Raw genomic sequence first — 46,242 nt, 5'->3', positions numbered from 1 at the left:
ACGTTCGTCATGACCTCGCCGAAGCTGTCGGGGTCGGCCAGCAGCCACGAGTGGTTGCCGTTCACGACCTCGCCCTCCGAGCCGATGGCGCGACACAGGGCGTCGAAGCTGGGCTTCGGGATGATGCGGTCGCTGTCACCCCAGAGCACGACGACCGGCAGGCGTCGCTCCTTCAGCGCCTCGAGCTCGAGCGTGAGGTCGGCCCGGCGCGCCAGGTCGGCGACGCGCAGGAGGGCACGCGGGTTGCGAACCAGGTTGGGCACCGCTTCTTGCAGGATCACCGGGAGCACGCGGGCGAGTTGAGGGATCAGCAGCACGTCGCTCGGGAAGTGCAGCCCCCAGTCCCAGAGTGGCCGCTCGGCCATGGAGCGGACGGTCGATCCGGAGTGCGCCCACGCCGAGCCGCCGATCGAATTGACGAGCACGAGCGAACGCACGCGCTCCGGGAAGTCGTGCGCGAGCTTGATGGCGACGCCGCCCCCGAACGAGTGGCCCACGACCACCGCGGGCTCGTCGAGGTCGACGACCCGGAGGAACTCGTCGAGCCAGGTCGCGTAGCCGGCCAGCGAGAAGTCGTCGCCGGGCAGGTCGGCGGTGCCGCCGAAGCCGGGCAGGGCGGGTGCCCACACGTGGCAGCCCAGTTGGACCAGGCGCTTGAGCGGCCGCCGGTAGGCATGCTGCCCGAGCCCCCAGCCGTGGAGGAACACGACGGGCAGGCCCTCGCCGGCCTCTCCGTAGAGGGCCAGCCTGCCTTCGACGGTGGTCCGCTTCCAGACGAGGCGGTGGTCGGAGCGGTCTGCGGGGTCGTGCCGGTCGCCCTCGTGGGGGTTCTGACCGGTTTGCGGCGTGCTCACCATCGCGAGCACCAACGTTACCCTTGCGAGCGGCCCCTAACCTACCCGGGTACCGAGGAGCGACTTCCGCTCCAGCTCGTTCAGCCCGCCCCAGATCCCGTGGGGCTCGCGGATCGAGATGGCGTAGTCGAGGCAGGGACGGCGTACGGGGCAGGTGGCGCAGATGGCCTTGGCCCGCTGCTCGCGCGCCTCCTTCTCGTCCTTCCGCTCGAAATGCGGCGGCGGGAAGAAGACAGCAGCCTGCGGACCTTTACAGGCCGCTCGGTCCTGCCACAGGTCTTCGGCGCGTTGGCTGCTCACAACGAGGGAAACCCCCACCCCCAGGTCGGATCTCGCCCGGACCCTACAGCCGTCCCACCAGCTTGAACAAGGGGTGGATCGCGGGGAACGAAGCGCCATTTGCACGGCCGGCGTGGGGTTGGGGCCCCACGCTCGGAGGAGGCCGGGGTTGGGGCCCCGGCCGGGGGAGCGAAGCGACCGTTTAATGGTGGGCCTCCTTGGCGCCACCTTCCTCGGGCTCCACCTCGAGCAGCAGGCCGTCGATCGCCACCACCCGCACGGCGTCGCCCGCGACGATCGGGGTGGCGCGGTTCGTGCGGGCCCGCCACAGCGCGCCCCGCACCGTGACGGTGCCCTCGGGGTCGACGTCAGCCGCCGCCGCCCCCATCTCGCCGATCATCGACTCGCGCCCGATGGTCGGCGTCGAGAACCGGGCGCGCAGCATCGCGGGCATGCCCGCGACCATCAGCAGCGCGACTCCTCCGACGACGAGGAGGACCGTCCACCAGGGGACGACCTGCCCGTCGAACAGCCGCAACGAGCCGATCAGGAGCGTGATGGTGCCGATCACCGTCCAGGTGCGCGGCGCGCCGGCCTGCACGTCGATGGCGAAGCCCGCGACACCCACGGCGAGCAGCGCGGCGGAGACCGGGCGAGTGGGGAGCACGCTCAACCCGTAGAGGGCCAGGATGAGCGATCCTGCGCCGACCGCACCGGCCACCCCCACGCCCACGGTGAAGAACTCGAAGACGATCAGCACCAGGCCGGCGACGAGCAGCAGGTAGGCGACCGACGGGCTGGCCACCGTGTGCAGGAGACGGGGCAGCAGCGCGGGCTTGGAGAACGTGACGCCGACCGGCTGACGGCGCGGCCCCTGCGAAGTGCGCACCACCGTCGCCGTGTCGAGGGTGCGCCCGCCTACCCGGAGCCCGTCGAGCCCGACGATGAAGTCGCCGAGGACCGGCGCGTCGACGCGGGCGGCCGCACCCACGGAGCCGCGGGCGCGCGTGCGCGGCGCGACGCTCGCCCGCGCGCCCGGCGCGACGCCCACGACGTCGGCCGCATCCGCGATGCGCAACGCGCCGCCCGAGGCCCGGGCGCTGCTCGGTCCCACCCATACCGCGACGGGCACCTTTGCGCTCGCGAGCCGCTGCACCAGCGCATCGAGGCGCCAGTCGGCGACCACGGCTCCCCCGCTGTTCAGCTGGATGATCAACGCCTCGACCCGAGCGCGCTCCGCGTCCCGGAGCGACGCGGCGATGAAGTCCACCTCGACCGGGTCGATGAGCCCCGTCACCTCGATCACGTCGACCCGGCCCGCGGCGGCGACGGCCGGCGCCGGGAGCGTCAGGAGGGCGCCGAACGCGAGCAATACGCTCGCTAGTGTTCGCAACGGGTGCACAAACCTCCGAGAAGGGACACGGTTGGATCCTGCTGGGTTCTGCTCCCAGACCCGACTGGTCATCGTGGCCGGGAAGGGAGGCGTGGGCAAGACGACGGTCACCGCCGCGCTGGCGCGGATGGCCGCGGGCGCCGGGCTGTCGACGCTGATCGTCGAGGTGGAAGGCAAGAGCGGCCTCGCATCGACCTTCGACGCGGGCGAGCTCACGTACCAGGAGACCGTGCTGCACCCGGGAGGCGCGGGCGCGGCGGAGGTGCGGGCGCGCACGCTGACTCCTGACGACGCCCTGCTCGAGTACCTGGTGGACCACGGCCTGCGGCGGATCTCGAAGCGGTTGGTGCGCTCGGGCGCGCTCGACGTCGTGGCGACGGCGGCGCCCGGCATCAGGGACATCCTGGTGCTGGGCAAGGTCAAGCAGCTCGAGCGGGCCGGCGCGGCCGACCTCATCGTGCTCGACGCTCCGGCCGCGGGCCACGCGATCACGTTCCTCATGAGCTCACGCGGCCTGCTCGACGCCGTGCGCGTCGGTCCCGTGCGTGCTCAGGCGGAGGACGTGCTCGAGCTGCTGACCGACCGTCGCCGCTGTCAGGTCGTGCTCGTCACGCTCCCGGAGGAGACGCCGGTGAACGAGCTGGTCGAGACCGCCTTCGCTCTGGAGGACCGGGTCGGTGTGAGCCTCGGGCCGGTCGTCGTGAACGGGATCTACCCCGAGCTCGACGGCCTCGACGTCGACCCCGAGCACGCGGCCGAGGCGGCGGGCACGTCGCTGCGCCCCGGCGAGGCCGACATGCTCCGGGCCGCGGGGCGGTTCCGCCGGGGTCGCCAGTCGCTCCAGCGCGAGCAGGTCGAGCGCCTCGCGGCCGCGCTGCCGCTGCCGCAGCTCCGGCTGCCGTTCCTCTTCGAAGCCGACCTCGGGCTCACCGAGATCGACCGGCTGGCGGGCGCCCTGGCCCACGAGATCGAGGCGCTGGACGTGATCGCATGAGCGAGGGGCCGCAGCCCCTCGCCTCGCTGGTCAACACGCGCGGTGTCGTCGTCTGCTGCGGCACCGGCGGCGTCGGCAAGACCACGGTCGCCGCTGTCATCGCGCTCGAGGCCGCGCGCCGGGGCCGGCGCACGGTCGTCGTCACCATCGACCCCGCGAAGCGCCTCGCCGACGCGCTCGGGCTCGAGGGCCTCACCAACGATCCCGCGCTCATCCACGCCCACGACGAGGGCGAGGGCGAGCTGTGGGCGATGATGCTCGACACCAAGAGCACCTTCGACGCGCTCGTGGCCCACTACGCGCCCGACGCGAGGCAGGCGGCGAGCATCCTCGAGAACCGCTTCTACCGGAACATCGCGGGCGCGCTCTCCGGCACCCAGGAGTACATGGCCATGGAGAAGCTCTACGAGCTGCACGAGGAGGGCCGCTTCGACCTCATCGTCGTCGACACGCCGCCGTCGCGGAACGCGCTCGACTTCCTCGACGCGCCGCGGCGACTCACCCGTTTCCTCGACAACCGCCTCTTCCGCCTGTTGATGATGCCGACGCGTGCGTACCTGAAGGCCGTCAACGTCGCCACGCAGACTTTCCTGCGGGCCGTCTCGAGGGTCATCGGCACCGAGGTCGTGCAGGACGCGGTCGCCTTCTTTCAGGCGTTCGAGGGCATGGAGGACGGCTTCCGCCAGCGGGCGCTGCACGTGCGCACCCTGCTCTCCGACCCCGAGACCGCTTTCGTCCTCGTGGCGTCACCTCGGCGCGACGCCGTCGACGAGGCCATGTTCTTCGCCCGAAAGCTCGCGGAGTCCGACATCGGGATCGAGGCGCTCGTCGTCAACCGTATGCACCCGCGGTTCGGACGGGGGAGGAGCGAGGCCGACCGGGCGCGCGCCCACACCCTCGACGGCACCGACCTCGGGCGGCTGTTCGCCAACCTCGCCGACTTCCGCAACATCGCCGACGGCGAGGAGGCCCACGTCGAGGCCTTGGTGGCGCGAGTGGCGCCGGCGCCGGCCGTGCGCGTGCCGTTCCTCGGGGACGACGTGCACGACCTCGACGGCCTGGCCCAGGTGGCCGGCTACATGTTCGCGGGCTGATCGTCGCCGAGCGACGCGGCCGCCTCCTCGAGCGTCTCCGCCACCGTCACGATGCGGTCGAAGCCCGTGGTGTGCAACAGCCGCACGAGCGTCGGGCGGTTGCAGCACACCGCGACGTCGCCGCCACCCTCGCGGGCGCGCCGGATCCCGCCGATGAGCGCGCCGAGGCCCGCGGAGTCGACGAACGGGACCTCTGACATGTCGATGAGCAGCTTCGGCTTCGACGCCAATTCGCCCAGTGCCTCGCGGAACTGGCCCACCGTATAAGCATCGAGCTCTCCGACGGGGCGGCAGATCGTGTAGCCGTCGCCTTCGTCGAGCCGGATCTCAAGCACGTGTCCTCCTGGAGTCGCGGGTGCGACGTCGTCGGATGGTACCCGTCACCGGTCGACGCTAGCCTCGGCCGCCGTGCCCGACGTCGTGATCGTCAGCGACGCTGCTTCGGTACGTGACGAGGTGCGCTCCGCCATCACCGACCCTGATGCCACGGTGCGTGAGCTCGAGGCGGGAAAGCAGCTGCTCGCGGCGGTGGAGGAGCGGGTGCCCGATCTGGCCGTGATCGACCTGCAGATCGGCAACATGGGCGGTATGGCCGCCTGCCTCGACATTCGCCTCGAGGAGGGGATGGACCGCCTTCCACACGTACCCGTGCTGATGCTGCTCGACCGTCGGCCCGACGTGTTCCTCGCCCGTCGATCGCAGGCCGACGGCTGGTTGGTCAAGCCCCTCGATCCCCTGCGACTGCGCAAGGCGATGTCGGCGCTGCTCGCGGGTGACACGTACCACGACGACACCCACCTGCCTCCGACCATCCCTGTCGCCTCGCCGGCCCCGTGAACGGCGGCAGCCGGTAGGAGCCGGTCGGATACGATCGACACCTCACGGGAAGTGGCGCAGCTTGGTTAGCGCGCAGCGTTCGGGACGCTGAGGCCGCGGGTTCAAATCCCGCCTTCCCGACTCGAAAGCTGCTCGTCAGCGGCTCTCTCGCAATCGGTCAGCGTCGACGCATCGCCGCGACCGACATGCGCAGACCATATTTGCGCTCGAGAGGACGCTCGAGAGGACGCTCGAGAGCTAGTTCGTCACCGCGCCCTCGGCCCTTGCGGGTCCCCGCCAGCCGCATGCGCGTCCTAGCGACACTGGTACTTTTGGCCCATTGTGGGCGGATTTGTGCAGCGTCACACTGACCAGCGGTACCCGACCGGGACCTACCCTCGACCGCTCGACCTCACTGAGGAGACTGCCATGTGGGCCAAGCTGGCCACCGTTGTGGCGATGACCACCGTCGGGCTCGGCCTGACGCCGCCCGCGGAGGCCGCCCCGAGGGCGAAGCTCATCCAAGTCCACGTCTTCAAGGCGGGCGGGCGCGCGGGCGCCACCGCGAACTGCGCCAACGACGCACTCGCGTCGGGCCAGTACGCCACCACGGGCTGGACGGTCGGCGCGCCGCTCACGGCCCACTTGAACACGGCCTCGGTGCCCGGCTATCTCGGCGACGTCACCGCTGCCTTCCAGGCGTCCTTCGACGGCTGGGGTACCGCGGTGCCCCGGATCACGGTGGTGGGCGACGGCACCGTCACCAAGCCCAGCGCCACCCGCACGAACGATCTCATGTTCGGTCGCACCTCGGGGTCCTCGCTCGCCATCACCTATACCTGGCGCTGGAGCGACGGGCTGGTCGAGAGCGACATGATCCTCAACAGCCGAGTGTCGTGGTTCCAGGCGGCCTCCGAAGGCGACGGCTGCTACGAAAGCGTCGCCAAGTACGACGTCCAGAACATCGCCACCCATGAGGCCGGACACGTCTACGGACTTGACCATCCCGCCGGTGATCGCTTCGAGACCATGTACGCCTACGGCTACAGCGGCGAGACGCTCAAGCGCTCGCCTGCCAACGGCGACATCGCCGGGGTCGCGTCGCTCTACTAGTCGGGGCGGCTCAGAAGCACCTTGGCGCGGTGTCTAGATGGCTGCACCTAGGTGGCTGGAGAAGGTAAGAGGACGGCGCGGACAGCGTGTGTACCGGCATGTCCGAGGTCGTGCCCACCGACATGACCGGGGGTGTTCACGATGCTTGTCCGCTGAGCTAGCCGTGGCGCGTGCTCGGCCCGTATTGGGCACGCGCGAGGGGAAGCAGTTCGGCGGCGAGTGTCACGGCCACGTGTCTGGCGATCAGTCCCAACGCCTCTCCCACCACCGGCTCACCCGGCACGTGCACGCCAAGCTCCGCGCAGAGCTGCAACCGCCGGGACGCCGACTCGGGCACCAGCCCCTCCGCGGCCAACTCCGCCAGAGCGCGGGTGTCGATGCCGAGGCCCAGGCTCGGGAGCATGTCGGCGATCCGGCGTTCTACAGCAGTGACGATGGCCAACAAGAAGGTCAGCGCGTGATCACCGCCCTCGCCGTGCATGGCGTCGAACTCCCGGGCGAAAGCAAGCCGCCAGGCAGCGGCAGCCACGGCGCTACCCGTCGGGCGCCGCCCAAGGTCGAGCGCAAGCCGAGTGGCGGGCTGCAACTCCATTGCCGAGGATGAACCGAGCAAAGGACTCCTCATCGCAAAGGTGGCGGGCGATCGCCTCGTCGTTCTCCTGGTTGCGTCGGCGCATGCTCACGCTGGCTGTAGGTCCGAGATCAGCGTCAACGCTGAGAGGTGAGTCTCGGATACCGAAGTGGTCGGGCGCCGCTCGGGAGTGAGAAGGAGGCCGGGATGCCGAAAGCGTCGTGGTCACGTCTCGGACGTTCTCCCTCAGAGTGGCAACGGGTGGCTGAGGACGCCGGTGCCGGGCAGGCGACCGGAAAGGACGCGGATGAAGTCGAAGGCGTCGATCTCGACCCGCTCGCCGTCGGTGCCTTGGGTGAACTTGCCGCCCGCGGGGCCGTCGAGCACGAGCTCGAAGGGCTCGCCGTGGAGGGCCGCCCACTCGGCGACGATGTCGGCGACGAGGCGGCCGTCGTGGTCGGCGGTGGCGTGCATCTCGCGGCCGGTCGCGACGCAGATGTCGATCCGGTGGGCCCACACGTCGCGGGTGAAGCCGACGTCGAGCAGGTACTTCAGCGACGTCCATCCGATCGGAGGGCCGAAGGGGATCGGCAGGTAGCGCATCGGCGGAGGCGTCCCCCAGCGGCCCTTGACCGCTTTGGCCCCGACGACAGCGAGCTGGGCGACGATCTCGTCGTTCGAGAGGTTCGAGCGCTCACGGATCTGCAGCTCGTTCATGCCGTCGACCCAGTGGTGCGAGTCGATCTCCTTGTTGAGCGGCACGCCCCGGCGGAGCTGATGCAGGAACTGGGGGAACGAGGCCTGCGCGTCGGCCGAGCCGAGCACGTGCAACGCCATCTTGCGGACGTCCCACGCCGTGCAATCGGTGGGCCGCGTCCATTCGTCGTCGGAGAGCGAGGCCGTGAGATCGGCGAAACGCCGGAACTCCTCCTCGGCGAGCACTCGTGCTTCGGGCCGTCGGATCCTGGTTGGCATCATGGGTGCGTTCTCCTTCGCTTCGCGTCGTCGAGGTACATGTCGGTCAAGCGGTCGAGATGGCGAATCCAGCGGTCGCCGCCAGGCTCGTTGCTCATCTGCGCGTCGATCAGCCCCGCGATCATGGCGATGAAGCAGTCGACGTCGCCTTGGCGCTCGACGCCGGCGGTCCGCAACACCGCGACCGCGCGGTCGAGCACCGCCTGCGCGCGTGCGTACGACTCCGCGGACGGCTCGAACCCCGGAACCGGGCGCTGGAAGAGCAACAGGCAGCGGGCGGTGTCCTCGAGCGCGAACTGCACGAACGCGCCCATGAACGCCTTCACTGCAGCACGCGGGCTTCGTGGCAGCTCCAGCGCCTCGAGTCGCTCGAGCAGCCGGCGGTTGCCGTCGGCGAACATCGCGTCGAACAGCGCGTTCTTCGAATCGAAGTAGGCGTAGAGCGACGGCTGGCGCATGCCGAGCTCGCGGGCGAGCGCATGGAGCGTGACACCGCCGATGCCGTGGGCGCGGGCCAGCTCCCAGGCGGCTTCGACGATCGATGCCAGCTTGGCGTCCCGTCGTTCTGCGACTTTACCTATCACTGATAGACAGAATACCTATCAGCGATAGGAAGTCAAGAGGGGCGCCTCAGGGGGTGACGGTTGACGCTCTCATGGTTCGCGCCGAGCCTCCCAGATCCGAGCCAGGGTGGTCAGCACCTCGTCCGCGGCGGCGAAGTCGCCGAGGTGGCTCTCCCCCGCGCGGACGACGAGCTCGCAGTCGGGGAGGACCGCGGCGGTGCGCTGGGCCTGCTCCAGCGGGACGAAGGGGTCGGAGTCGCCGTGCCACCACCGAACCGGGACGCGCACGTCGGCCAGTCGGAAGCCCCACGGACGGCCGATGAGCACGAAGTCGTTCACCATCGCCTGGAACTGGCGCCGGCCGCCGAGCGTGAGGTCGTCGACGAACATGGCCTCGAGCGCGGGATCGCCGAGCACCCGGCGGTCGCCTTCGGGCATCAAGCGGGCGAATCCCCGGTAGAGCGGATGGGCGAGGGGGTTCGTGGCGCGCACGAAGCCCCACAGCCCCCGCCCCAGCGGCCGCCGCAGGGCGGTTAGGACGCGATTGAACGGCCGGCTCAGCGCGACCAAGCCGCCCGCTGCCGACTCGTCACCCGCGGTCGGCACCAGTGAGCCCATGAGCCCGACGGCCGCGACGCGGTCGGGCAGCTCGTGGGCGCACGCGAGCGCGTAGGGACCGCCGCCCGACAACCCGACGACGAGGAACCGCTCGTGACCGAGACGGTCGGCGACCACCGAGACGTCGACGGCCCAGTCGCGCAAGTCCCGATACGCATGATCGATGGAGGCCCCCACCCCGGGGCGCTCGACGCACACGACCCGCAGGCCGAGCTCGTCCGCCGCGTGACGGCCCGCGGGCGGGACCTGGCGACGCGCGCCGGGCGAGCCGTGGAACCACAGCACGAGCGGCCCGTGGGGATCGCCGAACTCGGCGAAGCCCAGCCTTCGCCCGTCCGGCAGGGTCACGGTGCCCTCGACGCGCGGAGGCGAAGCGGGGGGAACTCCGATGAGGCGCATCATGCCCCCAGGATCGCGGCCCGAGCGCCCGAGTGGAAACCTGGCGCGATGCAACTCGCAGAGCTCCAACGTCTGATGGCCACCACGTACGGCGAGCGCGACCGGGCGCGGGGCCGCGAGGCCACGGTGGCGTGGCTGGCCGAGGAGATGGGCGAGCTGGCGCGCGCCGTGCGCAAGGGGACCCGATCGGAGCAGCAGCACGAGCTCGGCGACGTCCTCGCCTGGCTGGCGTCGTTGGCCGAGCAGCTCGACGTCGAGCTCGAAGACGCGGCAGCGCGCTACGCGGGAGGGTGCCCGAGCTGCGGGGCTCGGCCCTGCGCCTGCCCGAGCTGACCGCGCGCGACGAGCGCTTCGGCGATCTGGACCGCGTTCAGCGCCGCGCCCTTGCGCAGGTTGTCGCCGCTCACGAAGAGCGCGAGGCCGTTCTCGCAACCGGGATCGCGACGGATGCGGCCCACGAAGGTCGGGTCGGCGCCCGCCGCGTCGAGGGGCGTCGGCACGTCGCTCAGCACGACGCCGGGAGTCGCGGCGAGGACGTCACGCGCCTGCGAGGTCGAGAGCGGACGCGCGAGCTCGATGTTGAGCGAGAGTGAGTGGCCCGCGTAGACGGGCACCCGTACGCACGTGCACGAGACCGCGAGGTCGGGTAGCTCGAGGATCTTGCGGCTCTCGTCGCGGAACTTGAGCTCCTCGTTGGTCTCGTCTCCGTCGCCGATCTCGGCCACGAGCTCACCTGCGAACGGCAGGACGTTGAAGGCGATCGGCGCCACGAACGCGTCGGGCGGCGGGAACTCGACCGCGCGTCCGGAGAACGCGAGCTCGGCCGAGCGCCCGCCGACGTTCTTCACCTGGTCCGCGAGCTCGGCGATGCCCTTGAGCCCCGCGCCCGACACCGACTGATAGGTGCTGACGACGATGCGGCGCAGGCCGGCGGCGTCGCGCAATGCTCCCAGCGCCGGCATCGCCACCATCGTCGTGCAGTTGGGGTTGGCGACGATCCCCTTGGGCAGCGCGGCGAGCGCGTGAGGGTTGACCTCGCTCACCACGAGGGGGACGTCGGGGTCCATCCGCCATGCCGAGGAGTTGTCCACGACGACTGCGCCCGCGGCGGCGACGCGCGGTGCCAGCGCGCGCGATGCGCTGGCGCCCGCCGAGAACAACGCGAGGTCGAGGCCTGCGTAGTCGGCGGTGGACGCGTCCTCCACCTCGACGTCGGTGCCCTGCCAGCGAAAGCGCCGACCGGCCGACCGCGACGACGCGAACAATCGCAGCTCTGAGACAGGGAACCGACGCTCTTCGAGGACCGCACGCATGACACCCCCGACCAGCCCGGAGGCGCCCACGATGCCGACGTTCATGGCATCCACGCTACCGGGGCCGGGGCGCGGCCCCGCCCGCTTTGTTCAGTCCAACGACTCGCTGCGTGCGTCAGGCGGGAGCGGTGCCGCGGCGGCCGCGGCGCACCACGACCACGCCGACGAGCACCGAGCCTGCGCCGAGGAGCGCCATCTCGGCCACGTCGCTGCCGGTGAGGGGCAGCGTCTCGCCCTTGGGCTCGGCCACCGTCGCGCGCTCGAACTGACTGGCCAGGACCTGCGGGGTGACGCTCGGCGGCGGGCTCGTGTAATCGCTCGCGAACGCCGCGGTCGGCGTGGCGAGACCGAGCGCGAGAACCGCCCCGGCGAAGACCGTCGTGGTCATCCGTCTGTACCCCGTCATTGCTGAGCCTCTCGTCAATCAGGTTCGTCAGTCCGGGGGGATGACCCACTTGGGTCGACGGAGAGAGAGGATAACCCACGGAGAGCGAGATAGACAAGGCCTGCGACCACAAAATCGCAGATCATCACCACACTACGTCGTGAGCCTCGGCGTCCGTCCAGCGGTCACCCCGGAAGCGCCACGGCACCGCCGGCACCCGGGCCGACGGCTCGACGCGCAGGGCGCGCACGCCCGGGGGCAGGGTGAACCGGAACTCGAGGGTCATCGACGCGCCGCGCACCAGCCGCACCGCGGGGCCGACCACGTACGAGGGCCCGTCCCGCCCGACGGCCGCATACGTCTCGTAGCCCTGAACGCCCACCTTCGACGCGGGCCAGGGCAGCGTCACCGCCACGATGCCGCCGTACTCACCCTCGACCAAACCGCTGTCGCCCTCCGGCCCGGCCACGTACTGGGGCTCGCCGGGCGGGACGGTGTTGCGCAGCGCCACCCGCAGGACGGCCGCGCTTCCGGGGCCGGCGCGTCCTGGGCCGGCCGGGCCCGCGGCGTGCACATCGAGGGTGGCGTCGACGTGGAGGAAGCGGTCGAGCTTGTTGCCACCGCGGTTGAGGATGCCGACGAGCACGGAGTCGGCGTGGACGGCGCCGTCGGCCCCGGCCGAGCGCCACGCGTCCTGCTCGTCAGCCCGGTTCGACCAGGCCAGGATGTGGCGGCCCCGGACGGCCGCACCCAGCTCGCGGGCCATGTCGGCGACGCTCCACTGGCGATCCTGGATGGCGTCGACCACGGCCCGGGCGATCTGGCCCAGCTCCTCCCGCCGCGTCGCCTGGTCAGGGTCCTCGGCGTGCTCCACGTACTGCTGATGCAAGAGGAGCTCGACCACGTTGTCCGAGGTCACGTGACGACCGTTCACGTCGACCGGGCCGATGACTGCGAGCGTGGCGCGCAGCGCGCCGACGTCGAGCGCCAGCACACCGTCGACCGGGCCGCCGCCGCGTGCCTCCCACATGCGCGCCGCGAGCGGGCCGGTCACGTCGAAACGCGGCGACGCGCCGAGGTTGCGCCACTCCTGCGACGGGTGCAGCCAGCCCCAACGGTCGGCGAGGTCACCCGACAGCGACACCGCGCCGGGCGGAAGCGCGAGGTCGGTGGTCGAGGTGAGATCGCCGACGTCGATGGTGCCCCCGCTCGTCGTCATCACGCCGGCCGAGAGGAACATCCCCGAGCCCGCGCGCATCTCCGCATTGTTGGCGGCGAGGATCAGGTAGCGGCGGGGCCCGGCGAGGAGGTCGGCCGCGGCGCGCGCACCCGCCGCACCCCGCCCCAGTCCGCCGCGCGTGCGCGCGACCTGCTTCGCCAACTCGTCGTGCGCGCTCGCCACCGGCCCGACGAGCGCGCCCCGTGGACCGAACGAGAGCCCGTCGAGCTCGCGCTCGGCCCTGCCGGCCACGACCGCGAGGCGACGCAGCACGTCGATCCGCTGGGGACCGGTTCGGTGCGGCGCGTCGAGGATCGCGCGAGTTCTCGTGACCGTCTCGATGCCGGTGCCCGCCACCTTCGTCGCCGCAGTCGAGAGCGCGTCGACCGCGCGGACCTGACGCCCGACGACCGGGAGCAGACGAACCGGTGCGACGAACGGGCTCTGCAGGTGCGTGTGCGCCCGGGCGAAGCGGGAGCGGGCCGCACGCAGGAGCGGGAGCGGACGGCCGCGGAGGACGTCGTCGGGTGACGTCATCTTCTTGACCTGCTCGGCGGCGCGCCGGCCCGCGGTCGCGTCGGTCCGCGCCAGCACCAACTCCACCGCCGCCACCGCCATCCACGTCAGCACCACCACCGCGATCGCCCAGCCCAGCGGGCGACGGCGGCCTCGCGTCATGCGCTCCCCTGCGCCGGCGGCTGGTCGAGCTCGAAGCGCGTGTGGAGGGCGGCCACGGCCTGCTCGACGGCATCGGATCGCACGACGCAGCTGATCCGGATCGACGAGGTGGAGATCATCAGGATGTTCACACCGCTCTCGGCCAGCGTCTGGAACATGGTGGCGGCCACGCCGGGATGCGTCTTCATTCCCGCGCCGATGAGGCTGACACGCGCGATCGCCGCGTCATGGGTGACGTCGCCCGCACCGAGCTCGTCGGCGACCGCGCGGGTGACCTCGAGGCTGACCGGCAGATCGGCCTTCGGCGCGGTGAACGAGATGTCGGCTTGCCCCCCCACCGAGACGTTCTGCACGATCATGTCAACGTTGATCGACCGATCGGCCAACGCCCTGAACAGGCGGGCGGCGATGCCCGGTTGGTCGGGCACGCCGTTGATGGTCACCTTGGCCTCCGACGTGTCGTGCGTGACGGCCGAGATGATCGCCTGCTCCATGCCTGCCTCCCTCGTTCCCAACTCCGTGATCCACGTGCCTGGCTCCCACGTGAAGCTGGACCGCACGTGCAGCGGCACGTGGTGGTTGCGCGCGAACTCGACCGAACGCAGCGCGAGCACGCGGCCTCCGGTCGCGGCCATCTCCAACATCTCCTCGAACGACACGCGCGGCAGCCGTCGGGCAGTGGGCACGATCCGCGGGTCGGCCGTGAACACGCCCGAGACGTCGGTGTAGATCTCGCACGCCTCTGCGCCGAGTGCCGCGGCCAGGGCCACTGCCGTCGTGTCGGAGCCGCCGCGGCCGAGCGTGGTGACATCGCGCGCGGTCGACACGCCCTGGAAGCCCGCGACGACCGGCACCCGGTGCGCCGCGAGCGCCTCGCGCACACGGTCGGCGCGCACCTCGAGGATCTTCGCCCGGCCGTGATCGGTATCGGTGACGATGCCCGCCTGGCTGCCGGTCAGCGACTCGGCCTGCGTGCCCAGCTCCGCGATCGCCATGCAGAGCAACGCCATCGAGATCCGCTCACCGGACGTGAGGAGCATGTCGAGCTCGCGTCCCGGGGGCTGCGAGCTGACCTCTGTCGCGAGCCGCAGCAGGTCGTCGGTGGTCCGGCCCATCGCGCTCACCACCACGACGACCTCGTGACCCTGGTGCGACGTCCGCACGATGTGCTCGGCCACGGCGCGGATGCGATCGGGGTCGGCGACGGACGTGCCACCGAACTTCTGGACGACGAGGCTCACGGGGGAGTTCACGGTACCAACTGTGCCGTGACGGTCGCGGCAGGCGTCGCGGGTCAGCGCACTAGCTTGGGCGCCCATGCCGACCGAGAAACGTCAGCGTCAGAAGGAGGGCCGGGCGGCGCGGCAGGCGGCGCTCCAGGCGTACCGGCGCAAGGCGGCCCGGCGGCGTCAGCTCATCACCGGTGTGGCGGTGTTCGCCGTCGTCGTCCTCATCCTCGTGCTGCTCCAGCGGGGCAAGGACAACGGGCAGAACGTGACGGCGGGGAGCAGCACGACCGCACAGGGCACGACCGCGACGACGGCGGCGCCGGCGGGCAAGGTCGGCTCGTCACCGTGTCCCCCGGCGGATGGGTCGGCGCCCCGCAAGATCGCGTTCGACGGTGAGCCGAGCCCGTGCATCGACCCGGCGAAGACCTATACGGCCAAGTTCGAGACCGACGTCGGCACCTTCACCGTGACGCTCAACGCCAAGCAGGCGCCGAAGACCGTGAACAACTTCGTCTTCCTCACCCGGTACCACTTCTACGACGGCGTGAAGTTCCACCGCGTGATCCCCGGCTTCGTGGTTCAGGGCGGTGACGCGGCCAAGGGCGACGGTACCGGCGATGCCGGCTACAAGTTCGCGGACGAGTTGCCGAAGAGCGTCGACGAGTACAAGGCGGGATCCCTCGCCATGGCCAACTCCGGCCCGAACACCAACGGGAGCCAATTCTTCATCGTGGTCTCGGACGCGGGTGGGAAGCAGCTCCAGAAGCCGCTCTACTCGCTCTTCGGCCAGGTCACCGAGGGACTCGACGTGGTGCAGAAGATCGAGGCCGACGGCACCCCGCAGGGCCAGCCGAAGGTGCTCCACCAGATGGTCAAGGTAACGATCACCGAAACTTGAGCACCCGCTGCTCGAAAGGACGACATGCCCCCCACCGAATGCCCCGCCGCCGACGGCTCGAGCCCGACGCGCCGCAAGTTCGACGCGCCGCCGCCCATGTGCATTGACGCGGCGCGGCAGTACACGGCGACGATGGTCACCAGCAAGGGCACGATGACGATCGCCCTCGACCCCGTGGCCGCGCCGAAGACCGTGAACAACTTCGTCGTGCTCGCCCGCTACCACTACTTCGACGGGGTCGGCTTCCACCGGATCATCCCCGGCTTCGTGCTCCAGGGCGGCGATCCCGAGGGCACCGGCCGCGGTGGCCCGGGCTACCGCTTCGACGACGAGCTCCCGAAGGCGGGCCGCTACGAGGTCGGCTCGTTGGCGATGGCCAACGCGGGACCGAACACCAACGGCAGCCAGTTCTTCGTGATCAGCGGGCCCGACGGCGTACGCCTGCCTCCGCAGTACTCGCTGTTCGGGAAGGTGGTCGCGGGGCTCGACGTGGTCGCCACCATCGACGCGATCGGCACTCCCGGGGCGGGCAAGCCCAAGGAGCCCGTCACCATCGAGTCGGTCACGATCACCGAGAGCTAGCCCGGGAGCGCGTCGAGCCCGCTCTCGCGCCCGTCGACGAACACGACCGCCGAGCCGGCGCCGTGCACCGACCACGTGCCGTCGGTCGCGCGGATCACCGCCGTGCGCTCGTCGACCGCGACGAGCGGGAGGCCTCGGGGCGCGAGGGCGATCGTGCGCTTGGCCTTGTCGGGCGACCAGGTGTCGTGGTGAGGGACGAACGCGAGCTGCTCGATGAGCCCCAGGCCCACCGTGAACGCACCGCCCCTCGGGTCGACCATGGGATCGCAGAGCGCCATCGCCCCCGCCGACGAGCCTGCGAGCACGGTTCCGTCGCGCCACGTCGACACGACCGCGTCCCACACGGCCGAGCCCTTGAGCACCGACCGCAGGTGCATCGGGGAGCCCCCGGACAGGTAGAGGAAGCGGCTCTCGCGCACCGCAGTCGCGTTCGCCTCGTCGTCCGCGTCCCTGCGGCCGAGCACCATCAGGCCGCGCACCTTGGCGCCGAGCGCTTCGAACCACTGCGTCGCCCAGTCGACCGAGTGCTCGGGGTGCTCGTACGCCGCGGCGGTCGGCAGCACGGTCACCTCGCGGCCGCCGCTGTATTCCAGCAGCTGCGCGTCGAACGTGCAGCCCTCCCGCCACTCGGCTCCGCCTACCAGGGCCAGGACCCCGCTCATAGGAGAGGCAAGGTAGCCCGCGCGCCGCTCCGTCACCTGCGGGCGCAGCGTGCGCGCACAGTAACGTTGCCGCCCATGACCGTGAAGCGTGTGGGCATCGTGGGTTCGGGGATCATGGGCTCGGGCATCGCCGAGACGGCTGCCAAGACCGGGCACGAGGTGGTCCTGCGGTCGCGGCGGCAAGAGACCGCCGACGCGACGGTGGCGGGACTCGAGAAGAGCCTGGCCAAGCAGGTGGAGAAGGGGAAGCTGTCCGACGAGGACCGCCAGGCCACGCTCGGCCGGGTGACGGCGACGTCCGACCTCGGCGAGCTCGCCGAGTGCGACCTGGTGCTCGAATCGATCGTCGAGGACCTCGGCGCCAAGCGGCAGGTGTTCAACGAGCTCGATCGCATCTGCGCGACCGGCACCATCCTCGCCACCAACACGTCGACCCTTCCCGTCATCGAGCTCGCCATGGAGACGGGCCGGCCCGAGCGGGTGTGCGGCGTCCACTTCTTCAACCCCGCACCGGTGATGGCCCTCGTCGAGATCGTCCGACCCCTCAGTGCGAGCGACGACACCATCGCCGAGGCCAGGGCGTTCGCCGAGGCGTGCGGGAAGTCGCCGGTGGAGGTGAAGGACCAGGCGGGCTTCATCGTCAACGCCCTGCTGTTCCCCTACCTCAACAACGCGGTGCGCCTGCTCGAGAACGGCGTGGCCTCGCGTGACGACATCGACACCGCCATGAAAGGGGGCTGCGGCTTCCCGATGGGGCCGTTCCAGCTGCTCGACCTGGTCGGACTCGACACGTCGCTCGCCATCCTCGACGCCCTCTACGACGAGCAGCGCGACCCCAACTACGCGGCCGTTCCCCTCCTGCGCCGCATGGTCACGGCCGAGCTGCTCGGCCGGAAGGCGGGCAAGGGGTTCTACGACTACCACCGGTAGCCTGGACGACGATGGCTGGAAATCCGCGTCACGCATGGGTGATGCGCACGTACTCGGGACATTCGACGGCCCGGGCGTCGAACGACCTTTATCGCACCAACCTGGCCAAGGGTCAGACCGGCCTCTCGGTGGCGTTCGACCTCCCGACACAGCTCGGCTACGACCCCGATGCGCCCCAGGCGCGCGGCGAGGTGGGCAAGGTCGGCGTTCCCATCTACCACCTCGGCCACATGCGCCAACTGCTCGACGGCATCCCCGTGGAGCAGATGAACACGTCGATGACGATCAACGCCACCGCGATGTGGCTGCTCGGCCTGTACATCGCCAACGCCGAGGAACACGGCGTCGACCCGGGTGTGCTCCAGGGGACCACCCAGAACGACATCATCAAGGAGTACCTGAGCCGGGGCACCTACATCTTCCCGCCCGCGCCCAGCCGGCGCCTCATCGTCGACATGGTCGCCTACACGGTGCGCCACGTCCCCAAGTGGAACCCGATCAACGTCTGCAGCTACCACCTCCAGGAGGCAGGCGCGACACCTGTGCAGGAGGTCGCGTATGCGCTGGCGACGGCTATCGCGGTGCTCGACGCCGTGCGCGAGTCGGGCCAGGTCGACGCGGATGACTTTCCCGCGGTCGTCGGGCGCATCTCGTTCTTCTGCAACGCGGGCATCCGCTTCATCGAGGAGACGTGCAAGATGCGCGCCTTCACCCGCATGTGGGACCGCATCTGCGCGGCGCGCTACGGCGTCGCCGACCCCAAGCTGCGCCGCTTCCGCTACGGCGTGCAGGTCAACTCGCTCGGCCTGACCGAGGCGCAGCCCGAGAACAACATCGCACGGATCGTGCTCGAGACGCTCGGCGTCACCCTCAGCCGCGACGCCCGAGCCCGTTCCATCCAGCTGCCGGCTTGGAACGAGGCGCTCGGACTGCCCCGTCCCTGGGACCAGCAGCTCTCGCTGCGCATCCAGCAGGTGCTGGCTCTGGAGACCGACCTACTGGACTACGACGACATCTTCACCGGGTCGCACGTCGTCGAGCGCCGCACCGACGAGCTCGACGATGCCGCGCAGGCCGAGCTCGACGACGTGCTGACGCAGGGTGGGGCGTTCGAGGCCATCGCCGAGATCAAAGGCCGGTTGGTGCGCTCGCAGACGGAACGCACGCGCCGCATCGAATCCGGCGAGCTGCAAGTGGTCGGGGTCAACTGCTTCACCGAGGCGGCGCCGTCACCTCTCGGCGGCGACGAGATCATCCTGAAGGTCGACCCCGCGGTCGAGGCGGACGCGCGCGACGACGTCGACCGGTGGCGCAAGGATCGCGACACCGCCCGGGTCGACGAGGCGCTCGATCGGCTGCGACGCGTCGCCGCGAGCGACGAGAACCTCCTGCCGGCAACCATTGCCCTCGCGCACGCGGGCGGCACGACAGGTGAATGGGGAACGGCGCTGCGCGAGGTGTTCGGCGAGTTCCGCGCCCCGACCGGTGTGGCCGCGGCCGCGGGGGGTGCGCGCGTCGGCGGTCTGGCCGCCCTGGTCGCGCGCAACCAGCAGCTCGCCGGCGGACCGCCCCGGCTGCTCGTCGCCAAGCCCGGTCTCGACGGGCACTCCAACGGAGCCGAGCAGATCGCAGTGGCGGGGCGCGACGCGGGGATGGAGGTCATCTACCAGGGGATCCGCCTGACACCCGAGCAGATCGCAGTGGCCGCACGTGACGAGGACGTCGACGTCGTCGGCATCTCCATCCTGTCGGGCAGCCACCTCGAGCTGATCCCCGAGATCCTGCGCCTCCTGCAGGAGGCCGGCGTCGAGGCGCCGGTGGTGGTCGGGGGCATCATCCCGGCCGACGACCGGCCGAAGCTCGAGAGCCTGGGCGTGGCGGCCGTCTACACGCCGAAGGACTTCGAGCTCACGCGCATCATGACCGACATCAGCGCCCTGGCCGCCGCGAGGCGGACCGCCTAAGCCAGACAAATGATGCGAGCGACCTCTTGATTCGACCGTCGCAGTAGCCGATGGTCAAGGGGATGGATCGTCGCGTCCTCATGGGCATCGTGCCGGGTCTGGCCGGGCTGGCGCTCGGTACGGCCGGTTTCGTCGCGGCGTCACCCGTGCTCGCGCTCCTCGCGGGAGCCTGCGCGCTGATCAGCGCGGCCGCAGCCGTCAGTGCGGTCGGGGCGCTGCGCGGGCGCGACGACGAGGCGACCGAGCTGCGCGAGCGCATCGTCGAGCTCGAAGTGGCCATCGACGCCGGGCGCGAGGCCCTGGAGGTCACGGGCCGCTTTGCCGAGATGATGGCGACGAGAGAGATCGAGGCCACCGAGAACCAGCCCGCACCGGTCGTCGACCGGGAGAGCGGCCTGCTCGACGAGCGCTACTTCGAGGTCACGCTCGACAGCCGGGTCGCGACCGCGCGCCGCCACCTCCAACCGGTGACGCTGCTGTTGGTGACCCTCGAGGGCGAGGAAGAGAACCCCGCGGCCTGGAAGGAGACCCTCAGCTCGTTCTTGCAGCTGTTGCGCGAGACGCTGCGCGAGGCGGACACCGCATGCCGGATCGGCGACGCGAGCTTTGCGATCATCCTCGAGGACACACCCGAGGCGGGCGGGGTGTGGGCGGCCGAGCGGCTGCGCATGGCTCTCGTGCGAAAGGGCGAGACGCTCGTGCGCCTGGCGGCAGGAGTGGCCGCGTACCCCTCGCATGCGCTGGCCTCGCGCGACCTGCTGGCGCGGGCGCAGGGCGCGCTGAACCACGCGCGCGCCGCCGGCTGCAGCCAGGTCGAGATCGCCACCACGGAGTAACCCGCGGCCCCGGTCACTCGGTGCGCAGCACGAGCGCGGGGCGGGTCCGCGCCGCCGCCCACGCGGGGATGGTCGCGATGAGGTTTGCCATCACGATCGTGGCCGGCACGGCCAAGAGGATCGTCAGCGCCGGGGTGCGCACGTCCTCGGCCACGCCCAACTGGCGCGCGAACGCCAGCCAGGTGGCGCGGCCTGCCGCGACGCCGAGCGGCAACCCGACGACGAGCGCGGCGGCGGCCAGCGTGGTCGCCTGCCAGGCGGTGGTGGCGGAGACCTGACGCCCGAGAAAGCCGAGCGTCTTGAGGATGGCGAGGTCGCGCCGCCGTCGCCGGATCGAGCTCACCAGCGTGTTGGCCAGCGCGGCGAGCGCCATCACGGCCAACAGGGCGGCCAGCACGAGCGGTGTCCGCCGAACCCGCGCGTAGTTCTCGAGGTCGCCGGGCCGCTGCGACGTCGCGCTGGTCACGCAGAGGGCGGACGGGCATCCCTGAAAACGGCCGCTGTTGATGATCGGCAGGACGCTTGCGAGGGCTTTCGCCCGCTCGACACCCGGCTTGAACCGGATCAGAGCCGCGCTGTGGACGGCGTTGGGATCGGTCTCGTCCATCGATCCGAGCAGGTGCGCCGACAGCGCCGCGCCCTCGCCGAGCCCGGTCGCGCTGAAGCCGGCGCCACCGAACTTGGGGAAGACGACGCGGCCGACGATGTGCATCGTGCGGTTGGCGTTGTTGGCCTTGACCACCACGGTCTCGCCCACCCGGCGATGAGCTCGACGCAGGGTCTTGGCACCGAGCGCGATCTCGTCCAGGCGGCTCGGTGCCCGACCGTCGAGCAGGGTCGGGAAGACGGGCGCGCCGCCCAGCTGGTCGATGCCCGCGGCCGGGACGTCCTTTCCACCAATGGTGATCGAGCCGAACTGGGCGCCCGCGACCCCGTCGACGGCCGGTTGGGCGAGCAGGTCGTCGCGCACGTCTTTCGGCAACGGGAAGAACCCGACCCCGGCGTTGATGTCCCAGTCCCAGCCGTAGAGGCGGGGCGTGCTCACCAACCGGTTGAGGTTGTCGTTGAACGTGAACGCGCCCGCGACCGCGGCCACGGCGACCGCCGTCCCCAGCAGCGCACTCCGCACGGGCACCGCGGTTCGGCCCCGCCCCGACTCGAGCGCCATCCGCGCCCCCACGACGGCGGGCACGGGGAGCCCGCGCCCCGCGAAGCCGTTGGCGATGCGTGACGCGCGCTCGGCACCGGCGATCTCGGCCGCGCCCAGGACGCCGAAGCGCGACCGGGCCGCGCGACGAGCCGGCCACACCGACCGCGCCAGGAGGAGCACGGCGATGGCGGCGAACCCGATGGCGAGGAAGGCGGCGTTGACCTCGACGCCCGGGTAGGGCTCCGCGACCCGCGCCGGCCCGATCGGCATCAACGGCGATGCCAGGACCGCCACGGCCACCGCGAGGAGCGCGCCCGAGCCGGCGATCAGTCCGACCCGGAGGAGGGCCATGGTCACCAGTTGACGCGGCGTCATTCCCAGCGCCCGAAGCGTGGGGTGCTCCACCGCGTCCAGCGAGAGCTGACGCGAGAGGGCCTGACCGACGACGAGAAGCGAGGCGAGCGCCGTGAGCAGCGCGAAGCCCGCGAGGGCCAGGGCCTGGGGGCGAATGGCGCGCTCGACCTTGGCGACACGACCGCTCTGGTCGTCGACGATGACTTCGTCGGGACGGACGCCCGCGGCACGAACGACGCGATCGGTGGCCGCGCTGAAGGCCGGCACGTCGCGCGCGCCTCGCTCCAGTCGGAACAGCCAGAACGCGTAGCTCTGCCTGAGGTCCGGGTGTGCACGGTAGTAGCCGTTGGTCGGGTAGAAGATCGGCAGCTTGTCGTAGTCCGCAGTCGGCACCACGTCGCTCGGGAAGACGCCGACGCCCACCACCTTCAGCCGGACCGGCACGCCCGGCGGGGGGTTGTCACCGGTCTGGTCGACCGCGGGGCTCCAGGCCCGGCCGCGGAACGTGCCGCCGACGCGCAGGTGAAGTTGCCGCACCATCGCCCGGTTCACCAGCACCTCGTCGGAGCTGGCGGGGTCGGGGCGACGTCCCGCGATCACCTTGGCCCTGTCGATGGTGTCTCCGTAGCTCCGGTCCGCACCCGCGAAGTGGTACGGGGTGTCCAGCCCTCTCGCAAAGTGCCGATGCGATTCGGAGATGTCGGTCCCCTCGGCGAAGATGATCATCGCTCCGACCGGTGCCGCCGCTGCCACCTGCGGCAGCCGCTTCAGCCGGCGGAACAGCGCCAGGGCGTCCGGGGAGACGTCGACGCCGCCGAGGACGACGTCCTCCGCCCGGCTGCTCTGCAGAAAGCGGGGGTACGCGGTGTCCGTGCGACGGGCGCCTGCGGCGGTAGCGAGCACCGTCCCGCCCGCAAGGCCGATCACCACGACGAGCGCCAGCGTCGACCGCCAGCGGGCGCGCAGGTCCGCTCCCAGCCGGGCCCGAACGCTCCTCACCGGTTCATTGTCGAGGGGAGACAGGGACGATGGAAAGGAGGCTGGCGCACGGTTGCGGAGTGGTGTTGGCACCCACGACGCACCTCATCAAGAGCTACGCAGGGCGGGGGTGGATCGCGAAGCAGCGGTCGGCGAGGTCGCCGAACGCGTACGACGGATAGAGCCCACCGAACATCGCCCGGGTGCGGTCGGTCCAGTCGAGCGCCTCCGGCGACGAGATGCGCCGGTGGACCTGCAGGATGCCGTTCTCGAACACGCGGTACTCGGCCCAGCTGCCCGGGAAGTCCTTCACGCTCGCCACCTCGACCCAGGGCACCTCACCGGTGGCCGCGAACCGTCGCACCCGGTTGCGATGGGTGTGGCCCGCGAAGTAGCCGACGAGCGCGGGGCGGCGCACGAACACGTCGACGAGGCGCTCGGAGTCGTCGGGGCTGATGCCGAAGTAGGTCTCGTGCCGGGAGTTCGACTCGGGGCTCCACACGTGGTGGTGCCCGAAGACCAGCACCGGTCGGTCGGTGCGCGCCCCCAGCTCGTCGAGCCACTCGAGCTGCTCGGTGCTCACCTGACCGGTGGTCTGGAGGGGGATGGTCGTGTCGAGCACCGCCAGGCGAACGCCCGGCAGCTCGACCTCGACGGGGGCACGATCGGCGAAGGTCTCGCCGAAGTAGCCGTCGTGGTTGCCACGCACGTGCACCAGCCGCTCTCCGAACGCCGGGCCGTAGCAGTCGAGGAACTGCTGGTACTCGGCGCGGGTGCCAGTCGCGGTGAGATCGCCCTTCGCCACGACGACGTCGGGCGCGCTGGCAGCGATCTCGGCCACCGCGGCGCGGTTCATCATCTCGGGATAGGGCGTCTCGCCCGGCTCGGACCGCAGGATCGGGCCCATCTCGAGCCCTTCGATCACGCCGCACTCCTGCTCGCCGAAGTGCACGTCGTTCACGGTGGCGACCGTGGCGAGACGCGCGCCGCCGGGCCTCGGCAACGTGCGGAACGCGACTCCCTCGACCTCGTGGTCACGATCCGGCTCGAGCCCGTCGCGACGAACCACGCGCGGGCCGTCGTGCAGGACGGCTTCATCGTCGGCAACCGTCGTGAGCTCGATCATTCGACCTCGGTCCTCACCACGGTCGGCGACGGTCGGCGACCAGGTGCCGCCGCCCCCACCAACGCCCCGACCATCGCCACGCCTCGCCACCCGCGTCCGGGTACGGCGGAGACACCGCCGAAGGCGGAGCGGGCCAGACGAGCTCGACCGCGGCGACGATGGCCGCCAGCTCTTGCGGCGACGGCTGCGGGTCAGAGGGGGACGTTGCCATGCTTCCGCTTCGGTAGCTCCTCGCGCTTGGTGCGCAGCATGGCGAGGCCCTTGATGAGCATGGGCCGCGTGATGGCGGGGTCGATCACGTCGTCGATGTAACCGCGCTCGGCCGCCTCGTACGGATTGGCGTGGCGCTCGGTGTACTCCTCGACCAGCTCGGTGCGTCGCGCGACGGGGTCGTCGGCCTCGGCCAGCTCGCGCCGGTAGATGATCTCGACCGCGGGCTGGGGCCCCATCACGGCCAGCTCCGCGGACGGCCAGGCGAACGCCAGATCAGCGCCGATGGACTTCGAGTTCATGACCACGTACGCCCCGCCGTAGGCCTTGCGCGTGATGACCTGGATGCGCGGCACGGTCGACTCGCAGTAGGCGTAGAGCAGCTTCGAGCCGTGGCGAATGATGCCGCCGTACTCCTGGTCGGTGCCGGGCAGGAACCCGGGCACGTCGACGAACGTCACGAGGGGGATGTTGAACGCATCGCAGGTGCGGACGAAGCGTCCGCCCTTCTCGGAGCTGTCGATGTCGAGCACGCCGGCGAGCACCTGGGGCTGGTTGCCCACGATGCCCACCGGATGGCCGTCGAGGCGGGCGAAGCCGCACACCAGGTTCATCCCCCAGCGCGGGTGGTACTCGAAGAACTCACCGTCGTCGACGACCGCGGTGATGACCTTCTTCATGTCGTAGGGCTGGTTGGGGCTGGCGGGGATGACGTCGACGAGCTCGGGCGTCGTGCGCTCGGGGTCGTCGGTCGGCTGCACCCACGGCGGCTCCTCCATGTTGTTGGAGGGCAGGAACGACAGGAGGTAGCGCACGTCGTCGAGGCACGACCTCTCGTCGGGGCTCGTATAGCAGGCCAACCCCGAACGGGTGGCGTGGCTCATGGCGCCGCCGAGCTCCTGCTGCGTGACGTCCTCACCCGTGACCGACTTCACGACATCGGGGCCAGTGATGAACATGTACGACGTCTCCTGCACCATGAACAGGAAGTCGGTGAGCGCGGGGCTGTAGACCGCGCCGCCCGCGCACGGTCCCATGATCACGCTGATCTGCGGGATGACGCCCGACGAGTTCACGTTGCGCAGGAAGATGCCGCCGTACATGGCGAGCGACACCACGCCCTCCTGGATGCGGGCGCCGGCACCGTCGTTCAGCCCAATGAACGGCGCGCCCACGCTCGCCGCCATGTCCATCACCTTGTGCACCTTCTCGGCGAACACCTCGCCGAGGGCGCCCCCGAACACGGTGAAGTCCTGCGCGAAGAGGAAGACCTTGCGCCCGTCGATCATGCCCCAGCCGGTGACGACACCGTCGGTGAAGGGCTTCTCGTCGAGCTCGGGGTTGCGGCTGCGGGCCAGCATGTCGAGCTCGACGAAGCTGCCCTCGTCGAGCAGGTAGTCGACGCGCTCACGCGCGGTCAGCTTGCCGCGACTGTGCTGGCGCTCGACCGCGCGCTCCGACCCCGCGTGGTACGCCTCCTCCTTGCGCTTCTCGAGCTGTTCCCGGCGCTCGCTCAGCGGACGGTCCATAGGAACCCCGAGGCTACAAGGTGGGCGCGGGCGCTACGGGTGCCACGGGGTGACCGTGACGGCCGGTGGGGTGATGGCCTGGTTGTAGCGCGTCGCCGCGAGCGAGTTGGTGAGCGTCGGAGCCTCGAAGTAGAGCGTGCGTGTCGACTCGAGGTAGTTCGTGTCGCATCCTCCCGAGCCCGCGTTGGGGTCGGTACAGTCGATGGTCTGGTTGATGCGCGGCCCGCTCGAGCCGTAGGCGAAGGCGTCGCCCGTGCACTGCACATCGGGCGGCGTGGTGTCGTCGAGGAAGTAGTGCGTCGGGGTGAGCGAGAGGTTGGTGCTGAGCTTCTGCGTCATGACGAGACCGCCCTGCGGCCCGACGACGCGCTCCCAGTTCGTCGGGCCGAGCGTGATGTTCTCGTTGTTCGGGTTGCCGTCGATGATCGCGTCGCCCGGGTTGAGCGAGTTGGAGTACTTCATGCCGGACGCCGCCGGGCTGTAGTCGAAGAAGTCCATCACGCTGGGGATTGCGTGCACGCGCAGGTCGGTGATGATGTCCTCGCGGCGCGGATAGAAGATGTGCGTCCGCTCGGTGCTGGGCCCGCTGTTGGCGCCGACGTACGAGCGGATCGCCCGCACCGGACCGTCCTTGTTGACGATGAAGGCGCCCTCGGCGTCGTCGAAGGTGTCCTCGCTGCGCACGCAGTTGCCCGGGGCGAAGAGCGCCTTGTGCCGGTCGAGGATGTCGACCCCCGAGCCGCCCTGCACGGTGATGGTGAGTCGATCGCTCAACCAGCGGTCGCCGAAGTGGTGGGTGTACTTCCCCGTGCTGACGAGCGAGTCCTCGAGGTTGGGACCGTCCTGCAGCTTGTAGGTGGTCTTGTAGTTCCCCGAGAGCAGGTTGAAGTTGTAGGTCACGTAGTTCTTGCCCGCGCCCGGGTTCAGCCCGCCCGTCTGGCGGAAGAGGTAGACGTAGCCAACCGCGCCTGCGGTGAGCGGGTCGGTGACGCGCACCTGCACGCCGGAGCCGCTGACCACGCCGCCGGGCTGCACGAACTGAGGGGCGGGGCCTCCCGCGTCCTTGGCCATGAACGCGATCTCGTCGTTGGGGTCGACGTTGGGGTTGACGTCGGGGCCCGCGAACGTATTGGCGTCGGCGTAGGAGAGCGGCTTCACGCCGTTGGCCGCCTGGTTGTAGACGAGACCGAGGTCGACCTGCTTGCGCTCGTCGACCTGCACCGGAACCTGCACCCAGACACCGTTGCTGTAACGGAACGCCACGAGCAGGTTGGGCGCGATGTTCTGGAGCGACGGCACGTCGGCGCCGGTCAGCACCACGGGGTCGAGGCCCCGCCCGAGCGTGCTGCCGGGCGCGGCGCCGGCTTCGGGAGCCAGCCCGGTGACGGCGACCAGTGCGGCTACGGACAGAAGTGCGAGTCGTCGCATGAGGGTCAGTCTGGCATCGATCGCTCCGCGAGCGCCTGGGCGCGCTTCACCAGCTGTGGTCGGTCGAGGCGTTCCGCGATCGCGTCGAACGCCGCTGTGGGACCGGTCCAGCGCAGCGCGTCGACCGTGGCGAAGGGCGGGGGCTCGGTGCGCAGGGTCGCGAGATCGCGGAACAGCCACGCCAGCTCACGCTGCTCGTTCAGGGTGGCGGCCAGCTTGGTGGCGCCACGCACCTCGACGTCCCAACGCCAGTGGTCGTGGGGGATGTCCTCCAGGTGGCCGTAGCGCAGGAGCACGGCGGCCGCCGACTTCGCGCCCCAGCCCTTGAGGCCCGGGAACCCGTCACTCGAGTCGCCAACGAGTGCCAACCAGTCGGGGATCGACTCGGGCCGCACGCCGAACCGCTTGACGACCCCGTTCGCGTCGCTCACCACCCCGGTGCGGCGGTCGAGTTGCACGACGCGGTCGTCGACGACGCACTGGGCCAGGTCCTTGTCGGGCGTCATGATCACGACCTGCTCGACGCGGGGGTCCGCCGCGGCGACGGCAGCGGCCGCCGCCAGCCCGTCGTCCGCCTCGACGTCGACCATGGGCCACACGGCGAGCCCCAGCGCGCCGAGCACGTCCTCGACGAGCGGGAACTGGGCCAGCAGCTCCGGCGGCATGCCCGCGCTCGACTTGTAGCCGGGCCACATGTCGTTGCGGAACGACTCGATCACGTGATCGGTCGCGACACCGATGTGGGTCACGCCTTCGCTCAGCAGGCCGACGACCGAGTCGAGGACGCCGCGCGTGCCTCCGACCTCCATGCCGTCCGGCGTCACGTGCGACGGCCTGGCGAAGTGCTGGCGGAACAGCTCATAGGTGCCGTCGAGCAGGTGGACCTTCATGACGCGCTCGCTATCACCTCGAGGATGTCGACGCCATAGGTCTCGAGCCTCGCGGGCCCGATGCCCGGACAGCCCGCGAGCTCGGCGCGGGTCGCCGGCAACCGGGCGGCGATGCCTTCGAGGTGCTTGTCGCTCAGCACCACGTAGGCCGGTACCCCGTCCGCACGCGACCGGTCGCGGCGCCAGCGCTTCAACGCATCGACGACACCGACCGCTGCGGCCGGCGCCCCCGCGGCGGGCGACGTGCGCGCGGCGGGCGCCGGCGCGCTCGGGACGGCGCGCAGCACCCTGCCTCTCGGCGCGGAGCCGTCGAGCTCCGCGAGAAACGGCGACGGGCGGGAGGAGTCGGCGAGCACCGCCACCTTGTGCCGCCCCCTCGTGATCGCGACATGAAGCACGCGCCGTTCCTCCTCGACGTCGACGCTCAGGCGGTGGGGCATCAGTCCCTCGGTGACGCCGAACACGACGACGCACGGCCACTCGCGGCCCTTCACCCGGTGGATGGTGGACAGCTCAACCCCGCCGGCGGCGACCTCGTGATGGAAGGTCCGGCGCAACCACGGCTCGAAGCCCGCGGGGTCGGCATGGAGGTCGGCGACCTGCAGCAGGCCCTCGAGGTCGTCGAGATGAGAGGAGCCGTCGCCGCCCCTGCCGCCGTCGAGCAGCGTCATGGCCCGGCCCAGGCCGATGTCGTCGCGCACGGCGGTGAGCACGTCGCGCGTGGTGCCTTCGTCCGCGATGTTTGCGAGGCGCTCGAGGTCCGCGTGCAGCAGTCGGAGCTTCTCCGCGACCCCGCGGTCGTCGATGCGATCGGCCGCGGCGGCCACCGCCGCGACATCGCGGCACCGGCTCAGCCACTTGTCGATCCACGGGGGCAGGGCGCGACTGGGCCGGCGCTGCACCTCGACCAGGTCGGCGCCGCGCACGGCGGTGGGCGTGACGGCGATGCGCAGGTAGGCGAGCGCGGCGCGCAGCCCGACGCGGTCGAGCACGTCGGGCTCGAGGATCGACGCGACCGGCACACCGGCCGCGGCGAGCGCCACATGCGGAGCGAGCAGCAGCGACCGCACCCGGGTGAGCACCGCGATGTCGTGAGCCTCGGCTCCCGGCGCGGCCAGCCATTCGCGCACGACTTCGACGAGCGCGCCCGCGCCGCGGTCGGGCGCGTGGACGCTGATGCGCAGCGCGGAAGGGTCGACCTCCGCATCCGGCGCGGATCGGATCTGCTTGTCGACGCGACGGACGTTGTACGCGAGCAGCGAACGGGCAGCGTCGACGACCGGGGCGGGGCACCGGTAATTGACCTCGAGCGCGTGCTCCCGCGCGCAAGGGAAGTAGCCGCGGTAGTCGATGAGGAACCGGGGTTCGGCGCCGGCGTGCCCGTAGATGACCTGATCGTCGTCGCCCACACCGAACACGTCGTAGCCGGGCGCCGAGAGCAGGCGCAGCAGCAGGACGTGGGCGGGGGTCAGGTCCTGCAGCTCGTCGACCAGCAGGTGGCGGTGCTCGGCCTGGCGGTCGCGGCGGAACTCTCCGTCGCCAAGCAGCAGCTCGATGGCCAGGTAGACCTGCTCGTCGTAGTCGATCACCTCTCGGCGGCGCATCTCGGCCCGGTACGGATCGAACGCCGCCGCCAGGCCCTCGGCGCCGTCGAGCTCGGCTTCGACCTCGGCCGGATCGCGTAGGCCGAGGCGGATGAGGGACAAGCCGTCGATGTAGACGGCGATGGGGTCGACGTTCGCGCGACGCGGCCTGGACGGCACCAGCGACTCGACCAACGCCCGCTGCTCCCGGGCCTCGAGCAGCGGCGGCCGCCGACCCCACGCGCGGGTGACGATGCCGTAGCCCAGCGCGTTCAAGGTCTCGACGCGCGCGCCGAGGCCCGTCGTGCGGTCGGCCATCTCGTCGCGCGCCTTGCGGTTGTACGCGACGGCGAGCACCAGCGCGGGCTCAATGCCCCGATCGCCGAGCAGGTGGCGCAGTCGCTCCGTGAGCACGCGGGTCTTGCCCGATCCGGCCGGCGCGATGACGCGCGCCGGTCCCGCGCCGTGCGTGACCGCGGCGAGCTGGTCGGGCGCGAGCGCCGTCGCCTTGCCGTTGCCGGCGCCGTTCGCCGAGGGTGGCGACGCGAGCCGGCCCAGCTCCACCGACTCGCGGTGCACCACCCGGGCGCCGTCGACGGCGTTCACGCCATCGACAGGGCCCCTCGGTCCGCCGTCGACCCAGGCGGGGGTGTCGTCCGCGAGCAGCACGTCGGCGGGACCGGCGGGAGACTCGACGGCACCCAGTCGCGCCGCCTTGCGGGCCCACCACCAGACCGGTTCGCCGGCGCGGGCGTCGTAGGTGTTCGCCCACACGAGGAGCCGCAGGCGGTCGCCCCACGGCTCGAACCCGGGGTCGACCGTCCACGGCTCGGCCGCGTGCGACCACGGCGCGCGGAACCGGGCCGGGTCGACCGCCAGCTGGACCACCACCGCCTCTCGTTCGCTCCAACAGCGGTGCAGCACCGCCACCGCGGCCTCCGGGTCGGCGAGGACGGCATCATCGATGCGCACGACCGGTGCGGCGGCCCACGGCTCGGGCACGTCGGCGCCCTCGGCGATGACGACACCCCGGCCGAGCGAGGAGGGGCCGGGTACGGGCATCGCCCGAGACTACGGGGTGCCTGCTCCCCGCTCGGACCGCGCTTCCGGAGCTACTCCTGCACCAGCTCGATGAGCGTGCCGAGCGACGTCTTCGGGTGGAGGAAGGCGACGGTCGTGCCGCGGCTGCCGGTGCGCGGGTGCTCGTCGACGACGCGGCCGCCCTGGTGCTTCACGCCCTCGAGCACCGACGCGCAGTCGTCGACGCGGTAGCCGACGTGGTGCAGGCCTTCGCCGTTGCGCTCCATGAACTTGGCCAGTGGCGACGTGTCGGTGAAGGGCGTGAGCAGCTGGATGTAGGAGTCGGCCACCTTGATGAGCGCCTCCTCCACCCCGTCGCTCTCGATGCGCTCACGGTGGGCGACGGTCGCACCGAACATCCGCCCGTACCACTCGACCGCGGCGTCGAGGTCGCGCACCGCGATGCCGACGTGGTCGATCTCGGTGAAGACGCCGGATGTGTGCGCGTGACCCCCGCTCACGCGTGTCGCCGGAAGAGCGTGATGCGATCGTCCCCCACCTTGGCGCGCAGCTCGGGGTCGTCGATGCCGAGGCCCTCCTCGGGCGCGAGACACAGCACGCCGAGCTTCCCTTCGTGCATGTTCTTGTGCACCTGGTACGCCGCCTCGCCGACGTCGTCGAGCGCGAACACCTGCGACAGGATGGGCTGGATGCGGCCGAGCCCGACGAGGCGATTGGCCTCCGACGCCTCCTTGTAGTTGGCGAAGTGGCTGGACTTGATCGTCTTGAGCTTCATCCACAGGTGGCGGTTGTCGTACTCGATCATGTAGCCGCTCGTCGCCGCGCACGTGACGATCGTGCCGCCACGCTTGGCCACGAACACCGACGCCCCCATCGTCTGGCGCCCGGGATGCTCGAACACGATGTCGGGATCGTCGCCGGCCAGCTCGCGGACGCGCTTGCCGAAGCGGCGCCACTCGCCCTCGTCCTGCGTGTGCTCGTCCTTCCAGAACTTGAAGCCCTCGGCCTTGCGGTCGATGACGGCCTCGCAGCCAAGCTCGTGCAGCAGCCCGACCTTCTCGGGGGACGACACGACGCCGACCGGGATGCCGCCGCCGTTCAACGCGTACTGCACCGCGTAGCCGCCCAGGCCCCCGCTCGCGCCCCAGATGAGCACGATGTCTCCCTGCTTCATCGGCGCGCCGTTGTGGCTCACGATCATGCGGTACGACGTGGAGTTGGTGAGCGCGTTGCAGGCCGCCTCCTCCCACGTGAGGTGAGTGGGCTTGCGCATCAGCTGATTGGCCTTGACGACGGTGAGGTCGGCCAGGCCGCCGAAGTTCGTCTCGAAGCCCCAGATGCGCTGGTTGGTGGCCAGCATCGAGTCGTCGTGCGCCGAGGGATCCTGGTCGTCGACGTGATTGCAGTGGATGGTGACGCGGTCGCCCGGCTTCCAGTTGCGCACCGCGGACCCGACACGGACGACGACACCGGCGCCGTCGCTGCCGACCACGTGGTACGGCAGGTCGTGGCGCGCCCCCCACCGGCTCTCGCGACCGAGGCGTTGGAGGAAGCCGAAGGTCGGGAGCGGCTCGAAGATCGACGTCCAGACGGTGTTGAAGTTGATGGCCGACGCCATCACCGCCACGTATGCCTCGTCGGGCGCCAGCTCCGGGACCGCCACCTGGTCGATGTGCAGGCTCTTGTGGGGGTCCTTGTCGGCGGACGGCATGCCCTCGAACATGCCGACCTCGTCCTTGCGGATGACCGCGGCGCGGTACGACTCGGGCAGCGGAATGCCGGCGATCTCGTCGCCGGACGTGTGGTTCTGGATGGCGTCGAGGAAGGCTCGCATGGGCCGAACGGTAGTGGCCCGTCCTAGACTCGTTCGAGTCCGCCATCCTGCCCGGAGGTTCGCACCATGCCCGGTTCCGTCATCGTCGCTGGCGCCCGCACGCCGATCGGCAAGCTTTCCGGCGCCTTCGCCGGCTTCTCGGCCATGGACCTGGGCGGCTTCGCCATCAGGGCCGCGCTCGAGCGGGCCGGAGTGTCTCCGGACGACGTCGACTACGTGTTCATGGGCCAGGTCCTCCAGGCCGGACAGGGCCAGATCACGGCCCGTCAGGCGGCGGTGAAGGCCGGCATCCCGATGACGGTGCCCGCCACCACCATCAACAAGGTGTGCCTGTCCGGGCTCAACAGCATCTACCTCGCCGACCAGCTCATTGGCAGCGGCGACGCCGACATCGTGGTGGCAGGCGGCATGGAGTCGATGACGGCCGCGCCCTATCTGCTCCCGGGTGCGCGCGCCGGCTACCGCATGGGCGACAACAAGGTCGTCGACGCGATGATGCACGACGGGTTGTTCTGCGCCTTCGACATGTGCGCGATGGGGGCAGGCACCGAGAAGTACACGAAGGCCGCCAAGGGCATCACCCGCGACCGGCAGGACGAGTTCGCCGCCGCCTCCCACGAGCGCGCGTCGGCCGCGATGAAGGGCGGCCGGTTCGCGGACGAGATCGTCGCCGTCGAGGTTCCGCAGCGCAAGGGCGACGCCATCGTGGTCGACACCGACGAGGGCGTGCGGCCCGGCACCACCCCCGAGAGCCTCGGCAAGCTGCGCCCCGCGTTCGATGCCGACGGCACGATCACCGCGGGCAACGCGAGCCAGATCTCCGACGGTGGCGGCGCGCTCATCGTGATGTCGAGGGCCGAGGCCGAGCGTCGGGGTGTCACGCCGCTCGGCGAGGTCGTCAGCTACGGCCAGGTCGCGGGCCCCGACGCGTCGCTGCTGACCCAGCCGTCGCACGCCATCCATCAGGCGCTCGACAAGGCGGGCAAGCAGGTGGCCGACATCGACCTGTTCGAGATCAACGAGGCGTTCGCGGCGGTCGGCCTGGCCTCGATGGACGACCTCGGCATCGACGCCGACATCGTGAACGTGAACGGCGGCGCCATCGCCCTCGGCCACCCGATCGGCATGTCGGGCGCGCGCCTGGCGCTGACGCTCCTGCACGAGCTGAAGCGCAGGGGCGGCGGCACGGGCGCGGCTGCTCTCTGCGGCGGTGGCGGCCAGGGCGACGCGCTGGTGGTGAAGAGCCTGTAGGCGGCCCGAGGCTGCTTCTTGTCGTACGACAAGAACGCGCTGGCTACGCCTCGACCTCGCGGCGGCCTTCCAGCGCGCGGCCGAGGGTGAGCTCGTCGGCGTACTCGAGGTCGCCGCCCACCGGAAGGCCGCTCGCGATGCGCGTGACCTTCAAGCCGAGCGGCTTGAGCAGGCGGGCGAGGTACATCGCGGTGGCCTCGCCCTCGATGTTGGGGTTGGTGCAGAGGATGACCTCGACGATGCCCTCGCGGTCGAGGCGCACGAGCAGCTCCTTCACGCGCAGCTGCTCGGGCCCCACTCCCTCGATCGGGTTGATGGCGCCCTGGAGCACGTGGTACCGGCCGCGGAACTCCTGGGTCTTCTCGACCGCGACGATGTCGCGCGGCTCCTCCACGACGCAGACGAGCGTGGGGTCACGGCGCTCGTCGAGACACAGGCCGCACAGCTCGCCCTCGGCGATGTTGTAGCAGCGCGTGCAGAACGAGATGCGGTCCTTCACCTCGTTGATGGCATGGGCGAGCCGCTGCGCGTCCTCCTTGGGCAGCTTCAGGAGGTAGAACGCGATGCGCTGGGCCGACTTCGGGCCCACGCCGGGCATGCGGCCGAGCTCGTCGATGAGGGCCTGGACCGGGCCGGCGTACAAGAGCGGCTAGCCGAGGAGCTTGCCGATGTCGCCGAGGCCGAGGTCGCCCATGGCCTCCTGGCTGACGGCCTGGGCTTTGGCCACGGCGTCGTGGATGGCGGCGAGCACGAGGTCCTGCAGCATCTCGACGTCGTCGGGATCGGGGTCGCCCGTCGGGAGCGCCGCGGGGTCGATCGTGACGGAGCGGAACTCCATCCCGCCGGTGACCCGCACCTTCACCGCGCCCCCGCCGGCCTGGCCCTCGACCTCGGCCTCGCCCGCGGCGGCCTGCGCGTCGAGCAGCTGCTGCTGCATCTTCTGCGCCTGCTTGAGCAGGTCGCCCATGTCGGGGATGTCGGGGGGCTGCGACCTGCCTGCGTTCGGTGCCATCGGCTAATCCTCCACGACCTCGGCGCCCTCGAATATCTGCATCACGTGGTCGACCGGCGAGGCTACCTCCGCGGCCGGGGCATCCCGGAGGTCGCTCAGGTCGATCTCGTCGTCGGGCTGCGCGGACGGGTGGTCGGGCGCCGGCGGCGTTCCCGGCTCGATCACGACCAACCGCAGCGGCACGGGCCGGCCGAAATGGGACGCGAGCGCCTGCTCGACATCGGGCCGGCACTCCTCGCAACGGTCGCGGTGGACCGAGTTGGGAAGCGCGAACGTCGCCCACGTGTCATCGACGCCGACGAAGTGGCCGCCGCCGAAGCGGACCTTGGCGCGCTGTGGCAGCGCCGCGAGCACGACGTCGCCCCACGCGAGCGTGAGCTCGTCGCGGGTGGGAAAGGAGCCGGCGGGCTCGGGCGCGGGGGCCGCGCGGCTCGGCGGCTCGTTGTTCTGCTGCGGCTCGGTGCTCGATGGCGGCTCGGTGCTCGACGGCGGCTCGGTGCTCGGCGGCTCGGGGTCGGGTGCCTTCGCCGGGGTCGGCGGCGCGGCGCGCACCCCGCCGAGCGCGGCGCGCGCGCGATCGGCCGGGCGCGCCGCCTTCGGCTCGGCGCCGGGTGGCTCGTCCTGCCCGCTGTCCGTCGCCCCACGACCGGACTGCCCGCGCTCGAGGCGCTCGATGCGCTCGAGCAGCGCCGCCGGCGAGATGTCCGCATCGGGCCGGCACTGACGTACGAGCGCCACCTCGAGCAGCACGCGCGGGTCGGGCGCGTCGCGCATGGCGACGAGCGCGTCGCCCAGCGCCTCCATCGCCCGCACGATGGCGGCGGGCCCGAGCCGGCGGGCCTGGTCCTCCACGCGTGCCAGCTCCTCGTCGGGCAGGCCGACGAGCGAGCGGGCCATCGTGGCGAGGAACACCTGGCGCAGGCGCTCGAGCAGGTCGCGCGTCACCTGGCGCGCGTCAAGGCCCGCGGCGGTCCGCTGCGCGATCGCCACCAGGGCGCGGCCCGCATCACGCTCGCACAGTGCCTCGATCACCTCGTCGGCTGCCTCCGCCTCGTCCTCCAGGCCACCCGCCGCGGCAACCTGGTCGAGCACGGACAACGCGTCGCGAGCCGATCCGTGGCCACGTCGGGCCACCCGGTCGAGGTCCGCGGGTGAGAGGTCGAGCTTTGCGTCGTCGGCCACCCATCGCAGGTGCTCGGCGATGAGCTCCGTGGGGAGGAGCCGGAACTCGAAGTGCTGCGCGCGGCTGCGGATGGTCGGCAGCACCTTCTGCGGGTCGGTTGTCGCGAGCACGAAGATCACGTGGCCCGGCGGCTCCTCCAACGTCTTCAGCAACGCGTTGGACGCCGGCGCCGAGAGCATGTGCACCTCGTCGACGATGTACACCTTCCAGCGTCCGGGCGTGCCGAGCGCGGCCCGCGACACCAGGTCGCGCATGGCGTCGACCCCGTTGTTCGAGGCCGCGTCCAGCTCGTGCACGTCGAGCGAAGAGCCCTCGGCGATCGCGACGCACGAGGCGCAGGTGCCGTCTGGCTCACCGTCGACGGGCGCGGCGCAGTTCAACGCCTTCGCCAGGATGCGGGCGGTCGACGTCTTGCCCGTGCCCCGCGGCCCGCTGAAGAGGTACGCGTGCGTCACGCGCCCGTCGCGGACCTCGTTGCGCAGCGTGCGGGTGACGTGGTCCTGGCCCCGCACCTCACCGAACCGCTGGGGGCGATAGCGCCGGTAGAGCGACTTCCACGGCTCCGGCGGCGTCATCGAGTGCGGTGCTTCCGACGGCGTTGTTTCCGACGGCGGTGTCATCGACGAGCGAGGCTAGTGCTCGTCCCCCGTTCCGCCGTTCGACGCAGCGGCCAGGCGGTCTGCGGCACACGGGACGACCCGCTGAGAGCTGCTGCCTCCCGGCCCTGACTCGGTTCACGGGGTGCCGTTGCGCAGGACCCGGCCGCTGCGTGGAACGGCGGAACAGGGCCGAGGATACCCTGGCCCCTCCCGGGAGGGATGCGAGAGCGGCCGAATCGGCACGCCTGGAGAGCGTGTGTGGGGCAACCCACCGTGGGTTCAAATCCCACTCCCTCCGCCAGCCGGCCAGCCGGTCGACGAGCCGGCCAGCCGTCGCGGGGTCCGGCCGCCGCCCCGTCTGGGAAGATGGGACGCATGGCGGTGGCACCGGTGAGCGAAAGTGATGCGATCGACGCGCCGCCGCCGATCTCGCCGTCCACGTCGGTGCTCGCGTTCCTGCTCGCGATCGGCGGGGTGGGCCTCGTCGGGCTGGCCCTCGTCGGCGGGCTCTACGCGACCGTGTCACACGCGACCAAGAAAGCCCCGACTCCCACGACCGTCGACGTAGGCGTACCCGGCGCGGCCGCAGGCGTCGCGCCGGCGGTACGTCCGCTCAGCGATGTGCTGGTCAACACCACGCCGGCGGAATACACCCAGGTCGACCCGAGCGCGGGGCCCAGCGGCCCGTTCGACCTCGCCGGCTTCGTCCGGTTCGCCGAGAACCCGAAAGCGGATCGCGTCGCCTTCGAGCGCAACGGCTTCGTCGGCGGCTTCGTCCGGACCTGGCGGCGCGCGGGCCCGTTGGGGGAGAGCCGGCTCGTCGCGTCGGTGTTCGAGTTCTCCACCGCAGACGGGGCGAAGGCAGTCGAGGAGTACGAGAGCGCCCGCACCGTTCGCGAGGACAAGGGTGTCCCGTTCACCCTTGCGGGGGCGAACGCGCTCCAGTTCGAGCACCGCGTGGGGAAGACGACGACCCATGGCTACGCCGTCACGATCCGTCGAGAGGGCGACGACCGCCTGTACTACCTGGCCGCGCTCTACCCGACGCAGCTGCCTCCTGACGAGATCATCGCTCTCACCCAGCAACAGCAACGTCGTCTGCGGTCGGGGGGTTGACCCACGACGACGCCATGACCGTCGCCCTGGCGGAAGCCGAGCGGGCGGCGGCCGAGGGCGAGGTACCCGTCGGCGCGGTGGTGATCGCCGGCGGGCGCGTGATCGCGCGGCGCCACAACGAACGCGAGGCGCGCCACGACCCGACCGCGCACGCGGAGGTGCTCGCATTGCGCGATGCGGCAAACGTTCTTGGCCGCTGGCGCCTCAGCGACGCGACCGTGGTCGTGACGTTGGAGCCGTGCCCCATGTGCGCGGGCGCGCTCGTGGCGGCACGCGTCGGCGGCGTGGTGTTCGGCGCCAGCGACCCGCGTGCCGGTGCCTGCGGGTCGCTCTACAACCTCTGCGCCGACCCCCGCATGAACCACGAGGTCGCAGTGACGCCGGGTGTGATGGCGGACGAGGCGGCTCGCCTGCTCGAGCAGTTCTTCTCCGAGCGGCGCGACCGCGACCAGTAGGCTCTCTCCCGGAGGGATGCGAGAGCGGCCGAATCGGACGGTCTCGAAAACCGTTGTGTCCTTGCGGCACCGTGGGTTCAAATCCCACTCCCTCCGCTGGTCAAGTTCGAGCCGGTTCGAGTCGAGACGGCCGTCGAGCACGCGCCTCGTTCATCGGTCGGCAGAAGGCCGACACGAACCGTTGGGGATATTCGTCGATCTCTCCGGGCACCCCGGTTCGCTCGGTCGGACGGGCGTCGCGTGACACGAAACGGTGGAACAGCCGATCCCAGACGGTGAGGACCGTGCCGAAGTTGTTCTGCGTCGTGGCCGGCAGGTGATGCAGCCGGTGTAGGCGCGGTGTCACGAACACCATCTCGAGCCATCGACCGCCGACCCGCAGGTTGCTGTGTCCGTTGAGGGCGAACGCGGCGTAGATCACCAGGGTGGTTCCCACCGTCGATGCGGAAGGTGCTCGAACATGTGGGTGCGCGTTGTCGCAAGGCCGTCGAGTTGAAGGCTCGAGTGGTGGACCTTGTGCACCGACCAGAGCTTGTCGGAACGGTGGATCCCGACGTGGACAGCGAAAGCGACGAAGTCGTAGACGACGACGGCCGCGACGACACGGACCACGAAAGGCAGACCGACAATCGAGTCCGCGACGACAGGGATGGCCAGCTTCGTCAACTGCGGCCGGAACACAAAGGTCGAGATCAGGTTCGCCGTCGTCGCGACGAGATACCACGCAGCGTCGGTTGCCACGAAGGGCCGGAACAGGCGACTAGGACGGAACTGAAACGCCGGCACCCGCTCCAGGGCGGCGACGGTGAGGAACAGGCTGGTGAGGACGAGGAAGGACAGGCCGGGGCTCATGCCGGCAACCGTGAGTCACTCTGTTCTGTAACCATGGTTGCACCATACAAGTCCTGAGCGGCGCGTTGCAACCGTGGTTACATCACGCCTACGCTGGCGGCGTGGCCACGTCGGAGTGGGTCCTGCTCGCCTATCGGCTCCCCCGGGAGCCGTCGACACCGCGGATCACCGTCTGGCGCAAGTTGCGGCGGCTGGGGGCGGTCCAGGTAGTGGATGGTCTGGTCGCGTTGCCGGCGGATCCGCGCACGGTGGAGGCGTTCGACTGGCTGGCCGACGAGGTCCTCGAGGCCGGCGGTGAGGCCTGGACGTGGCGGGCAACGAGCTCCAAGGCGCAGGACCGGGCGCTCCGCCAGCGGGCGAGCGACGCGGTCGGCGAGGAGTACCGCACGTTGGTGACGAAGGCGAGTGACGCCGAGACGGACCCGCAGCGCCGCACCGTGGACCGTCTCCGCCGGGAGCTGCGCAGCATCGAGGGCCGCGACCATTTCGGCTCCAAGGAGCAGGATCGAGCGCGGCGCGCGGTCGAGCGCCTCGCCACGCTCCAGGATGCGCAGTCGGAGGCGGCACGATGAGGTGGGCGACGCGGGCCGGATGTCACGTGGACCGCGCCGCATGCGCATGGGTGCTGCGTCGCTTTGTCGATCCCGGTGCCGAGTTCGTCTTCGTCGAAGACCCCGCGGACGTCCCCGCGGACGCCACACCATTCGACATGCGCGGTGTCGAACTCTCGCACCACGGCGGGGACTGCAGCTTCGAGACGATCCTGCGCCACTTCCAGCTCGAGGATCCTGTGCTCTGGGAGGTCGCCCGGCTCGTCCACGAGGCCGACCTCGCCGACGACCGATACGACGAACCGGGCGGGCCCGGGCTCGACGTGATCAGCCGGGGGCTCACGCTGGTGCTCGACGACGAGCGCGTCCTCGAGGTGACAGCGATCATCTTCGACGGGCTGTACGAACACCGCCGCCGGTCCCTGCTCGGCGAACGGCCGGGATGACGACCGTCTCCGACGATCCTCGGCGTCGGCTTTCCAGTGATGCTCGGCGGGTTGTCCTGGCTCAGGCGCTGCGGGCGGGCGTGTACGGGTTCGGGTCTGTCCTTCTCGGTGCGACGCTCGACTCGCTCGGTTTCAGCGCGGGCGAGACGGGGCTCGTGCTCGGTGCGGTTGTCGGCGGAACCGTGGTGGCGTCTTTGGCGGTGGGACGGTGGAGCGACCGGTGGGGCAGACGCCGTTCGTATGTGACCCTCTACGTGCTGCTCGCATTCACCGGTGTGGTGTTCGCGGTCGCGTCGAGTCCGTGGATGCTGGCGATGGTCGCGTTGACGGGGGCGTTGTCGACCGAGGTGGTCGAGTCCGGGCCGTTCACGTCGCTGGAGCAGGCGATGCTGGCCAGCGACCTCGCGGGCCGTGAGCGGCTCCGCGGCTTCTCGCTGTACAACGCGGTCGCGGCGGCCTGCGGGTCTCTCGGCGCGCTCGCGGCTGTCGTGCCGGGTTGGGCCCGTGAGATCTGGACGGACGCTCCCACGGATCAGCGCTGGTTCCTCGTCTTCGTGCCCGCCGCGCTCGCGGGCGCGACCGTCGCGGGGTCGTTGTCTCCGCGGGTGGAGGCCGACCGGCCGCACGTGCCACCACGGCGACTCCGGGCGTCCCGACCTGCCATCGCCCGGCTGGCGGGGCTGTTCGCGGTGGACTCCTTCGGGGGCGGGTTCACCGTGCAGTCCTTCATCGCGTTTTGGCTGCACCGCCGCTTCGGCGCGTCGACCGCCGAGATCGGCGTCGTGTTCGCCGCGATGGGGATGCTCCAGACCGGGTCGTTCCTGGCCGCCGGGCGCCTCGCGGAGCGGTTCGGGTTGCTGCGCACGATGGTCTTCACCCACCTGCCGTCCAATCTCTTGCTGGGCGCGGTGGCCTTCGCCCCCGGGTTCGGCGTCGCGATCGCGTTGCTGCTCGCCCGGACCGCGTTGTCCCAGATGGATGTGCCCACCCGGCAGGTGTACGTGATGACCCTCGTCGACCCGAACGAACGCACCGCCGCGGCGGCGACGACCAACACGGCGCGCTACGCGGTCAGACCGTTTGCCCCACCACTGGCCGGCGCGGCCGCGTCCTCGATCGCGCTCGGCGCGCCGTTCGTCATCGCCGGAGCCATCAAGGCCGCCTACGACCTGGTGCTGTGGCGCTCGTTCGCGACCGTGCCCGTCCCTGATGACTCGGAGGTTCCCGCATGATCGCCTGCCTGCGCACCGTCGACGTGCCGCCGCGCGAGCGCGAGCGCTACCTGGCGTGGATCGCCGAAGGTCGTCCGGTGCGAGAGGCGGCCGGGATCCTCGCCGAATGGGTGCTGGAGCCGGCCATCGGTGACGGCTGGACCGTCGTGATCACGGTCTGGCCGAGCCACGAGGTGTTCGACGCGTGGATCGCCACGCCGGAGCGCGGTGCCCTCACCGCATCAGACGTCCACCGGTCGGTCGAGTACCGCCCCATCACTCGTTACGACGTCGTCGGCGGCTACACCGCACCGGCCCTTGTCCAGGAGGTCATCGCATGAAGTGGGTCACCCGCGCCCGCCCGAAGACCGACCGCATCGCCTGTCCGTGGCTGATCCGTAGGTTCATCGACCCCGACGCAGAGATCCTCTACGTCCCCACCGACCAGGTCCTCGCCGTCGCCGAACGCGAAGGCGCGCACGGGTTCGACACCCCCGGCGCCGAGTACGACCACCGCGGCAACAAGTGCACCTTCGAGGTGTTGATCGACGACCACGACCTCGATTCGGACCGCGCCCTCGTCCGCCTGGCGCGCATCGTGCACGCCGCCGACATCGACAGCGAGCTCCACACCGACCCCTACGGGCCGGCCCTGCTCGCGCTCGCCTTCGGTGGTCTCGACGTCGAAGCCGACGATCACCGCCTCCTCGAGCGCGCGTCGTTCGTCTACGACGCGCTCTACGCGTGGTGCGCGCAGCAAGTCGCGTCGGGCCTCGCATGACCGGGCCGATCGGTTACGACGACCTGCGGGCCGACACCGTGGTCCAAGTGGCGAAGCTCATGGCCGCGTCGGCGATCACCGCCCCGAAGTCGGGCGGCCAGCTGTTCCTGGCCGGCAAGCACAACTTCATGGAGACCGTGATCGTCGAACCGGCCGACACCCGCCATCGGTTGGCCGAGTGGATGCGCGCCCGCGGCAAGGAACGGCGCGAGGCGATCTGGTTCCGCGACGCCGACGTCGCCGAGGCCATCGACGCCGTGCTCTTCGTCGGGATGGTCGACTGGTATCCACCCAACTACGACTGCGGCGCCTGCGGTTACGCCACCTGTGCCGAGTTCTTGCACGCCACCAAACCGCTGCGTGACGACTCGGCCGACCTCGAGTTCGTCGGCCCGACCTGCAACCTGCGCGACGTCGACCTCGGCATCGCGGTGGGCTCGGCGGCCAAGACCGCTGCGATCCACTCCATCGACTGCCGCTGCCAGACGCGCATCGCCGTCGCCGCTCGCAAGCTCGGCCTCATCCGCGCCGACATCGCGGTCGCACTCTCGCTCTCGCTCACGCACAAAGCGGTCGGGTTCGACCGGCGCATCGCCGAGGTCGACGTCGATACTCTCGACTACCCGCCAACCGGCACCCTCCCCGTCGGTGTCGAAGGAGGCGAGCGCTACGGCGGCGTACGCAACCGCCAGCAACCGCGCAGTCCGATCCGGGAGAGCGGCACGACGTGATCGGATGGGGCCAGATCTTCTACGGCGCCGCGCTCACGACCATTGTCACCGCTTTGGTATTCGTCTTCGTCAGACGTGAACGCAGCCGCCAGGTGCTCATTCCCGCGTTGGCCGCCGCGCTGCTCGGCCCCATCACGTGGAACGCCGTCCTGCACCGCGCCGGCGGGAACGGCTTCTTTGTCGACATCCCCTTCAAACCGTTCCCGATCAGCTGGCAGGACACCGTCGACGGCATCGTCACCTTCGCCGTGGCCTCCGTCTTCCTCGGCATCGCCCTGCGCCGCGAACCCTCTGGCCGCGTCATCAGCCTCGCCGCCCTCGTCGCCGCCGTCGCGCTGCTCGTCGACGTCTACTGCTACTGACGGCCCGGGCGCGCTCGGTGGTGCGTCTCGAGCGCAGCTCCTGCGGGTCCCCGGGAATGTGTCTTCTCGGGACGCTCGCTGGGCGATTCGGGTAACTCCTCGGGCGGCGTCCCCTGCAGACACGCGAGGGCGCGCCGATCGTCGGCGCGCAGCGTGAGTACCCGTCCGTTGAAGTCACCGCGCTGCAGCTGGATCATTCGCACGTAGCGTTGGAGCATCTCGTCGTTCGGGCCGTTCACGTTCCGGAGACGCTGCAGGTCGACGACCAATCTCTCGCGCGACGCCTCATCGCGCGACAACAAGGCGGTTCCAGGTGCGGATGCGTCCGCCTGCTCGGGGAGCAGGTAATCGACGGGCACGCCATAGAAACGCGCCAGGCGCCGGAGTCGTGCAACGGAAATGGCGCGTTCACCGCGCTCGTAGGCGCCCAGCACCGCTGCCTTGAACTCCTGAGCGGAGCTCGACTCGACCCGCTCGAGCGAGAGCCCCCTTTGGCGCCGCACGCTCCTCAGTCGCCGGCCGAGCTCGCGTGCGTCGTCGCGCTCGGCGGGGTCGACGTCCGTCTCCATCGCCTCGTCGCCTCCGGCCAGCAACCTCGCGACGCGGTCCAAGTCCACGCGCTGGAGCGTCATCGCTCCACCTCCACCGTGCGACGGCGCGACGCGCTCACGTTGCCGTTTCCGCCGCCGCGACCAGCACCTGTCGCCGGTCCCGCAGCCACGCGGTGAGCTGGCTCGCGGGCGAGGGCCGGCAGAGGAAGTAGCCCTGGGCGACGTCACAGCCGATCTGTCGCAGTCGCTCCCAGGTGACCTCGTCCTCGACCCCTTCGGCCAGGACGCTGAGGCCCAGGTTGTGCCCGAGGTCGACGATCGAACGCACGATGGAGGCGTCGTTGGGATTCGTGATCATGGCGGCGACGAACGACTTGTCGATCTTCACCTCGTGCACCGGCAGGCGCTTGAGATACGACAGCGACGAGTAGCCGGTGCCGAAATCGTCCACCGACAGGCCGATCCCCATCGCCCGCAGGCGGTCCAGGATGGCCACCGTGCGCGCCGGATCGGACATGACGCTGCCTTCGGTGATCTCCAGAGTGAGACAATTCGGCTCCACACCCGCCTCGCCGAGCAGCGTCTGGATGTCCTCGGGGAGCTGCAGGTCGAGCAGGCTGCGGGCCGAGAGGTTCACCGCCACGCCGACCGCCAGCCCGGCATCCTTCCAACTTCGACACTGCGCGAGGGCCGCGCGCAGCACGTAGGTCGTCACGACGGGGATGAGCCCGGTGTGCTCGGCGATGGCGATGAACTCATCAGGGGCCATGGAACCGTGCTCGGGATGGGTCCAGCGCACCAGCGCCTCGACGCCCACGACCCCACCGGTGGCCAAGGACACCTTGGGCTGATAGTGGACCTGGAGCTCTTCTCGCTCGATGGCGCGGCGCAGATCGCCAACCAGGGCCAGGCGCCGAGGGCTGTTTTGATCCAGCTCGTTCGCATAGAACGCCACGCCGCTCTGGTCCTGCTTGGCCGCGTACATGGCCACGTCGGCGCGCTGCAACAGGATGGAGGAATCCTGACCGTGGACGGGTGCGACGGCGATGCCGATGGCGGCGCCCAGCTCGAGGGAGAGCTCCTCGTGCGCGAACGGCTCCGACAACGCGCGCCGGATGAGCCCCGCGACCTGCCCGGCCTCCTCGAGGCGGGCGATGCGGGGCAACAGAACCGCGAACTCATCGCCGCCCAGGCGAGCCACCGTGACGCTGGGGTCCAAGCTGCGGACCAGGCGGGCCCCGAGCTCCTGGAGCAGGCGGTCGCCGTGATGGTGGCCGAGGGAGTCGTTCACCTCCTTGAAGCGATCCAGGTCCATGAGCAACACCGCGACCAGCTGGCCATGGCTCTTCGCCGCGGACAGCGCCTCACGCACCCGCTCGTGAAAGAGGACGCGGTTGGGCAGGCCGGTGAGCGAGTCGTGCAGCGCCTCGTGGCGCAGGCGATCGATGAGACGACCGTTGTGCAGCGCCACCCCGGCGTGATTGGCGATGGTCTCGAACAACCGGGCGTCCTCGTCATCGAACGTGCTCACGTCACCCAGGCGGTTGGCCACGCTCAACAGCCCGATCACACCGTCGTCGCCGTGGAGCGGCGCGATCAGGCAGTCCCGCCAACCACGCCGAGACAGGTAGGCCCGCAGCTCGGGCTCACTGGTCGTGCGCGGTACCACCAGCGCATGGGGGTGCGCGGCCACGCGCACCAGGAGCTCGTCGAGCTCGTGGAACGCGAGGCCGCCTTGCGCGTGAGGGGCCTCTTCCAGCCCCACGCTCAGGCGCTTGGCTCCGTCCTGGTCGGGACTCGGCATCAGGATGAGCTCGGCTTCCTCGCCACGCAGCAGGTCGCGGGCCTGGCCGAGCACGGCGGAGATCACGTCTTGAGCACGGGGCGCGACCCCGACCACCTTGGTGAACTCGTAGAGGAGCGCCAAGCTGGCGTGACGATTGACGAGCGTCGCATAGGCCCGGTAGGTGACCAGCACGACCGCGGCGACGACCAGCAGCAGCCAGCCGGCGCGTGCGTCCTGCCACAAGGCGGTCACGGCAACGAGGGCCAGAGCCGTGTTGGCCATCGCGGCCGATGCGCCCACGCTCATCACCCGCGGCAGCTGTTCGGTGTGCAGACGGCCCTCGTGCAACGAGATGACCAAGGTGACGAGCAGGCCGGCCAGCACGGCGACCGCCAGCGTCGCCGCGAAACCCGCCAGCCAGGCGCGGGGCCCGAAGCCGGGATGCCCACCCAACACCACCTGGAAGGTCAGGAGGGCGACGCAGGCCTCCAGCGCGAAGTGGCTCAGGTTGAACACCAGCTTGATCAGCGGTTGCTTGCGGTGGACGACCAGCGCCACGCCGCCGCCGAGCAGGTGGCCGACGATGAGGGCCGCGGGCGACCCGAAGAAGAGGCCCATCACGATCGGGATCTCGCTGAGCGAGATCGAATGCGTGTCGCGTCGGAACTCCAGGTGGATGACGAAGACCTCCGCCGCTCCGAAGCCGAGGGCGAGGGCCCACCAGGGGGCGTGCAGGGCGCCGGGCAGGGAGGTGTTGTCCACCCAGAACCGGAACACGACGGTCGCGAGCCCGAGCAGGACGATCGAGAGGCCCAGCACTCGCCGGGTGGCCGGCGAGAGCCGGGCCGACACCGAGCAGTTGTTCCG

Annotated in this window: 48 protein-coding genes, 2 tRNA genes and 1 other RNA gene; 22 read left to right on the top strand and 29 right to left on the bottom strand. The window is 70.7% G+C overall.

What is annotated here, in order from left to right; all coding sequences use genetic code 11:
* The 3 genes from E6G06_10155 to E6G06_10145 form a co-directional block, all read right to left on the bottom strand.
* Positions 1-857, bottom strand: an 857-nt coding sequence (locus tag E6G06_10155) for an alpha/beta hydrolase (protein ID TML91477.1), incomplete at its 3' end; no start/stop codon positions are given.
* A 33-nt stretch (positions 858-890) separates the two neighbouring features.
* A complete protein-coding gene (locus E6G06_10150; protein TML91408.1) occupies positions 891-1,253 on the bottom strand; it encodes a WhiB family transcriptional regulator in 363 nt (120 codons plus the stop codon).
* A gap of 82 nt (positions 1,254-1,335) precedes the next feature.
* Positions 1,336-2,349, bottom strand: a complete 1,014-nt coding sequence (locus E6G06_10145; protein ID TML91407.1) for a hypothetical protein — start codon at positions 2,347-2,349, stop codon at positions 1,336-1,338.
* On the opposite strand from E6G06_10145, the gene E6G06_10140 reads away from it, so the two are divergent.
* Both E6G06_10140 and E6G06_10135 read left to right on the top strand, forming a co-directional pair.
* The gene (locus tag E6G06_10140) at positions 2,342-3,520 is read left to right on the top strand and encodes an ArsA family ATPase (GenBank protein TML91406.1); all 1,179 of its coding nucleotides are present in this window, start codon (positions 2,342-2,344) and stop codon (positions 3,518-3,520) included. The genes E6G06_10145 and E6G06_10140 overlap by 8 nt on opposite strands.
* Positions 3,517-4,614 carry an ArsA family ATPase gene (locus E6G06_10135; protein ID TML91405.1) on the top strand — a complete coding sequence of 366 codons (1,098 nt, stop codon included), beginning with the start codon at positions 3,517-3,519 and terminating at the stop codon, positions 4,612-4,614. Before E6G06_10140 ends, E6G06_10135 begins: the two co-directional genes overlap by 4 nt.
* Here E6G06_10135 and E6G06_10130 read toward each other — a convergent pair.
* The gene (locus E6G06_10130; GenBank protein TML91404.1) at positions 4,596-4,949 is read right to left on the bottom strand and encodes an STAS domain-containing protein; all 354 of its coding nucleotides are present in this window, start codon (positions 4,947-4,949) and stop codon (positions 4,596-4,598) included. The two genes, E6G06_10135 and E6G06_10130, sit on opposite strands and share 19 nt — an antisense overlap.
* Between E6G06_10130 and E6G06_10125 the strand changes: the two genes are divergently transcribed.
* From E6G06_10125 to E6G06_10115, 3 genes are all read left to right on the top strand, one after another.
* Positions 4,939-5,451, top strand: coding sequence for a response regulator (locus E6G06_10125; GenBank protein TML91403.1), 513 nt, complete (start codon positions 4,939-4,941; stop codon positions 5,449-5,451). The genes E6G06_10130 and E6G06_10125 overlap by 11 nt on opposite strands.
* 45 nt (positions 5,452-5,496) lie before the next feature.
* Positions 5,497-5,571: transfer RNA gene (locus E6G06_10120), tRNA-Pro, on the top strand.
* A 288-nt stretch (positions 5,572-5,859) separates the two neighbouring features.
* The gene (locus tag E6G06_10115; GenBank protein ID TML91402.1) at positions 5,860-6,543 is read left to right on the top strand and encodes a matrixin family metalloprotease; all 684 of its coding nucleotides are present in this window, start codon (positions 5,860-5,862) and stop codon (positions 6,541-6,543) included.
* A gap of 157 nt (positions 6,544-6,700) precedes the next feature.
* On the opposite strand, the gene E6G06_10110 is transcribed toward E6G06_10115, so the two are convergent.
* From E6G06_10110 to E6G06_10095, 4 genes are all read right to left on the bottom strand, one after another.
* Positions 6,701-7,072, bottom strand: a complete 372-nt coding sequence (locus tag E6G06_10110; protein TML91401.1) for a hypothetical protein — start codon at positions 7,070-7,072, stop codon at positions 6,701-6,703.
* A gap of 288 nt (positions 7,073-7,360) precedes the next feature.
* The gene (locus tag E6G06_10105) at positions 7,361-8,092 is read right to left on the bottom strand and encodes a maleylpyruvate isomerase family mycothiol-dependent enzyme (protein TML91400.1); all 732 of its coding nucleotides are present in this window, start codon (positions 8,090-8,092) and stop codon (positions 7,361-7,363) included.
* Entirely contained in the window at positions 8,089-8,673 is a 585-nt protein-coding gene (locus E6G06_10100; GenBank protein ID TML91399.1) for a TetR/AcrR family transcriptional regulator, read from the bottom strand. The genes E6G06_10105 and E6G06_10100 overlap by 4 nt, the downstream gene beginning before the upstream one ends.
* Before the next feature lie 69 nt (positions 8,674-8,742).
* Positions 8,743-9,672 (bottom strand): alpha/beta hydrolase, encoded by a 930-nt coding sequence (locus E6G06_10095; protein ID TML91398.1) that lies wholly within the window; start codon positions 9,670-9,672, stop codon positions 8,743-8,745.
* 45 nt (positions 9,673-9,717) lie between these two features.
* On the opposite strand from E6G06_10095, the gene E6G06_10090 reads away from it, so the two are divergent.
* Positions 9,718-10,002, top strand: a complete 285-nt coding sequence (locus tag E6G06_10090) for a pyrophosphohydrolase (protein TML91397.1) — start codon at positions 9,718-9,720, stop codon at positions 10,000-10,002.
* Here the strand turns inward: E6G06_10090 and E6G06_10085 are convergent.
* The 4 genes from E6G06_10085 to E6G06_10070 all read right to left on the bottom strand — a co-directional run bounded on the left by E6G06_10085 (position 9,948) and on the right by E6G06_10070 (position 14,505).
* Positions 9,948-11,027 carry an aspartate-semialdehyde dehydrogenase gene (locus tag E6G06_10085; GenBank protein TML91396.1) on the bottom strand — a complete coding sequence of 360 codons (1,080 nt, stop codon included), beginning with the start codon at positions 11,025-11,027 and terminating at the stop codon, positions 9,948-9,950. The genes E6G06_10090 and E6G06_10085 overlap by 55 nt on opposite strands.
* A 70-nt stretch (positions 11,028-11,097) precedes the next feature.
* Positions 11,098-11,388, bottom strand: coding sequence for an LPXTG cell wall anchor domain-containing protein (locus E6G06_10080; protein ID TML91395.1), 291 nt, complete (start codon positions 11,386-11,388; stop codon positions 11,098-11,100).
* Positions 11,389-11,512: 124 nt separating this feature from the next.
* The gene (locus tag E6G06_10075) at positions 11,513-13,264 is read right to left on the bottom strand and encodes a DUF4012 domain-containing protein (protein TML91394.1); all 1,752 of its coding nucleotides are present in this window, start codon (positions 13,262-13,264) and stop codon (positions 11,513-11,515) included.
* Positions 13,261-14,505 carry an aspartate kinase gene (locus tag E6G06_10070; protein TML91393.1) on the bottom strand — a complete coding sequence of 415 codons (1,245 nt, stop codon included), beginning with the start codon at positions 14,503-14,505 and terminating at the stop codon, positions 13,261-13,263. The genes E6G06_10075 and E6G06_10070 overlap by 4 nt, the downstream gene beginning before the upstream one ends.
* A 76-nt stretch (positions 14,506-14,581) precedes the next feature.
* On the opposite strand from E6G06_10070, the gene E6G06_10065 reads away from it, so the two are divergent.
* Entirely contained in the window at positions 14,582-15,391 is an 810-nt protein-coding gene (locus E6G06_10065; GenBank protein ID TML91392.1) for a peptidylprolyl isomerase, read from the top strand.
* 96 nt (positions 15,392-15,487) lie between these two features.
* Complete coding sequence (locus E6G06_10060) at positions 15,488-15,973, top strand: peptidylprolyl isomerase (protein TML91476.1); 486 nt, start codon at positions 15,488-15,490, stop codon at positions 15,971-15,973.
* On the opposite strand, the gene E6G06_10055 is transcribed toward E6G06_10060, so the two are convergent.
* Positions 15,970-16,635, bottom strand: a complete 666-nt coding sequence (locus tag E6G06_10055) for a hypothetical protein (GenBank protein TML91391.1) — start codon at positions 16,633-16,635, stop codon at positions 15,970-15,972. The genes E6G06_10060 and E6G06_10055 overlap by 4 nt on opposite strands.
* 75 nt (positions 16,636-16,710) lie before the next feature.
* Here E6G06_10055 and E6G06_10050 point away from each other — a divergent pair, with 75 nt between their 5' ends.
* The 3 genes from E6G06_10050 to E6G06_10040 are packed head-to-tail and all read left to right on the top strand — an operon-like array spanning position 16,711 to position 20,365.
* A complete protein-coding gene (locus E6G06_10050; GenBank protein ID TML91390.1) occupies positions 16,711-17,565 on the top strand; it encodes a 3-hydroxybutyryl-CoA dehydrogenase in 855 nt (284 codons plus the stop codon).
* Positions 17,566-17,576: 11 nt separating this feature from the next.
* On the top strand, positions 17,577-19,529 hold the full coding sequence (locus tag E6G06_10045) for a protein meaA (protein TML91389.1): 1,953 nt from the start codon (positions 17,577-17,579) through the stop codon (positions 19,527-19,529).
* Positions 19,530-19,579: 50 nt separating this feature from the next.
* Positions 19,580-20,365: a diguanylate cyclase gene (locus E6G06_10040; protein TML91388.1), complete on the top strand. Its 786-nt coding sequence runs from the start codon at positions 19,580-19,582 to the stop codon at positions 20,363-20,365.
* Positions 20,366-20,378: 13 nt separating this feature from the next.
* On the opposite strand, the gene E6G06_10035 is transcribed toward E6G06_10040, so the two are convergent.
* The 8 genes from E6G06_10035 to ccrA all read right to left on the bottom strand — a co-directional run bounded on the left by E6G06_10035 (position 20,379) and on the right by ccrA (position 32,488).
* Complete coding sequence (locus E6G06_10035; GenBank protein TML91387.1) at positions 20,379-22,868, bottom strand: FtsX-like permease family protein; 2,490 nt, start codon at positions 22,866-22,868, stop codon at positions 20,379-20,381.
* Between the two features lie 94 nt (positions 22,869-22,962).
* Positions 22,963-23,973 (bottom strand): hypothetical protein, encoded by a 1,011-nt coding sequence (locus E6G06_10030; protein ID TML91386.1) that lies wholly within the window; start codon positions 23,971-23,973, stop codon positions 22,963-22,965.
* Between the two features lie 191 nt (positions 23,974-24,164).
* The gene (locus tag E6G06_10025) at positions 24,165-25,712 is read right to left on the bottom strand and encodes an acyl-CoA carboxylase subunit beta (protein TML91385.1); all 1,548 of its coding nucleotides are present in this window, start codon (positions 25,710-25,712) and stop codon (positions 24,165-24,167) included.
* A gap of 33 nt (positions 25,713-25,745) precedes the next feature.
* The gene (locus E6G06_10020) at positions 25,746-27,140 is read right to left on the bottom strand and encodes a hypothetical protein (GenBank protein ID TML91384.1); all 1,395 of its coding nucleotides are present in this window, start codon (positions 27,138-27,140) and stop codon (positions 25,746-25,748) included.
* A 5-nt stretch (positions 27,141-27,145) separates the two neighbouring features.
* Positions 27,146-28,030, bottom strand: a complete 885-nt coding sequence (locus E6G06_10015; GenBank protein ID TML91383.1) for a flap endonuclease — start codon at positions 28,028-28,030, stop codon at positions 27,146-27,148.
* The gene (locus E6G06_10010; protein ID TML91382.1) at positions 28,027-30,675 is read right to left on the bottom strand and encodes an ATP-dependent DNA helicase UvrD2; all 2,649 of its coding nucleotides are present in this window, start codon (positions 30,673-30,675) and stop codon (positions 28,027-28,029) included. Before E6G06_10010 ends, E6G06_10015 begins: the two co-directional genes overlap by 4 nt.
* Before the next feature lie 50 nt (positions 30,676-30,725).
* A complete protein-coding gene (gene mce, locus E6G06_10005; GenBank protein ID TML91381.1) occupies positions 30,726-31,154 on the bottom strand; it encodes a methylmalonyl-CoA epimerase in 429 nt (142 codons plus the stop codon).
* Positions 31,151-32,488, bottom strand: a complete 1,338-nt coding sequence (gene ccrA / locus E6G06_10000; protein ID TML91380.1) for a crotonyl-CoA carboxylase/reductase — start codon at positions 32,486-32,488, stop codon at positions 31,151-31,153. Before ccrA ends, mce begins: the two co-directional genes overlap by 4 nt.
* Before the next feature lie 66 nt (positions 32,489-32,554).
* On the opposite strand from ccrA, the gene E6G06_09995 reads away from it, so the two are divergent.
* Entirely contained in the window at positions 32,555-33,739 is a 1,185-nt protein-coding gene (locus E6G06_09995; GenBank protein TML91379.1) for an acetyl-CoA C-acetyltransferase, read from the top strand.
* 43 nt (positions 33,740-33,782) lie between these two features.
* Here the strand turns inward: E6G06_09995 and recR are convergent, their stop codons facing one another.
* The 4 genes from recR to ffs form a co-directional block, all read right to left on the bottom strand.
* A complete protein-coding gene (gene recR, locus E6G06_09990) occupies positions 33,783-34,382 on the bottom strand; it encodes a recombination protein RecR (protein TML91378.1) in 600 nt (199 codons plus the stop codon).
* Between the two features lie 6 nt (positions 34,383-34,388).
* Positions 34,389-34,706 (bottom strand): YbaB/EbfC family nucleoid-associated protein, encoded by a 318-nt coding sequence (locus E6G06_09985; protein ID TML91475.1) that lies wholly within the window; start codon positions 34,704-34,706, stop codon positions 34,389-34,391.
* Positions 34,707-34,754: 48 nt separating this feature from the next.
* Positions 34,755-36,554, bottom strand: a complete 1,800-nt coding sequence (dnaX, locus tag E6G06_09980) for a DNA polymerase III subunit gamma/tau (protein TML91377.1) — start codon at positions 36,552-36,554, stop codon at positions 34,755-34,757.
* A 45-nt stretch (positions 36,555-36,599) separates the two neighbouring features.
* Positions 36,600-36,698: signal recognition particle sRNA small type (ffs, locus tag E6G06_09975), an RNA gene on the bottom strand.
* Between the two features lie 48 nt (positions 36,699-36,746).
* On the opposite strand from ffs, the gene E6G06_09970 reads away from it, so the two are divergent.
* The 3 genes from E6G06_09970 (at position 36,747) to E6G06_09960 (ending at position 38,104) form a co-directional block, all read left to right on the top strand.
* A tRNA-Ser gene (locus E6G06_09970) sits at positions 36,747-36,834 on the top strand.
* A 74-nt stretch (positions 36,835-36,908) separates the two neighbouring features.
* The gene (locus tag E6G06_09965; protein TML91376.1) at positions 36,909-37,649 is read left to right on the top strand and encodes a hypothetical protein; all 741 of its coding nucleotides are present in this window, start codon (positions 36,909-36,911) and stop codon (positions 37,647-37,649) included.
* A 14-nt stretch (positions 37,650-37,663) separates the two neighbouring features.
* Positions 37,664-38,104 carry a nucleoside deaminase gene (locus E6G06_09960; GenBank protein TML91474.1) on the top strand — a complete coding sequence of 147 codons (441 nt, stop codon included), beginning with the start codon at positions 37,664-37,666 and terminating at the stop codon, positions 38,102-38,104.
* A gap of 100 nt (positions 38,105-38,204) precedes the next feature.
* On the opposite strand, the gene E6G06_09955 is transcribed toward E6G06_09960, so the two are convergent.
* On the bottom strand, positions 38,205-38,633 hold the full coding sequence (locus E6G06_09955) for a sterol desaturase family protein (protein ID TML91473.1): 429 nt from the start codon (positions 38,631-38,633) through the stop codon (positions 38,205-38,207).
* Complete coding sequence (locus E6G06_09950) at positions 38,522-38,956, bottom strand: hypothetical protein (protein ID TML91375.1); 435 nt, start codon at positions 38,954-38,956, stop codon at positions 38,522-38,524. The genes E6G06_09955 and E6G06_09950 overlap by 112 nt, the downstream gene beginning before the upstream one ends.
* A gap of 101 nt (positions 38,957-39,057) precedes the next feature.
* Here E6G06_09950 and E6G06_09945 point away from each other — a divergent pair, with 101 nt between their 5' ends.
* Genes E6G06_09945 through E6G06_09915 form a run of 7 tightly spaced genes read left to right on the top strand, consistent with a single transcriptional unit; the run spans position 39,058 to position 43,038 of the window.
* A complete protein-coding gene (locus E6G06_09945) occupies positions 39,058-39,528 on the top strand; it encodes a chromate resistance protein (GenBank protein TML91374.1) in 471 nt (156 codons plus the stop codon).
* On the top strand, positions 39,525-39,953 hold the full coding sequence (locus E6G06_09940; GenBank protein TML91373.1) for a chromate resistance protein: 429 nt from the start codon (positions 39,525-39,527) through the stop codon (positions 39,951-39,953). The genes E6G06_09945 and E6G06_09940 overlap by 4 nt, the downstream gene beginning before the upstream one ends.
* Positions 39,950-41,185, top strand: a complete 1,236-nt coding sequence (locus E6G06_09935) for an MFS transporter (GenBank protein TML91372.1) — start codon at positions 39,950-39,952, stop codon at positions 41,183-41,185. The genes E6G06_09940 and E6G06_09935 overlap by 4 nt, the downstream gene beginning before the upstream one ends.
* A complete protein-coding gene (locus tag E6G06_09930; GenBank protein TML91371.1) occupies positions 41,182-41,505 on the top strand; it encodes a hypothetical protein in 324 nt (107 codons plus the stop codon). The genes E6G06_09935 and E6G06_09930 overlap by 4 nt, the downstream gene beginning before the upstream one ends.
* Complete coding sequence (locus E6G06_09925) at positions 41,502-41,945, top strand: chromate resistance protein (protein TML91370.1); 444 nt, start codon at positions 41,502-41,504, stop codon at positions 41,943-41,945. The genes E6G06_09930 and E6G06_09925 overlap by 4 nt, the downstream gene beginning before the upstream one ends.
* Positions 41,942-42,676, top strand: a complete 735-nt coding sequence (locus E6G06_09920) for a hypothetical protein (protein ID TML91369.1) — start codon at positions 41,942-41,944, stop codon at positions 42,674-42,676. The genes E6G06_09925 and E6G06_09920 overlap by 4 nt, the downstream gene beginning before the upstream one ends.
* On the top strand, positions 42,673-43,038 hold the full coding sequence (locus tag E6G06_09915; protein TML91368.1) for a hypothetical protein: 366 nt from the start codon (positions 42,673-42,675) through the stop codon (positions 43,036-43,038). Before E6G06_09920 ends, E6G06_09915 begins: the two co-directional genes overlap by 4 nt.
* Here the strand turns inward: E6G06_09915 and E6G06_09910 are convergent.
* Both E6G06_09910 and E6G06_09905 read right to left on the bottom strand, forming a co-directional pair.
* Positions 43,032-43,607: a transcriptional regulator gene (locus tag E6G06_09910; GenBank protein TML91472.1), complete on the bottom strand. Its 576-nt coding sequence runs from the start codon at positions 43,605-43,607 to the stop codon at positions 43,032-43,034. The two genes, E6G06_09915 and E6G06_09910, sit on opposite strands and share 7 nt — an antisense overlap.
* A gap of 97 nt (positions 43,608-43,704) precedes the next feature.
* Positions 43,705-46,227 (bottom strand): EAL domain-containing protein, encoded by a 2,523-nt coding sequence (locus E6G06_09905; GenBank protein TML91367.1) that lies wholly within the window; start codon positions 46,225-46,227, stop codon positions 43,705-43,707.
* Between the last annotated feature and the right edge of the window lie 15 nt (positions 46,228-46,242).

The sequence above is a fragment of the Actinomycetota bacterium genome (genome assembly GCA_005888325.1).
Lineage (GTDB): Bacteria > Actinomycetota > Acidimicrobiia > Acidimicrobiales > AC-14 > AC-14.
This window is presented reverse-complemented; position numbering and strand designations above follow the sequence as displayed.

Excerpts from the sequence above, each read along its gene's own strand:
- E6G06_10150 (TML91408.1), bottom strand. The coding sequence starts at position 1,253 with ATGGCGCTTCGTTCCCCGCGATCCACCCCTTGTTCAAGCTGGTGGGAC.
- E6G06_10140 (TML91406.1), top strand. The coding sequence starts at position 2,342 with ATGATCAACGCCTCGACCCGAGCGCGCTCCGCGTCCCGGAGCGACGCG.
- E6G06_10135 (TML91405.1), top strand. The coding sequence starts at position 3,517 with ATGAGCGAGGGGCCGCAGCCCCTCGCCTCGCTGGTCAACACGCGCGGT.
- E6G06_10115 (TML91402.1), top strand. The coding sequence starts at position 5,860 with ATGTGGGCCAAGCTGGCCACCGTTGTGGCGATGACCACCGTCGGGCTC.
- E6G06_10105 (TML91400.1), bottom strand. The coding sequence starts at position 8,092 with ATGATGCCAACCAGGATCCGACGGCCCGAAGCACGAGTGCTCGCCGAG.
- E6G06_10095 (TML91398.1), bottom strand. The coding sequence starts at position 9,672 with ATGATGCGCCTCATCGGAGTTCCCCCCGCTTCGCCTCCGCGCGTCGAG.
- E6G06_10090 (TML91397.1), top strand. The coding sequence starts at position 9,718 with ATGCAACTCGCAGAGCTCCAACGTCTGATGGCCACCACGTACGGCGAG.
- E6G06_10085 (TML91396.1), bottom strand. The coding sequence starts at position 11,027 with ATGAACGTCGGCATCGTGGGCGCCTCCGGGCTGGTCGGGGGTGTCATG.
- E6G06_10080 (TML91395.1), bottom strand. The coding sequence starts at position 11,388 with ATGACGGGGTACAGACGGATGACCACGACGGTCTTCGCCGGGGCGGTT.
- E6G06_10075 (TML91394.1), bottom strand. The coding sequence starts at position 13,264 with ATGACGCGAGGCCGCCGTCGCCCGCTGGGCTGGGCGATCGCGGTGGTG.
- E6G06_10065 (TML91392.1), top strand. The coding sequence starts at position 14,582 with ATGCCGACCGAGAAACGTCAGCGTCAGAAGGAGGGCCGGGCGGCGCGG.
- E6G06_10060 (TML91476.1), top strand. The coding sequence starts at position 15,488 with ATGTGCATTGACGCGGCGCGGCAGTACACGGCGACGATGGTCACCAGC.
- E6G06_10055 (TML91391.1), bottom strand. The coding sequence starts at position 16,635 with ATGAGCGGGGTCCTGGCCCTGGTAGGCGGAGCCGAGTGGCGGGAGGGC.
- E6G06_10050 (TML91390.1), top strand. The coding sequence starts at position 16,711 with ATGACCGTGAAGCGTGTGGGCATCGTGGGTTCGGGGATCATGGGCTCG.
- E6G06_10045 (TML91389.1), top strand. The coding sequence starts at position 17,577 with ATGGCTGGAAATCCGCGTCACGCATGGGTGATGCGCACGTACTCGGGA.
- E6G06_10040 (TML91388.1), top strand. The coding sequence starts at position 19,580 with ATGGTCAAGGGGATGGATCGTCGCGTCCTCATGGGCATCGTGCCGGGT.
- E6G06_10030 (TML91386.1), bottom strand. The coding sequence starts at position 23,973 with ATGATCGAGCTCACGACGGTTGCCGACGATGAAGCCGTCCTGCACGAC.
- E6G06_10025 (TML91385.1), bottom strand. The coding sequence starts at position 25,712 with ATGGACCGTCCGCTGAGCGAGCGCCGGGAACAGCTCGAGAAGCGCAAG.
- E6G06_10020 (TML91384.1), bottom strand. The coding sequence starts at position 27,140 with ATGCGACGACTCGCACTTCTGTCCGTAGCCGCACTGGTCGCCGTCACC.
- E6G06_10015 (TML91383.1), bottom strand. The coding sequence starts at position 28,030 with ATGAAGGTCCACCTGCTCGACGGCACCTATGAGCTGTTCCGCCAGCAC.
- E6G06_10010 (TML91382.1), bottom strand. The coding sequence starts at position 30,675 with ATGCCCGTACCCGGCCCCTCCTCGCTCGGCCGGGGTGTCGTCATCGCC.
- ccrA (TML91380.1), bottom strand. The coding sequence starts at position 32,488 with ATGCGAGCCTTCCTCGACGCCATCCAGAACCACACGTCCGGCGACGAG.
- E6G06_09995 (TML91379.1), top strand. The coding sequence starts at position 32,555 with ATGCCCGGTTCCGTCATCGTCGCTGGCGCCCGCACGCCGATCGGCAAG.
- E6G06_09985 (TML91475.1), bottom strand. The coding sequence starts at position 34,706 with ATGGGCGACCTGCTCAAGCAGGCGCAGAAGATGCAGCAGCAGCTGCTC.
- dnaX (TML91377.1), bottom strand. The coding sequence starts at position 36,554 with ATGACACCGCCGTCGGAAACAACGCCGTCGGAAGCACCGCACTCGATG.
- E6G06_09965 (TML91376.1), top strand. The coding sequence starts at position 36,909 with ATGGCGGTGGCACCGGTGAGCGAAAGTGATGCGATCGACGCGCCGCCG.
- E6G06_09960 (TML91474.1), top strand. The coding sequence starts at position 37,664 with ATGACCGTCGCCCTGGCGGAAGCCGAGCGGGCGGCGGCCGAGGGCGAG.
- E6G06_09950 (TML91375.1), bottom strand. The coding sequence starts at position 38,956 with ATGAGCCCCGGCCTGTCCTTCCTCGTCCTCACCAGCCTGTTCCTCACC.
- E6G06_09940 (TML91373.1), top strand. The coding sequence starts at position 39,525 with ATGAGGTGGGCGACGCGGGCCGGATGTCACGTGGACCGCGCCGCATGC.
- E6G06_09935 (TML91372.1), top strand. The coding sequence starts at position 39,950 with ATGACGACCGTCTCCGACGATCCTCGGCGTCGGCTTTCCAGTGATGCT.
- E6G06_09930 (TML91371.1), top strand. The coding sequence starts at position 41,182 with ATGATCGCCTGCCTGCGCACCGTCGACGTGCCGCCGCGCGAGCGCGAG.
- E6G06_09925 (TML91370.1), top strand. The coding sequence starts at position 41,502 with ATGAAGTGGGTCACCCGCGCCCGCCCGAAGACCGACCGCATCGCCTGT.
- E6G06_09920 (TML91369.1), top strand. The coding sequence starts at position 41,942 with ATGACCGGGCCGATCGGTTACGACGACCTGCGGGCCGACACCGTGGTC.
- E6G06_09910 (TML91472.1), bottom strand. The coding sequence starts at position 43,607 with ATGGAGACGGACGTCGACCCCGCCGAGCGCGACGACGCACGCGAGCTC.